41 protein-coding genes and 1 tRNA gene (2 of these 42 running past the window's edge) are annotated in these 57,671 nt (G+C 40.9%); 17 read left to right on the top strand and 25 right to left on the bottom strand.

Annotated elements, in window-relative coordinates:
* Positions 1-1,985, bottom strand: partial view of a TonB-dependent receptor gene (locus tag FFJ24_RS00680; RefSeq protein WP_138820292.1) — the 5' portion only. 1,297 nt of this gene lie to the left of the window's left edge; 1,985 of the gene's 3,282 nt are visible here — the first part of the coding sequence; the start codon lies at positions 1,983-1,985; its stop codon lies beyond the left edge, outside the window.
* Positions 1,986-2,307: 322 nt separating this feature from the next.
* Between FFJ24_RS00680 and FFJ24_RS00675 the strand changes: the two genes are divergently transcribed.
* Positions 2,308-3,555 (top strand): YdcF family protein, encoded by a 1,248-nt coding sequence (locus FFJ24_RS00675; protein WP_138820290.1) that lies wholly within the window; start codon positions 2,308-2,310, stop codon positions 3,553-3,555.
* A 1,784-nt stretch (positions 3,556-5,339) separates the two neighbouring features.
* On the top strand, positions 5,340-5,828 hold the full coding sequence (msrA, locus tag FFJ24_RS00670; protein WP_138820289.1) for a peptide-methionine (S)-S-oxide reductase MsrA: 489 nt from the start codon (positions 5,340-5,342) through the stop codon (positions 5,826-5,828).
* Between the two features lie 112 nt (positions 5,829-5,940).
* Here msrA and FFJ24_RS00665 read toward each other — a convergent pair whose 3' ends face one another.
* Genes FFJ24_RS00665 through FFJ24_RS00655 form a run of 3 tightly spaced genes read right to left on the bottom strand, consistent with a single transcriptional unit; the run spans position 5,941 to position 10,096 of the window.
* Positions 5,941-8,382, bottom strand: coding sequence for a bifunctional YncE family protein/alkaline phosphatase family protein (locus FFJ24_RS00665; protein WP_138820287.1), 2,442 nt, complete (start codon positions 8,380-8,382; stop codon positions 5,941-5,943).
* 16 nt (positions 8,383-8,398) lie between these two features.
* Complete coding sequence (locus tag FFJ24_RS00660) at positions 8,399-9,238, bottom strand: hypothetical protein (protein ID WP_138820286.1); 840 nt, start codon at positions 9,236-9,238, stop codon at positions 8,399-8,401.
* A gap of 12 nt (positions 9,239-9,250) precedes the next feature.
* Entirely contained in the window at positions 9,251-10,096 is an 846-nt protein-coding gene (locus FFJ24_RS00655) for a metallophosphoesterase (RefSeq protein WP_138820284.1), read from the bottom strand.
* 137 nt (positions 10,097-10,233) lie between these two features.
* Here FFJ24_RS00655 and FFJ24_RS00650 point away from each other — a divergent pair, with 137 nt between their 5' ends.
* Both FFJ24_RS00650 and FFJ24_RS00645 read left to right on the top strand, forming a co-directional pair.
* Positions 10,234-10,734 (top strand): hypothetical protein, encoded by a 501-nt coding sequence (locus FFJ24_RS00650; RefSeq protein ID WP_246862709.1) that lies wholly within the window; start codon positions 10,234-10,236, stop codon positions 10,732-10,734.
* Positions 10,735-10,738: 4 nt separating this feature from the next.
* Positions 10,739-12,061: a M23 family metallopeptidase gene (locus FFJ24_RS00645; RefSeq protein WP_138820282.1), complete on the top strand. Its 1,323-nt coding sequence runs from the start codon at positions 10,739-10,741 to the stop codon at positions 12,059-12,061.
* A 301-nt stretch (positions 12,062-12,362) separates the two neighbouring features.
* Here FFJ24_RS00645 and FFJ24_RS00640 read toward each other — a convergent pair whose 3' ends face one another.
* Complete coding sequence (locus FFJ24_RS00640) at positions 12,363-13,016, bottom strand: LysE family transporter (RefSeq protein WP_138820280.1); 654 nt, start codon at positions 13,014-13,016, stop codon at positions 12,363-12,365.
* Between the two features lie 8 nt (positions 13,017-13,024).
* Entirely contained in the window at positions 13,025-15,838 is a 2,814-nt protein-coding gene (gene uvrA / locus FFJ24_RS00635) for an excinuclease ABC subunit UvrA (protein ID WP_138820278.1), read from the bottom strand.
* 260 nt (positions 15,839-16,098) lie between these two features.
* Between uvrA and FFJ24_RS00630 the strand changes: the two genes are divergently transcribed.
* From FFJ24_RS00630 to FFJ24_RS00620, 3 genes are all read left to right on the top strand, one after another.
* Positions 16,099-16,683 (top strand): RNA polymerase sigma factor, encoded by a 585-nt coding sequence (locus FFJ24_RS00630; protein ID WP_057933765.1) that lies wholly within the window; start codon positions 16,099-16,101, stop codon positions 16,681-16,683.
* 88 nt (positions 16,684-16,771) lie between these two features.
* On the top strand, positions 16,772-16,966 hold the full coding sequence (locus tag FFJ24_RS00625) for a hypothetical protein (protein ID WP_138820276.1): 195 nt from the start codon (positions 16,772-16,774) through the stop codon (positions 16,964-16,966).
* A 371-nt stretch (positions 16,967-17,337) separates the two neighbouring features.
* Positions 17,338-18,522, top strand: a complete 1,185-nt coding sequence (locus tag FFJ24_RS00620; protein ID WP_138820274.1) for an MFS transporter — start codon at positions 17,338-17,340, stop codon at positions 18,520-18,522.
* A 615-nt stretch (positions 18,523-19,137) separates the two neighbouring features.
* Here the strand turns inward: FFJ24_RS00620 and FFJ24_RS00615 are convergent.
* Entirely contained in the window at positions 19,138-20,196 is a 1,059-nt protein-coding gene (locus tag FFJ24_RS00615; protein ID WP_138820272.1) for a fatty acid desaturase, read from the bottom strand.
* On the bottom strand, positions 20,186-21,283 hold the full coding sequence (locus tag FFJ24_RS00610; RefSeq protein ID WP_138820270.1) for an acyl-CoA desaturase: 1,098 nt from the start codon (positions 21,281-21,283) through the stop codon (positions 20,186-20,188). The genes FFJ24_RS00615 and FFJ24_RS00610 overlap by 11 nt, the downstream gene beginning before the upstream one ends.
* A gap of 207 nt (positions 21,284-21,490) precedes the next feature.
* On the opposite strand from FFJ24_RS00610, the gene FFJ24_RS00605 reads away from it, so the two are divergent.
* Positions 21,491-22,450 carry a hypothetical protein gene (locus tag FFJ24_RS00605; RefSeq protein ID WP_138820269.1) on the top strand — a complete coding sequence of 320 codons (960 nt, stop codon included), beginning with the start codon at positions 21,491-21,493 and terminating at the stop codon, positions 22,448-22,450.
* Position 22,451: 1 nt separating this feature from the next.
* Here the strand turns inward: FFJ24_RS00605 and FFJ24_RS00600 are convergent, their stop codons facing one another.
* A complete protein-coding gene (locus FFJ24_RS00600) occupies positions 22,452-24,743 on the bottom strand; it encodes a multicopper oxidase domain-containing protein (protein WP_138820267.1) in 2,292 nt (763 codons plus the stop codon).
* A 15-nt stretch (positions 24,744-24,758) separates the two neighbouring features.
* On the bottom strand, positions 24,759-25,235 hold the full coding sequence (locus FFJ24_RS00595) for a DUF3347 domain-containing protein (protein WP_138820265.1): 477 nt from the start codon (positions 25,233-25,235) through the stop codon (positions 24,759-24,761).
* 778 nt (positions 25,236-26,013) lie between these two features.
* On the opposite strand from FFJ24_RS00595, the gene nth reads away from it, so the two are divergent.
* Together nth and recA are read left to right on the top strand one after the other, a co-directional pair.
* Positions 26,014-26,679, top strand: coding sequence for an endonuclease III (gene nth, locus FFJ24_RS00590; RefSeq protein ID WP_029280284.1), 666 nt, complete (start codon positions 26,014-26,016; stop codon positions 26,677-26,679).
* Between the two features lie 133 nt (positions 26,680-26,812).
* The gene (gene recA, locus FFJ24_RS00585; protein ID WP_057935221.1) at positions 26,813-27,826 is read left to right on the top strand and encodes a recombinase RecA; all 1,014 of its coding nucleotides are present in this window, start codon (positions 26,813-26,815) and stop codon (positions 27,824-27,826) included.
* 74 nt (positions 27,827-27,900) lie between these two features.
* Here recA and FFJ24_RS00580 read toward each other — a convergent pair whose 3' ends face one another.
* The 3 genes from FFJ24_RS00580 to tsaD form a co-directional block, all read right to left on the bottom strand.
* Positions 27,901-30,255, bottom strand: a complete 2,355-nt coding sequence (locus tag FFJ24_RS00580) for a TonB-dependent receptor (protein WP_138820263.1) — start codon at positions 30,253-30,255, stop codon at positions 27,901-27,903.
* Between the two features lie 76 nt (positions 30,256-30,331).
* Entirely contained in the window at positions 30,332-30,529 is a 198-nt protein-coding gene (locus tag FFJ24_RS00575) for a hypothetical protein (RefSeq protein WP_138820261.1), read from the bottom strand.
* A gap of 330 nt (positions 30,530-30,859) precedes the next feature.
* On the bottom strand, positions 30,860-31,861 hold the full coding sequence (tsaD, locus tag FFJ24_RS00570; protein ID WP_138820259.1) for a tRNA (adenosine(37)-N6)-threonylcarbamoyltransferase complex transferase subunit TsaD: 1,002 nt from the start codon (positions 31,859-31,861) through the stop codon (positions 30,860-30,862).
* 74 nt (positions 31,862-31,935) lie between these two features.
* On the opposite strand from tsaD, the gene FFJ24_RS00565 reads away from it, so the two are divergent.
* The gene (locus FFJ24_RS00565) at positions 31,936-36,366 is read left to right on the top strand and encodes a translocation/assembly module TamB domain-containing protein (RefSeq protein ID WP_138820257.1); all 4,431 of its coding nucleotides are present in this window, start codon (positions 31,936-31,938) and stop codon (positions 36,364-36,366) included.
* A 416-nt stretch (positions 36,367-36,782) separates the two neighbouring features.
* Here the strand turns inward: FFJ24_RS00565 and FFJ24_RS00560 are convergent, their stop codons facing one another.
* From FFJ24_RS00560 to FFJ24_RS00545, 4 genes are all read right to left on the bottom strand, one after another.
* Positions 36,783-37,805: an IS110 family transposase gene (locus FFJ24_RS00560; RefSeq protein WP_138817962.1), complete on the bottom strand. Its 1,023-nt coding sequence runs from the start codon at positions 37,803-37,805 to the stop codon at positions 36,783-36,785.
* A gap of 752 nt (positions 37,806-38,557) precedes the next feature.
* A complete protein-coding gene (locus FFJ24_RS00555) occupies positions 38,558-39,769 on the bottom strand; it encodes a bifunctional 3,4-dihydroxy-2-butanone-4-phosphate synthase/GTP cyclohydrolase II (protein ID WP_138820255.1) in 1,212 nt (403 codons plus the stop codon).
* 139 nt (positions 39,770-39,908) lie between these two features.
* A complete protein-coding gene (locus tag FFJ24_RS00550) occupies positions 39,909-41,333 on the bottom strand; it encodes an LptF/LptG family permease (protein ID WP_138820253.1) in 1,425 nt (474 codons plus the stop codon).
* A 29-nt stretch (positions 41,334-41,362) separates the two neighbouring features.
* Positions 41,363-41,743, bottom strand: a complete 381-nt coding sequence (locus FFJ24_RS00545; protein ID WP_029278206.1) for an START-like domain-containing protein — start codon at positions 41,741-41,743, stop codon at positions 41,363-41,365.
* Positions 41,744-42,822: 1,079 nt separating this feature from the next.
* Here FFJ24_RS00545 and FFJ24_RS00540 point away from each other — a divergent pair.
* A tRNA-Met gene (locus FFJ24_RS00540) sits at positions 42,823-42,899 on the top strand.
* A 205-nt stretch (positions 42,900-43,104) separates the two neighbouring features.
* Here FFJ24_RS00540 and FFJ24_RS00535 read toward each other — a convergent pair.
* The 3 genes from FFJ24_RS00535 to FFJ24_RS00525 all read right to left on the bottom strand — a co-directional run bounded on the left by FFJ24_RS00535 (position 43,105) and on the right by FFJ24_RS00525 (position 45,696).
* Positions 43,105-44,235: a Gfo/Idh/MocA family protein gene (locus tag FFJ24_RS00535; RefSeq protein WP_138820252.1), complete on the bottom strand. Its 1,131-nt coding sequence runs from the start codon at positions 44,233-44,235 to the stop codon at positions 43,105-43,107.
* Positions 44,236-44,260: 25 nt separating this feature from the next.
* On the bottom strand, positions 44,261-45,259 hold the full coding sequence (locus tag FFJ24_RS00530; RefSeq protein WP_138820250.1) for a hypothetical protein: 999 nt from the start codon (positions 45,257-45,259) through the stop codon (positions 44,261-44,263).
* 113 nt (positions 45,260-45,372) lie between these two features.
* Positions 45,373-45,696, bottom strand: coding sequence for a nuclear transport factor 2 family protein (locus FFJ24_RS00525; protein ID WP_138820248.1), 324 nt, complete (start codon positions 45,694-45,696; stop codon positions 45,373-45,375).
* 138 nt (positions 45,697-45,834) lie between these two features.
* Here FFJ24_RS00525 and FFJ24_RS00520 point away from each other — a divergent pair, with 138 nt between their 5' ends.
* Positions 45,835-46,215 (top strand): helix-turn-helix domain-containing protein, encoded by a 381-nt coding sequence (locus FFJ24_RS00520; RefSeq protein ID WP_138820246.1) that lies wholly within the window; start codon positions 45,835-45,837, stop codon positions 46,213-46,215.
* A gap of 73 nt (positions 46,216-46,288) precedes the next feature.
* Here FFJ24_RS00520 and FFJ24_RS00515 read toward each other — a convergent pair whose 3' ends face one another.
* Entirely contained in the window at positions 46,289-47,176 is an 888-nt protein-coding gene (locus tag FFJ24_RS00515) for a pirin family protein (RefSeq protein WP_138820244.1), read from the bottom strand.
* A gap of 100 nt (positions 47,177-47,276) precedes the next feature.
* On the opposite strand from FFJ24_RS00515, the gene FFJ24_RS00510 reads away from it, so the two are divergent.
* Positions 47,277-47,624, top strand: coding sequence for a helix-turn-helix domain-containing protein (locus FFJ24_RS00510; RefSeq protein WP_138820243.1), 348 nt, complete (start codon positions 47,277-47,279; stop codon positions 47,622-47,624).
* A 27-nt stretch (positions 47,625-47,651) separates the two neighbouring features.
* Here the strand turns inward: FFJ24_RS00510 and FFJ24_RS26620 are convergent, their stop codons facing one another.
* Together FFJ24_RS26620 and FFJ24_RS26615 are read right to left on the bottom strand one after the other, a co-directional pair.
* Complete coding sequence (locus FFJ24_RS26620) at positions 47,652-47,927, bottom strand: SDR family oxidoreductase (RefSeq protein ID WP_256377600.1); 276 nt, start codon at positions 47,925-47,927, stop codon at positions 47,652-47,654.
* A gap of 29 nt (positions 47,928-47,956) precedes the next feature.
* Positions 47,957-48,184, bottom strand: a complete 228-nt coding sequence (locus FFJ24_RS26615) for an SDR family NAD(P)-dependent oxidoreductase (RefSeq protein WP_256377599.1) — start codon at positions 48,182-48,184, stop codon at positions 47,957-47,959.
* Positions 48,185-48,762: 578 nt separating this feature from the next.
* Between FFJ24_RS26615 and FFJ24_RS00500 the strand changes: the two genes are divergently transcribed.
* From FFJ24_RS00500 to FFJ24_RS00490, 3 genes are all read left to right on the top strand, one after another.
* Positions 48,763-50,040: a condensation domain-containing protein gene (locus FFJ24_RS00500; RefSeq protein ID WP_138820241.1), complete on the top strand. Its 1,278-nt coding sequence runs from the start codon at positions 48,763-48,765 to the stop codon at positions 50,038-50,040.
* A 733-nt stretch (positions 50,041-50,773) separates the two neighbouring features.
* A complete protein-coding gene (locus tag FFJ24_RS00495) occupies positions 50,774-53,263 on the top strand; it encodes a TonB-dependent receptor (RefSeq protein WP_138820239.1) in 2,490 nt (829 codons plus the stop codon).
* Positions 53,264-53,291: 28 nt separating this feature from the next.
* Entirely contained in the window at positions 53,292-54,572 is a 1,281-nt protein-coding gene (locus tag FFJ24_RS00490; RefSeq protein WP_138820237.1) for a PepSY domain-containing protein, read from the top strand.
* 119 nt (positions 54,573-54,691) lie between these two features.
* On the opposite strand, the gene FFJ24_RS00485 is transcribed toward FFJ24_RS00490, so the two are convergent.
* Together FFJ24_RS00485 and FFJ24_RS00480 are read right to left on the bottom strand one after the other, a co-directional pair.
* The gene (locus FFJ24_RS00485; RefSeq protein WP_138820235.1) at positions 54,692-55,516 is read right to left on the bottom strand and encodes a hypothetical protein; all 825 of its coding nucleotides are present in this window, start codon (positions 55,514-55,516) and stop codon (positions 54,692-54,694) included.
* A gap of 466 nt (positions 55,517-55,982) precedes the next feature.
* Positions 55,983-57,671, bottom strand: the 3' portion of a protein-coding gene (locus FFJ24_RS00480; RefSeq protein ID WP_138820233.1) for a glycoside hydrolase family 97 protein. Its footprint extends 252 nt past the window's final position; the window shows 1,689 of its 1,941 coding nt (coding positions 253-1,941); its start codon lies beyond the right edge, outside the window — the gene reads right to left on this strand; its stop codon occupies positions 55,983-55,985.

Genomic DNA, 57,671 nt, shown 5'->3' with positions numbered 1-57,671 from the left:
CCAAACCTTGATGAACCATCGCGGCGAAATGAACCGGTTAAAAAATATTTGCCCGCATAGTTATAACTGAAACGGCCGAAATAAGAAAGTAAGGTATTGGTGGCTTTACCTGTTTTATTCGATCCATCCGTTATTAAAGTTAAAAATCCTGCATCAGCACCTTTATCTGTAATTTCACCAATATTATCATTCTGAAAACCACTGGCAGAAATACGGATCAGATCGCTCGTTGTTTTTTGCGCAGAATATCCTGCTAAAACATCCAGTTTATGTTTACCAAAGGTTTTATTGTAGTTTAAGGTAAACTCACCAAGCTGATCGACCTGGCTAAGGGTTTGTGCTATGGCATTCGCCGCCGTTATTGCAGCAGTAGAATAAGGCGGATTATTACCATTACTTAAACTGGTTGGCAGGTAAAAATCATATTTCTCATTATAGGTCTGTGTACCTAAATTGGCTTTAAAAGCTAATCCTTCCAATATTTTATAAGTAGCGTTGGCATTATAGGTACTTCTAGCCCCTTTTCTGGTAATTTTTACTTGTTCAACAGTAGCCAAAGGATTCTCTGGGTTTTGGATACCGTACTGAGAGGATAAAGCCCCCATGCCAAACTGGATGGGATTTCCATTAGCATCCTTTGCCGGCAGATAAGGCAGGTAGATCAGAGCCGACATCATCGGACTTAAATCGTAACGACCTTCCCTCACCTCGCGGTTATCATTCTGGGTATAGGAAATATTTGCACCTACATGTAAACGTTCGCTCACCTTGCCATCAATATTCCCCCTAAAGTTCGTTACTTTTTGGTTGGTGTTGGTTACAATACCATCATTGTTCTGGTAACCACCACTTAAAAAATATTTTACATCTTTGGTACCGCCAGAAAATGAAAGGTTATGGCGTTGGAAAGCCGCATTGCGGTACAGTTCATCCTGCCAGTCGGTATTATAAGCCGCAGGGATAGCCTGTTGTGTGCTGAAATTATAAAGATCAGCCGGAATACTTACACTACTTCCATTACCCATGTTGGCGATACGGGTAGCATTGTTATCACCGAACATGGCATCGTTCCAGGTTTTCCCTGAGTTTACCCATAGATCTTTATAGGCATTGTTACGTCCGTCGATTAAAAGCTGGATAAACTGGTTGGCATCTAATAATTTTACTTTTTTGGCCAACTGAGAAATACCACCCTGAACATCATATTCAAACTTTCCTTTTCCATCCGTACCCCTTTTGGTGGTAATCAACACAACCCCACCCGATGCCCTTGAGCCATAAATGGTAGCAGAAGCCGCATCTTTTAAAATGTCGATGGTTTCGATATCCTCCGGATTGATGGATACGTTGTTTCCTGCGGGATAACCGTCAATTACATATAAGGGATCTGAACTAGCGTTAATGGAACCGATTCCCCTCACCCTGATTTTGGTACCCGAATATGGTGCACCACTGGTTTGCGATACCTGCACCCCTGCAACCTTACCAACCAATGCCTGGCCAACAGTAGGAGAAGTTAAATTCATTTCGCTGGCCTTCACACTGCTAATAGCACCGGTTACATCCGATTTTCTGATCTTCTGGTAACCAATAGCCACAACCTCATTTAGGGTATTGCTGCTTTCTTTTAAAATAACATTAATATTTTGGCGTCCGTTAACCGCAACTTCCTGGTTATCGTAACCGATATAAGAGAATACTAAAATTGCCCCATCCTCAACCGGAATAGAGTATTTACCATTAGCATCGGTAACCGTTGTTTTTTTGGTCTTTTTTTCAAATACGCTTACACCTGGTAAAGGTTGGTTGTTTTGGTCGGTAACCGTTCCACTTACCGAAGCAAATATTTTATGGTGTACTCCTGGAGCAAGCATACCGTGGTTTACTGCTATTGCTTCTGAATTACAGATGGCCAGTAAGCCTAAAGGCAAAAGCAATTTCCGGCAGGTATTTTTTATACCTGCGGTTAAAAAAAATGATGTCATCTTTTTGTTCTTAGTAATGGTTCTGAAATATAATTGGGTTTTGTGTTTTAAGTAGAAGTGTAGATTTCACATATACATAGGCTTATCCTTTTAAGTTAACAGGGTTAATTACAGAGCGTTCTACAGCGGCAAAAGTATAAGTGTATTTTTAACACTATGTATCCCCCACGTTAACTCTTCACACCAATCTGAACACGTACTTTAAATTAACATTAAGCCAAATTAAATAACATCTAAATCGGTTTACTATGGAATCAAAGCATAACACCCTCTTAATGTTTCTTTAATGGCAGGTCTTTAATTTTGTCACCAAAACTTTTCAATGAAATCCCTCTATCCTTTCCTTATGCTCTGCCTGTTCTGCACAGGTTTAGCTGCACAGGATGTACCACAACAATCTTATCAATTAATTAAGACCAGGAACGAAGTGCAATACAAAAATTATTACCTGCTTAGCCTCTTTCAGCAATTGCCCGGGTTGCGCAAAATGCTAAATACAGATCCGGTACTGAATAACATCTACAAAACAAAAACCACGCAGGTAAATGAAGCGGTGAAAACCTGCAAAACAGATATTAGCTGTTACGCAAAAGCTTTAAAATTCAACAATGAGGAAATAGCCCATATTGGAAACCGTTTGGCGCTGCTTTATACAGAAAATAATCCATTGGGAGATTTGGTAAAAAATCATCTGATCCCCTCAGGTTGTTATTCCATGTTTGCCAAAGAACAGCACAAAACGCTTTTAGTTAAAGCCTGGGAGCAGGATGCCAAGGCGATAAATTACACCATTGGCGTATATGTTGAAGGAAACAAACCCAATTACCCGAAAATAGATTCCATCAGCTTCAGTTTAAGGGATAAAGAATATACAGAACTAACCGCAGCCAGCGCATTGTTATCCCTGCATGACAATAATAAGCTCTTTTTTGAACCGGCTATTTTATTTACACTGGAAGCTTTAGAATTGAACGAACGTAATGATGCCGCAGATTACGAACCGATGGCTAAAGGCGTAAACCTTGCCGCGGTTAACCGGATCAAAAAAACAGACTGGAAAAAATATCCTTACAGCGTAATCCTGGTTCCGGGTGCTGGCCCGGAAGAAAAAGATGTTGCGCTCAGCCCTGGTGGAATGATCCGTTGCCGTTTAGCCGCTTTGCAATACCAGAAAGGTGCGGCACCGTTCATCGTGGTTTCGGGCGGACGGGTACATCCTTACAAAACCAGGTTTAGTGAAGCTTATGAAATGAAGAAATTTTTAATGGAAACCCTTCAGGTACCCGAAAGTGCCATTATTATGGAACCGCATGCCCGCCACACCACCACCAACCTGCGCAATTGTTCCAGACTGATGTTCAGGTACGGTATGCCGGTAAATAAAGCTGGAATGGTTTGTACCATGAAATCGCAGAGCTACTACATCACCGATGTTCTGCTAGAACGCTGCAAAAAGGAACTCGGTTACTATCCTTATAAAAAGGGAAAACGTTTAAGTGATACCGAATCAGAATTCTACTTAAATACAGCATCATTACAAATTGATTTTGATGAACCGCTAGATCCTTAGTTTATGAAAACATTAAATCCCATTTTAGTCTTTATAGTAATGTTTTTTGTAGCCAGGTACAGCAAAACGGATTCTTCAAATTAGGAAACGAATGACTTGTGGTTCTTGGGGTATTGTGGTCCCGCTTTCCATTTCAAGTCCGCACTCGTACCTCGCTTACGGGCTTTGCATTGCAATCGGGTTTATAAGCTACGGATTGTGCACCCTGCAACCTTACAAATGAAAAACTGCAGTACCTCATTAGCCCCGGTTGAAGCGTTACCCTGCAGCGACGAGGTACGAGGAAGCGAAGCGTGTAAGCGTAAAACGGGAAGAAATTTAGTGTCTTTATCCTATCGGTTGGTGTCTCACCGACCGAAATAGAACATTTATTAGAATTAGAAAATGTGCGACCTGTGGTTCTTGCCGGCTACCAGTCCCGCCATTCGCTATAGCTCCGATAGAAGACCTGTGAAACAAGCAAGCACACCAAAATATAATATAAACCGGTGCTTAATCGGAGGCTGCCGCTGCTGTCGGGTTTATAAACAAAGGTTGGTGCTCCCGCAAACTCACAAATGAAAAGCTGCAGTACCTCATTAGCCCCGGCTGAAGCGTTACCCTGCAGCAACGAGGTACGAGGAAGCGAAGCGTAAAAGCGGAAGACGGGAAGAAATTCAGTGTTATGTACAGGCCTTGCGCTCCAAAACATAAGCTTGCAGTTGCCTAAATTTATCAGTTTGAGCGTTGTCGAAGACGCTGGATGTGTTTAACCACCTGAGGAATATATGATTATGTAATTTGACGTGTAAAAGATCCTTCTTTATCCTATCGGTTGGTGTCTCACCAACCGAAATAGAACATTTGTTAGAATTAGAAAATGAGCGATCTGTAGTTCTTGGCGGCTACCAGTCCCGCCATTCGCTAATTCCGATGAAGGACCGGAACCGCTGCTGTCGGGTTTAGGAATAAGGGCTTATGCGCCCTGCAAACTCACAAATGAAAAGCTGCAGTACTTCATTAGCCTATCGGTTGGTATCTCACCAACCGAAATAGAACATTTGTTAGAATTAGGAAATGAGCGATCTGTAGTTCTTGGCGGCTACCAGTCCCGCCATTCGCTAATTCCGATGAAGGACCGGAACCGCTGCTGTCGGGTTTAGGAATAAGGGCTTATGCGCCCTGCAAACTCACAAATGAAAAGCTGCAGTACTTCATTAGCCCCGGCTGAAGCGTTACCCTGCAGCAACGAGGTACGAGGAAGCGAAGCGTAAAAGCGGAAGACGGGAAGAAATTCAGTGTTATGTACAGGCCTTGCGCTCCAAAACATAAGCTTGCGGTCGCCTAAATTTGTTAGTCTCAGCGTAGTCGAAGACCCTGGATGTATTTAACCACCTGAGGAATATATGATTATGAAATTTGACGTGTAAAAGATCCTTCTACTACACTACCATTGACAGAATCTACTAGTTCGGTCGTCATCTCGACCAGAGCAACGCGAAGTGGAGAGATCTGTTTAGTTAGATTTTGCTTCGCAGAGCCTTCGGGTTCTCGACTGCGTTGCACCCGATGGCTATCGGGTCCGCTCGAAATGACGGTAACTCGGGGGATTTTTACACATAGATTAATTGCTGTCAACTAAATTGATTTTTATCCTATAAATTATACCTCAGGATTGACAAAAACAGCTTATCTTATCATTTGTCATCATCTACTGAACCATACAACTAAACAGTAACCCTTCTTTACTTTCCTTTTACACATCTTCGCCGTATCTTTAATTAATTAAAAAAGAGGAAAGATATATGAATACTGAAAAAGCCATTCTTGCAGGCGGCTGCTTTTGGGGAGTAGAAGAACTCATCCGTCATTACCCAGGTGTAATTTCTACGGTTGTAGGTTATACTGGTGGCGATGTGCCCAATGCCACCTACCGGAACCATGGTACACATGCCGAAGCCATTGAAGTTACCTTTGATCCCAATGTTTTAAGCTACCGTAAGTTATTGGAATATTTTTTCCAGATCCATGATCCGAGCACACGCAACAGACAGGGAAATGATGTAGGTACATCGTACCGATCAGCCATATTTTATAATAGTGAAGAACAAAAAAATACGGCCGATGCATTAATTGCAGAGTTGGATGCTTCAGGCAAATGGCCGGGCAAAATTGTAACTGAAGTGGTACCGGAAACTGATTTTTGGAATGCAGAGGAAGAACATCAGGATTATTTACAGAAAAACCCTTACGGTTATACCTGTCATTTCGAAAGACCGGACTGGAAATTATAAATCAGTTTAGCGCGGGGAGTTTGGCGTGTAGCGAAAGGAAAAACATAAACAAAAAAGCAATTTTCTTAATTGAAAATTGCCTTTTTGTTTAAAATGAGATTATAGTTAAGCCCTAATCATCATCATCTTTTTTCTTCTTCTCCAAAATCACGAAAGCACTCCGCTTTGGCGCTGGCATTACCGATTGCTCGCCTTTAACTGATTTCCACACCACTTCGTTTAAATCTAAATCCGGTGCAGAATCTTCCTTGGCAAGGTTGAACAGTTCAGAGCGTTTGCTGCTTTCGTTCAGGGCAACATTTCTGGTATCTAAATCGATAAGCGGCTGAATTACATTGTAAGGTGTAAAATCAGGCGTAGCCGTAAAACATTCATATAGTGGCATGGCTGCAGCATCGTACTGGCTCATTGGCGGCAGGCCTAAAATAAGTTCCATCGTTCTCAAAAAACCAGAAGTAGAATACATGGTATGCACAGGTGTATTTCTCTTTACATAAGGTCCAACTACGTAAGCTGGCGAACGATGTGCATCAACATGATCCGGGCCATTCTGTGCGTCATCTTCCAAGATAAAAACAACTGACTCTTTCCAGATTTTACTGTGCGATAAATGTTCCAAAATACGTCCCACGGCTAAATCATTATCGGCAACTGCTGCCTGCGGTGAGTACTTCCCTTTCTTTTGTCCGCTGGTATGGTCGTTAGATATTCTTAAGGTATTAAACTGCGGTACCATACCTGCAACCAATAGAGAATCGAAATCGTGCTGCCAGGCATCTACCCGTACCTGATCTTTAATGTCCATATCAAAACCTGGCGACGCAGCACACATGTGGCCTTGCAGCGATTTAATATTCGCTTTGCCATAATCGCCAAACTCGCCATAACTGCGGTAACTTACGCCTGCCCGCTGACAGTAATCCCAGATAAAACCTCCTTTTGGGTAGGTAACCGGACGACCTCCTTCAAAAGTTGTGCTGCCACCGCGTGCGCCATAACTGGTTGGCCAGGTTTTTTCCACTACATCTGTGGCGTAAGCGGCCATGCTCCAGTTGTGTCCATCTGCACTTACTTCGGCATCCACATAAAAATTATCAAGCAGCACATAATTCTCAGCAAAAGCATGCTGGTTAGGGGTAATTTTTCTTCCAAATAGGGTTAACGTAGAATCGCCGTTTCCTTTTGGTAAATCGCCAAGTACCTGATCGTAGGTTCTGTTTTCTTTAATGATATAAAAAACATGTTTAATAGGCGATTTTTCTCCCTGTTTACGTGGAATTGGATTTCCCGCTTCACCATCGGCAGTAACTGTTCGCTTATCGGTAAATGGGGTATTGGCATAAACTTGTTTGGTGTATATTTTTAATTGTTCAGGTTTTGGCGCATCTATAAAAGATAAGGTTCCTTTAAACAATCCTGCTATATATTGCAGCCTGCTATTAGCGGTACTTCCCATCTGGTAACCGCTATTATCTACCTGAGAAATGGGTTGCGGCCCCTTAGGATTGGCCATAGAGGTATTGCCTTTGCCATTGGTAACCAAAATTTTCGAGCACAATACTTTGACACTTGTTGGGTACCAGCCTACCGGGATAAAACCCTGGCTCTGGCTCACCCCGGGCTTGCTTACATCAAAAACGGCTAAACAGTTGTTATCGGCATTGGCAATGTACAAGGTTTTCTCATTGGCGCTTAAAGCCAAACCGTTGGTGGTAGAGCCTGTTAACTGTGTGGCATAAAGTGTTGTGGCAATGGTTTCGATCACCTTATTGTTTAAGGTATTAATTACTGAAACGGTATTATCATTTGCATTGGCCACAAACAAAGTATTCCCTTTTTTATTGAGTAAAAGTTCGTTTGGATGATCACCTACAGGGATAAGCCTTTCGATGTTTTCAGCGGCCAGATCGATAACCGCGACCGATTTCCCGCCCCAAAGTGATACATATAGCTTACTTTCATCTGCAGCTAAAACACAGCTATAGGCAATTGCAGGCAACTGAATTTTCTTTAGTATCTGCTTTTCAGCAGGGTTGATGATGTATAAACTGCTGTCTTCTTTGGTTACCGTATATAATTTACTGTTGTTTTTGTTTACCACAATGCCTGCCGGACTGATTTTTCCTTTTGGCCAAACCGGCCCCAGTTTAATGGTATCGCTTTTGCCCAGTTTATTGTTCTGGATATTAAAATCCAGAATCCAGTTATCGTTGCCGCCGGAGGCATAAAGATGTTTTTCATCTTTACTAAAGGCAATGCCATACCATGATTTGCTCAAAACTTTTTCATCGATAATCTTTTCGGTTTTGGCATCAATCAATTGAAGCGACTGCGTACTTTGCCCGTTATTAGTAATGGCCAGGTACTTGCCCGATGCGCTTAACTGCATATTTAAAGGCAGATCGCCCAATTGTAAGGAGTGCCCCGCAGGACTCAGTTTCCATCCATTTGGCAATAAAATCTGTTGGGTGCTTTCATTTTTACCAGGCCATTGTGCAAAGCCCCGCTGTACAAGCAAAAACGTAAGAAGAATAAGGATATGTGATTTTTTCATTGTGTTGATCTTGAAATTACCGGTGAAGATTAAAGTTTACAAGGGCCCTGATGGTATAGCCATTGCCCGATGCTACCGAACCGATTTCGCGGATGGCCTCTGATGGAATAGCCTGACTGCGGGTGGCGTAAAAAACAGGTCCTCCGGAAATAGAGAATGAAAGTTTTGAATGGTTTGGCTCCAGATTGATTGATGGTCCGATCATTACCTTTGCACCACCTTCTGCCTCGTCTTTTTCCCAAAATCCTTCTAAATCCTGCCCTAAGGCTTCGAATCCAAGATACAATACGTTGGAAACACGGTGCTGATACCCAAAACTGGTAATAAAATCAAGCTTGTCCCTTGTTTTATCAAAAGCTTTTTCGAAACGAAGGTTACCCGCCATTCTCCAGTTTGTCTGGTCAAATGAAGCTGTAATCCGGCTTATCGCCGAACCTGTGTTAGACCAGTCTCTGCTCAAACCTAAACCTGCGCCAAGCCTGAAGCCGGCAATATCCTTACCTCCCAGCAAATCTCTGATTACTTCAGCCTGTTCGGCAGAGGTAATGCCTCCTGAATTGGCAAAACCGATGGCTGCAGTGGCATACAAGGTAAACCTGCTGCCTAAATACCCTTTAACACCAAATTGTTGTCCTAGGCCATCATAACCAAACTGCCCGCTGGTTCTTTCTCCGTAACTACCTGAATAATGGATATTCCAACGTGGGTTCTCTGCAGTTAAGGTATTTAAAGAAAACAGAAAAGGCTGAGCCGCATTCGTTCCCACTTTAACATCTGTTTTGGTTTCGCTTAGCTTTTGGGCAGCACAGTTTAATACGGCACCGGCAAAGATGAGCATCAAAAATGTCTTTTTCATCTAATGGATATTTTAGAACTTTGTTTCGTTTAACAATGGCGAGCTACTGGCATTTACCTGATAAGTCTGGATCTTATCATTTTCATCAACCTCAACAATCCGGTAACCTTTATAAGCCGTGCCCCAGTTGCCACCAATGTGTGCATCAAAAAAATGAGGCAATTTATCGGTATAAAAAACAGCATCAAGACTATGGTCGTGCCCATGAAAAACAGCTTTTACATTTGCATAACTGTGCAAAAGTTTAATCGTATCCGGACAATCGACAAACGGACTTTCCGGCACCCAGAAATGTGGTGGAATATGCAATACCACAAAAACAGTTTTCAGGTTTTTAAATTTGTCTAGTTCCTGTTTTAAAAAATCGTTGTCAGGGCATAAATAAGTTCCTTTGGTATCAGAAGTATTGGCCAAAACAAAACCCACCCCATTTTTTTCGAAAGAAAAATTATCCCCGTAACCAAAAACCGATTTCCAAATCCTGGTGTCCGCGTGATCGTGATTACCTGGAATAGCGTAAAAAGGAACCTTGAGTTTATCGTAATAATCTTTTTTCACTTCAGGTAACAAATCAGGACGATCATGAACCAGATCGCCATTGATGATGACAAAGTTCAGCGGGTTTTTATCATGCAATTCGTTCAGCCATCTTACAATATTTTCGTGATGGAGTTTATATTCCGTACCCGGCTGGCCATAGTGACCATCGGATGCGATGGCGAAACGTAATTTGGGCGCTTTACCAGATTTAGCAGAAACAGGATGTTGTTCATCGGCAAATGAGGATAGCACCGGCGAAATACTGGCCACAACCGCAGCAGCCAGACTATTTTTTAGAAAAAACCGTCTGTTAGACATAAGGATAAAATATGTTTTGTATTAAAGCCCAATATTAGCGTGACCAAACTTCTTAAACATAAATTTCATGTTATCATTAGGTTAACAGAACCTTATCTGTGTATCAATTTTATAACAAAAAAAGATCGGAAACAGCTATGCAAAGCATAAAATTTAAACCAATAAAACAATTTACCACTTGCAGGGATTATGCTATTATGAAACTACTTAAATCGTTAATCGCCGGCTTTGCAGGTGCTGCAGCCTTGAATATATTGCATGAAAGTGTTAAGCGGCTTGATCCTGATGCACCCAGAATTGATCTTTTGGGCGAACAGGCGCTGTCAAAATCGATGAACCTTTTAAACCTGGAAGCTCCTGATGGAAATAATCTCTATCTGGCCACCCTAGCCGGTGACATCATAAGCAATGGCTTATATTATAGTGCAATTGGTTTAGGAGACAAAAAAAACATCTATGTGAAAGGTGCAATTGCAGGCATTACCGCTGGCTTGGGCGCAATAAACATCCCTGATAAAGTTGGATTGGATGATACTCCTGTCACTAAAACAGGTAAAACAAAGATATTAACGGTAGCGTGGTATGTAATCGGCGGGCTGGTAACGGCAGCCGTTTTTAACCGCTTAAAAAAAGCTTAACGTAATGAAAACTTTCCGATCCATGCTGTGGCTTTTTTCTATTGCTTTTATAATGGCCATACTTTCCTGCAAAACAGGATCTGTTAACCTATTTAAGGCCGCTAGTCCACATGAGCAATATCAAAAAAAGCTGATAAATGTAGGTCTGGATAAAACGGCAATGGGTTCGGCATGGTTAAATGCCGCTGTTATGAGTACGCAAAAAGCACTGAATATTAATATCCCATACAGGGAGAACGGTTATTTTGCCGCGGATAAAGTTCCGGCGACTGCTTATAAATTCAATGCAACCAAAGGGCAAAAATTAAACATGAAGCTGAACAAAACACCTTCGGGTGGTGCTTTGATTTATATGGATGTTTGGTATAGCAAGGATCAGACCCAAAAACTTATTGCCTCGGCCGATACTTTAAATAATCCAATTGTTTTCGATATTGATCAAACGGGCACCTATTTGATCAGGTTACAACCAGAACTGCTGCAGAATGTGGCTTACGAATTAGAAATTACCACTGGTCCATCGCTTGCTTTCCCCATAAAATCAAAAAACACCAACAGTATAAAAAGTTATTGGGGAGATGGCAGGGATAATGATGCAAGGAAACATGAAGGTGTAGACATTTTCGGTAATTTCAGAACACCTGTTCTGGCGATTTCGGAAGGAAAGGTAACAAGGGTAAATGAAAATAACCTGGGTGGAAAAGTAGTATGGATGCGCCCAAAAGACAAAGATTACACCTTATATTATGCCCATTTGGATGAACAGATTGCTATTGAAGGACAGGAAGTAAAAATTGGCGATACTTTAGGACTTATGGGAAATACCGGCAATGCCCGTACTACCCCTACCCATTTACACTTTGGTATTTATACTTTTAATGGTGCGGTAAATCCACTTCCTTTTATTGATCCTGTAACCAAAACTCCGGCTGCCGTTACCGCTTCGGGCACTAAATTAAATAAAACCTTAAGGACCACATCTGCCGTTAAAATGTTTTCTTCGCCGCAAAGTAAAGCAACTGTGTTGGCTACACTTAACGCGGGTACAATTGTAGAGGCAAATGCTGCAACAGGAAATTATTATAAGGCAGAACTGCCAGATGGAAGCACAGGTTTTATTCAAAGCAACAAACTTGTACAAGTAACTGAGCCAATAAAAAAGCTTAAAATAAATTTACTTCAGCAAAAAGTTTACGATAAACCCGATAGTTTAGCGGCGATTAAAACGACTTTAAACGAAGGGCAAACGGTAAGCCTTTTAGGTACTTTTGGCAATTATCAACTCATCGGCAGCGCTGGTACAGAAACCGGCTGGATTATAAAATAACAATCAACTGTTTATTCACCGGTCTGTGCCCTCACAGAATGAAAAAAACAGCTTTATAATGAAAAAATTCATTATAAAGACTAGACTAAAAACAAAAAACCTATGGAAACAAAAACCTTGGATTAGTCTTCGATGAGCTCAAACTGACAACCTTATTCGACACCATAAACCAATCATACTAATTCCGTGCTTTCCGTGCCTCCGTGGCAAAAAAAGAACTACGAACAAATCGTCCGTGAGAAAAAAATTCGTTAAAATGGCAAAACAAAAGGCCTGTGGAAACACAGACCTTGAATTAGATTTATAGAATAACAATTACCTGTTTGACAACCAGATAGGCTGCTAGTGCGAACAAAAATATCGCTATAGATTTATTGATAATCAAACTGCTTAGTGCAAATTTTTCCTGAATATACGTTGCAAAATGGGCATATATATAAAGGGCCAGAGACGAGCCTACACCCGAACCCAAACTAAATATCACTAGTGAGAGGTAATCGGTCTGGATCCATTGATGTAAAATTACGTAATTTCCAAAAAACAACCAGAATGGAATCTGAACAGGGTTTAAAACGCCCAGAATTAATCCGTACAAAACACTTCCGCTGCGTTTATCTTCTTTTTTATTGCTCGTTTTAGGTACTTTCTTTCGGTTTCTCCAGGTAATGGTGCCCATTACCAGAAACATTACAATCATAAAGCAATCAACCAGGGTACTCAATCGCACTTCGCTTACCGCCTCATTCGGATTGATGTCGCTCATGGCCCATCTCGCAAAACGCATCATCCCGAAAGTAAAAAACACTTCTACGCAGGAGAATGATAGAATAAAATACCAAACCTGGCGCATACCCTTGTTAATGGCTAGCTGCGCAACAGTAAGATTGATGTTGCCCGGGGGAATATAACCCATGGCATTGAGAGCGATGCCGATGAAAAACGTTAGAAAAAGCATTGCCGAAATTATGGATTTAAATTTAAATGCGATGCTAAATATTTTCCGGTGTACGAATTTTTTACTTTAACCAATTCTTCAGGCACTCCTTCAAATACCACATTACCACCGGCATCACCTCCTTCAGGGCCAATATCGATAACCCAATCGGCACATTTAATCATATCCATATTGTGTTCGATAACCAAAATGGTATTCCCTTGTTCAATAAGTGTATTTAATGCTTTTAAGAGTTTTTTGATATCATGGAAGTGCAAACCAGTGGTTGGCTCATCAAAAATAAATACCGTTTTATTGGCATTATTGCCCTTAATCAGAAACGAAGCCAGCTTGATCCGCTGCGCCTCACCGCCCGATAAAGTATTTGATGATTGCCCCAGATGCACATATCCCAAACCCACATCAACCAGGGGATTTAGCTTATTCAGGATTTTCTGTTCATCCTTAAAGAAATCAACCGCTTCATCAATGGTCATATCCAAAATCTCGGAAACATTTTTTTCTTTATAAGTGATATCTAACACCTGTTGCTTAAAGCGTTTGCCGTTGCAAGCTTCGCAAGGCAGATAAATATCTGCCATAAACTGCATTTCGATCTTTACCTCACCTTCACCCTGGCAAACATCGCAACGGCCACCTTCAACGTTAAACGAGAAAGCAGCAGGTTTCAGTCCAGCCGCCTTTGCAGCTGGCAAGCCTGAAAAAAGTGCTCGGATATCATCCCAGGCTTTGACATAAGTAACCGGATTTGAACGGCTGGAACGGCCAATCGGGTTCTGATCAACCATTTCTACAGCACTTACCAGATCGTAGTTACCGAAAATACCATCGTAAGCACCGGTTTGTTCACCAGCATAATTTCCGATAGCTTTCTGTAATGCCGGATATAAAATCTTTTTAACCAAACTGGTTTTACCCGATCCCGAAACACCACTTACGGCAGTAAAAACACCTAGCGGAAATTTCACATCAATATGCTGCAGGTTGTTTTCCCTGGCACCTTTAATCAGGATGTGGTCTTTCCATTTACGGCGTTTATCCGGAATGGCAATTTTTTCTACGCCAGACAGGTAGCGGCCTGTTAAGCTATTTTTATCTTTTAAAATCTCCTCGTAGTTACCACTGAAAACCAGATTACCCCCATGAGTACCTGCCTCCGGACCTATATCGATAATATGATCGGCTGCACGCATCATTTCTTCTTCGTGCTCTACCACTATAACGGTATTACCAACATTACGAAGCGAAATCAATACTTCAATCAGTTTATTGGTATCACGTGGATGCAAACCGATACTTGGTTCGTCCAAAACGTAAATAGAACCCACTAAACTACTTCCCAATGAAGTCGCCAAATTGATCCTCTGCGATTCTCCTCCTGATAAAGTATTGGACAAACGGTTTAAGGTAAGGTAACCCAAACCAACATTGTTTAAATACAGGAAACGGTTATCAATTTCTGCCAGCAAACGTTTGGCAATTTTGGTATCGTTCGCATTTAATTTCAGTTCATTAAAGAAAACTAAAGCTTTCGATAATGGCATTAAAACCACATCGATAATTGATTTTTCTGCTATTTTAACGTACGAGGCATCTTTACGCAAACGCGAGCCTTTACAATCCGGACAAGTGGTTTTTCCACGGTAGCGTGATAACATCACGCGGTACTGGATTTTATAAGTCTGCTCTTCCAGTTCCTTGAAAAAAGCATTCAATCCAGCAAAATATTTATTGCCGGTCCAAAGTAATTGCTGTTCTTTTTCAGTAAGCGCACTATAGGAACGGTGAATAGGAAAATCGAATTTCGGAGCAGCTTTAATAAAGTTTTGCAACCAGACGTTCATTTTTTCGCCACGCCATGGGGCAATGGCATTATCATAAACACTCTTGCTTTTATCAGGAATTACCAGATCTTCATCAATGCCGATTACGTTTCCATAACCTTCGCAGCGTTTACAGGCGCCGTAAGGATTGTTAAAAGAGAAAAAGTTGGGCGTAGGTTCTTCAAATTTTATTCCATCCAGTTCAAAACGATCGCTAAAATGTTTCGTTTGACCCTGGGCTTCTACATAACAATCGCCTTTACCTTCAAAAAAAGCGGTCTGTGCCGAATCGGCCAGTCTGCTTAATGTTTCTTCTTCCTGATTGGTTACAATACGATCGATCAGGATCTGAACGGTTTTATCATCTGTGAGTTCTTCATCTTTAAAATCAGCATCGTCTAAAACAGCTTCTATCTTTTCTATTTTATCATTGATCAGCACACGTAAAAATCCCTTTTGTAATAAAATAGCCAGTTCTTCCTTAATCGTACGGTTGTTATGCGGATATAACGGACAAAAAATGGTTACCGTTGTATCTTCAGGCATGGCATTTACATAATCTACCACCGTACTTACCGAATCCTTTTTCACTTCTTTGCCTGAAACAGGCGAAATGGTTTTCCCTATGCGTGAGAAAAGCAGTTTCAGGTAATCGTAAATTTCAGTTGAGGTACCAACGGTAGAACGTGGGTTGGAAGTAATAACCTTTTGTTCGATGGCAATTGCCGGAGCAATACCTTTAATATAATCAACATCGGGTTTATTCATCCTGCCCATAAACTGACGGGCATACGATGATAAACTTTCTACATACCGGCGCTGTCCCTCTGCATATAAAGTATCAAATGCTAGTGAAGATTTCCCCGAACCAGACATGCCCGTTACCACCACAAGTTTATTTTTTGGAATGGCAACATCGATATTTTTTAGGTTGTGCACCCGGGCACCTTTTATGATAATATTTTTATGCGGATCTTTTTCGGCCTCTTTTTTGCTCATGTATGGTAACGAATATAAATGTATAACCCCAGAATGTGGTTAGGGTTTTAAGAAGATACAAAAATAGGGTACTGAGACGGTTAATTTATTTTTTAACATTTTATTTTTTGTTTTTTGATAAAAAAATAACTTTCTTTGAACATTAACAACCTCAAAACCAAACTAACACATTTCAAAAAACATAGGAGATAAGCTATAGAAATTAAACATCTACAAATTAATTTTTAGCAAATAGTACGGGATTTAGTGTAGGTAAACCTATGAATTTACAATCATATAATGATCAGGACCTGGTAAAGGTATATATTACCGGGAACGAGAATGGATTGCAGGAACTTTTAAGAAGACACAAAAGTAAAATTTATACCTCTATCTACTTATTGGTGAAAGACCAATATCTGGCAGAGGATATTTTTCAGGATGCTTTTATAAAGGTAATCAATACCCTGCGATCGGGAAGATATAATGAAGAAGGTAAGTTTTTACCTTGGGTAATGCGTATTGCACATAACCTGGTTATAGATTATTTCAGAAAAGAAAAAAGAACACCCATTATCACCAGTGCTGATGGAATGGATGTATTCAATATGCTACACTTTTATGATGAGAGCGCAGAAGACAAAATGCTTCGCGATCAAACCCATAAAGATTTAAAAGCGATGATCCATTTATTGCCTGATGAGCAAAAAGAAGTGCTCCTTATGCGTCATTATGCAGATTTGAGCTTCAAAGAAATAGCAGATTTAACTGATGTCAGCATTAATACAGCCTTGGGCCGTATGCGTTATGCGCTTAGCAATTTGCGTAAAATGCTTAAAACAAAAGAAATGACCTATAAAGGGTAGTAAAAATGTTACATATTTTTTTTGAGGGCTTGAAATAAAGCATCTTAACTATCGTTAAGTTTATAAAACTTATCACATTTAGTTGCTTATGACAAAAACCTCTACATCACAAAACAATGTAAATTTACCTACACCCAACATGTTTCAGCCTGGAACTGATATCGAATCGGACGCAGAAATCGACTTATTTTATGATCAAATAAAAGGTAAGTTAGATAGACTGGCTCAAGATCCTCAAGATGAAACCATCAACAGGATTTTAGCTTACAGCAAGTCATTATAAAATTTACACTGGTTAAAAAGGTTGTTCCACAGGGTGGGGCAACCTTTTTTATGTAAAATGTAAAAGGTGAGATGGGTGATGATTCATTAGTTCACTGGCCATTGGTTCATTTGTCACTGGCAACTGTAAACTGGCTTAGGGTTTAATAGTTTATTGGCAAACGGCCTAAGCGATAAGGACATAAACTATTTGGCTATCAACTATGAACCATCTGACTATAAGCCCTCAACAATTCAACCATGAACCAATCTAGCAATGAACTATTGGCTATCAACCATTCTTCCATCCCCCTATAAATGTCCTAATTTTTACAATCTCCTTCCATAAAAAGCCCTACCTTTGCATAGTGTAATTTTAACACTAAGGGCACAATGAACAAGAACTTACTTCCACTCACTTTAGGCGGTTTAGGCATCGGGATCACAGAATTTGTGATGATGGGCCTATTGCCTGATATCTCAAAAGATTTAGCAGTAACCATTCCACAAGCCGGGCATTTAATCTCCGCTTATGCATTGGGTGTAGTAATCGGTGCCCCGTTATTAATTATGATTGCAGGCAAATATCCACCAAAAATGATATTGATCGCTTTGATGATCATGTTCACCGTTTTTAACGCTTTCTCTGCTTTTGCCCCAACTTTTAATACTTTATTTATTGCTCGGTTACTTTCGGGCTTACCTCATGGTGCATTTTTCGGTGTAGGATCGGTAGTAGCCAGTAGAATTGCAGAGAAAGGGAAAGCTGCACAGGCCGTATCACTCATGTTTATGGGTTTAACCATTGCCAATATTGTGGGCGTACCATTGGGTACCTATATTGGACACAATTTCTCCTGGCGCATATCTTTTGCCGTGGTGGTATTTGTAGGTTTGGTAACCCTATTAAGTTTAAAATTATGGTTGCCCGCTTTAGAAGCGACAAAAAACCGCGATTTAAAAGCAGAATTAAGTTTTTTCAAAAAAAGAGAAGCATGGATCATCATTTTCATGATCTCTATCGGAACAGGCGGCCTATTTACCTGGTACAGTTATATCGCTCCGTTAATGACAGATGTTGCGGGCTTTTCGTCAAATGCTGTAACCTATATATTAATGCTGGCTGGTTTAGGCATGATGTTCGGCAATTACATTGGCGGACGTTTGGCTGATAAATTTTCACCGGCAAAAGCATCTGCAGCTTTGTTGCTCACCATGGTGGTTACCTTAACCATTGTGCATTTTGTGTCTGCAAGTCAGCCATTAGCTTTAATTATGACTTTTGTTACCGGCGCGGTCGCTTTCTCATTGGCAGCCCCTATCCAGATGCTGATGATCCAGAGTGCCAAAGGCTCCGAAATGCTGGCCGCCTCTGCCAGTCAGGCGAGTTTTAATATTGGTAATGCTTTAGGCGCCTTCTTCGGTGGGCTCCCGTTAGTGTATGGTTTCGATTATACTTCGCCCGCTTATGTAGGCGCCGCTATGGCATTGGTTGGTGCGTTTTTTGCATTTTGGTTGATTAAAAGCAACCAGGGAGTAACCGAAAAGGTTAAAGTCCCCGTTACTTCTTTTCACTAATTTCGAATGACAGAATGATTGAGTGAGAAATATAAGTCATTCCCTCATTCAAAAACTCAATTATTCAAATTTAGTTGCAAGCTAACTTTTTAGAAATGAAAGTAAGTGCAGCTAAAAATAGTCAGCCCCGCGATACACTCATCCCGATGGAAAATCCTACCGCGTGGACACAATTAGTTATAAGATTCTTCTGCCGCTCTATGCCGCGGAGGCATGGTACTTTGGAGCGCCAAAGTACCCAAAGCGCTTTGTCAATCCAGCAATGTGGCTTCTCACCGACTCACGCTCATCAAAAAAACAGCGGCACTTTGTTTTGCTCGTTTCTGCTAAGTGAAAAATTGAGGGGTATTTTCACAAAACCACTGCGTTTCAGGTTTGGTATTGCCATTTGTCCTATTCTGCAACTGTTTTTTTGATCGTTCTGCCACTTGGGATTGACGGCGTCCTTCGGTAAATTCCGTTTTTTATTAAAGTTGGTTAGCAAAATGCCTAAACTATTCTTGAATATTTGTGTCCTAAGGGTAGAATGGAAAATCAGGACCGTTCCCATCAGTTTAAAATCAAGGGGCTGTGCCATTAATTAAAAACCTGCGGCAATTTTTGAATAAATGAGAATTACGCTGCCACCCCCATTTTTTTAAGCAGCCTTAAATGAGATTTTATTCCACCGAAATAACTGGTGCAATTAGGCGTTATGCCATTATCATTCAACATTTCGTATAATATTTTACTGATTTGCGGATAATACAGATGGTGATAGTGCGGAAATAAATGATGCGCAATATGATTGTTAAAACCGCCTAAAATAAAGTTTGCCGTTTTACTGAAAGGATGCATGTCGTTTGAACTCCTGATCTGGTTCATTAACCAGGAGGCATTAATATAACCCTGCGCATCGGCTTTCGGATATTGTGTTTCCTCTACATGGTGGGTCATAAAAAAGGTAAACAACAAGAATAACGACTGACTTAGATGCATCATTAAAAAACCAATTAGCACCACATACCAGGGTTGGATTGCAAAAATCATAGGCAAAACAAGCAACAAACTGATATAGATAAATTTTTGGAATACAAATGACAGGTAATAGCTCATGTTCTTTTTGGCGCCATAACCATCGTCACTAAACAGAATTACGAAATCTTTAATAAAAATCCAGAACAGCGAATAGATTGTATAAGCTAATGGTGCATACAGGTGTTGGTACGCATGAAACCAATAATATCTGCTACCCGGCACCACGCGGATTAATCTAGATATTTTAAGGTCTGAATCATAATCTTCTACATTTGGCGCATAATGATGTGAATTAACATGACGCAGTTTCCAAGCTTCAGCATGTGCCCCAACCAATGTATAAATAGCTACAAAGCAAATGTGGTTAAGCTGCTTACTTTTAAAAATGGTATTGTGCGAAAAGTCGTGTGAAAAGTTAAAAGCAAAGAGCAGCGAGATAAAGCCATATATCGCAAAACAGCCTATAAAACCAATCGGGTCAGCAATTTTATACAAGATCAGATAAGCAAATATCGTGAGGGAAAAATATACTATAAACTTAGCGACAACCATCTTCATAAAAGTAGATTTATCGATTACCAATTCCTGTTCCACACGTTTGTATATCGCCTTTAGCAACTGACTATCAGCCGCTACATAAATATGTTTATCCTTCATATCGCATCGGGATTAAGTGTTCACTTCTGCCCATCATTTTCAAAAACCTGAAATGTGAAGCCAGCGATTCGCCGTAAGACATTTCCATATAAGTGAGCCTGTGTTTTTTAGCCAGCGCTTTAAAAATTGGCATAATATTAAGGTAGTGCACATGGCACACGTTAGGAAGCAGGTGATGTACCGCATGCGCATTAAAGCCGCCCAGTGTCCAGTTTAAAAACCTGCTTTCTGCATGATAGTCTATTGAGGTAAGTAATTGCAGCTTTGGCCAGCTCATATTCAATTTATGATCCTGATCAGGCACCGGATGAGCTACATAATCTGATAAGTGTGCAACACCTAACACCGATACAAACAACAGGGATATGATAAAATGATTCAACAGGAAAGCCATCAAAACTACTGCCCAACTAAAAGGCAACAGATAAACAGGCAAAATGACCATGTAACCGATATACAAGAGTTTATATACGACCAGCTTTACCACTTCAATGCGGGGGATCTCCACTTTAATTGTGCGGCTTGAAAGTTTGAACAACATCAGGATTTCCCTGAAAAAGCACCAGTTAATGGAATAGAAGAGATAAAGAAAGGGCGCATAAATAAACTGATACCGATGGAACCATAACAAAGGCTGAGATTCGGTCATCCTGAATAATGGATTATTCAGCACATCAATGTCACTGCCCGCTATATTGGTATATAAATGGTGCGATTCGTTATGGTTCTTGCCCCACACATAAGCGTTGTTCCCCTGTAGGTTAAAACTGAGCGAAAAGAGTATCCGGTTCCAGAATTTACTTTTTACTGCTACTCCATGTGTAGCATCGTGCGAAACATTAAAAGCGGTTAACAAAACAGAAAGTCCCATCAGCAGGTAAAAAGCGAAAAACGCAAATAGCGAATGGCTGGTAATCATTAAGGTGTAAAACAGGATGTCCAAACCGAAGTAAAGGAAAATCTTGAAGAACATTTTTGCATCCCCGGTTTTCTGTAGCCCATTATCAATAAAATACTGTTCGATTCGCTCGTTCAATTCTTTATAGAATTCGGAGCCTTCATCTTTTATAAATCTTAATTTGTTCATTGTAGTGCTGTTTAATTTCTAACCAAATCTAAAGCGTGAAACAAACTGTAATAAATCTTAAAGATTACTGCGATGTAAATAATTACCTTTAAAGAAAACAATAGAACTCATATAATTGATTATAAATTATATTTTGTTAATTTAATCTGATGTAATAATCCATTTGGTTATTAAAAAATACCATATTTGATTAAAAAATTAATCTTTATGGATAATCAGCAAACACTATTTTTTGAAGCCATTAAAGCTGCGTTGCCTGAATACCAGAACCTGGCACTGAGCGTAGCCGAAGAGTTAGGAATAAGCACCAATGAGGCCTATAAGAAAATCAGGGGCGACAGCAACCTTACTTTCCAACAGATCATTAAGCTTTCTGATTCTTTCGACGTCCCTTTTCTGTATAGCCCGAAACAATCATTATCGGTTACTTTTAGTTATTTAAGTGTAAATGAAGATTTAGATATGATTGGCTATCTCCGAAATTTATTGGACAATATAAAAGCCATCAAAAACAGCAATAAGAAACACATCACCATTACCACCGATGATATTCCTTTATTTCATTTTTTCAAGTATCCCGAACTCACCAGTTTTAAACTCTTCTTCTGGGCAAATAGCGCCAATAACGTCGAAACACAGTTTAGCTCTTCCTTCTTATCTGATGAAATTATTAAAATTTCGCAAGAGCTGCATGCCACTTATCTGGAAATACCAAGCACCGAAATATGGTCTAAAGATACGGTAACAGGTACACTCGAACAGATCAGGTATGCATTCGAAGCCGGCCATCTTACGGATACTGAACTGGCTATAAAAATTGTAGAGCAGGTAAGATATTGCCTTACCGATATGAATATGTATGCCATTAGCAGCAAAAAAACCATCGATCCTAACCATACCTTTAACTGGTATAACTGCGATGTATTGGGAAGCATTGCTTATCTGGTTGATTTTAAAGAACGCATGGCCTGCTACAACAGGTTTAATACTTTTAATTATTTAAGAACCGAAGACCAGGCCTATTGCAAACAAACCAAACAATGGATGCAGGGCCTGATTATGAAATCGGTTTCTGTTAGCGGTCAGGGCGAAAAACACCGCAATAAATATCTGTATAATGCCTTTGCCGAATGCGACAAGTTGTTAAGGGAGATGACTAATGGTTAGCTCAATAATTAAGCGTTAAGCCTGCACCAAACCCCATATCGCTATCATAGTGGGCAGAAATACCCATGTATTTAGTGGTAATAAATTTAAGTCCACCCATAAATTCTTTATCACTATTTACCATGAAGCTTGCCCTTAATCGCTTAGAAACCGGTATATCTTCACGCATCAACTGTAAACGCACGTTACCATTATGGTACACTTCTGCCTGCGCTACTACCAACATGGGTAAGGTGTAGGCAAGCCCCAAACTAAACATGCTTCTTTTATCTTTTGTGCTTTTCTGGCCAAAAATATTGGTTTCGGGTTCACCAGCTTCCATCTTCCGGTAACGCCAATCAAAACCCACAAAAGGCATTAACCACTGCATCCTATCTACGTACCGGCCAATATGGGTTTCGGTTTCAAAGCCGTGCATTTTATTATAGCCCAATCGCCATTCGGCTCCAATGCTCCAGCGCGTATTTCCCAACATAGCCATACCGTCGTTTCCGTTGCTGGCAAAATCGTTTTCGGCCATAAAATGAAACATCCTGTCATCGGCAAAAAGTTTTCGCTGTGCCAATTTAGGGTTTGGGATTTCGGGGTTTAACGGTGAGTTTTCATAACTAAAAATCTTACCCATTCCACTCATCATGTGATACAAAATATGGCAGTGAAAAAACCAGTCACCACTTTCTGAAGCGCTAAACTCAATGGTATCGCGTTCCATTGGTATAATATCAAGTACATTTTTTAAAGGAGCATAATCGCCCTGGCCATTAATTACCCTAAAATCGTGCCCATGCAGGTGCATAGGGTGCCGCATCATACTGTTATTGTATAAAATGATCCGCAGGTTTTCGCCTTTTTTGATGAGGATTTTATCTTCTTCAGAGATGGTTTTATGATCCAAAGTCCAAACATAACGGTTCATGTTGCCCGTTAACTGAAACTCCATTTCACGGGTTGGGGCTTTAGATAAAACCGTTTTTTCCGGCGAGCGCAACATATCATAATTCAATGTTATCATAGGGCCTTTTGCGCCTTTGTCGCTCCCCATATTATGGGCCTTGTGCGCATCAGCAACAACAGCATCAGTCCCCGTATCATCCAGTTCAGCATACATTACGGCATTCATATCCATCACCTGGTTCTGCATTTTCATGCCTCCCATCTGCACCAGATTACCATTCATATCCATCATTTCGTTCATCATTTTCATACCTTCGAAATATTTCAATTTGGGTAATTTTTGAGCAGCTATTTTTGGTCCACTACCCAGCCATAAAGAGGCCGATTGAGTACGGTCTTCGGGTGTGACCAAAAACTCGTAGCTTTTATTTTCAGGGACGGTTACAATAACATCGTATGTTTCAGATACGGCAATAATCAGCCGGTCTACTTCTACCGGCACTACATCGTTACCATCATTGGCAACTACTGTTATTTTACCGCCAGCATAAGTGAGCCAAAAATAAGTAGATGCTCCTCCGTTAGCAATGCGCAACCTTACCTTATCGCCTGCTTTGAGCTTGTTTGGTACCTGGTAATGATTTTTTCCGTTTACTAAAAATGCTTCGTAATATACGTCACTCACATCCATGGCAGTCATCCTTTTCAGTTCGTTGGTGAGCTTTGTTTTAAAGTGTCCACCCTTTATGGCTTCGGCATAACTTTGTGTTGTACCTTTTTTTATCGCAAACCAATCATTAGCATTGTGTAATCGCCTGTCAACTTCGTGAGGTTTCATATTGGTCCACTCACTTAAAACAACAGGTATCGTAGGGATAACAGGCTCTTTTCTTTTATTTAAGATCATCGCTCCGTACATCCCAATCTGCTCCTGCAGACCTGAGTGGCTATGATACCAATGGGTACCGTTCTGTACAATAGGAAAACGGTAAACATGGGTTTTATTGGGCTCAATGGGCATCTGGGTTAAATAAGGAACCCCATCATATTGATTGGGGAGAAATAGCCCGTGCCAATGCAATGAAGTTGACTCTTTTAGCCTGTTGTGCACATGTATTTCTGCGGTATCGCCCTCGGTAAAGGTGAGCGTTGGCATGGGTATTTGCCCGTTCACCGAAATGGCTCTTTTAGCTTTCCCGCCAAAAGTTACGGTTGTATCAGCAACATATAAATCATAGCGCACAAGCCTCGGCGGCTTATTGTTGCCTAAAGTTTCCACATCACTTGCTTTCCGGGGAGCTTTTTTGGGCTCAGCTGCTTTTACGTCGTTATGCTGATGCTGGCCAAAAGCAAAACTATGGAGCAAAATACTAAGGCAACAAGCTAAAATAAATTTCATTTTGTAGCGTGTATTTTATTTAAGTACTTCGGCAACTTTACCACAGCTTAACATTTTATTACCATAATATGGATTTTTTATCGCCTCGTCTTCGCTTAGCCAATAGCTTTTCTTCATCGGACAATAAGCATAATAAACAGGCTTATCGTTTAGTTTTACCGCTTTTACCAAGGCATAAAAATCGGTTGATAAAGACGTAAAATGATCTCTTTGATGTTCGATATCTTTACTTTCGGCGACGTGTTCGGCATCAAATAATATTTTATCACGTAATACTTTCGAAGCGTTGGTTTTTTCATTGGCTTTTATCGCATTAATTAATGCAGTAGCCTTGGTGCCAGCCACGCTTGCGTTGCTGCTAATTAAGGCGTCTTTAACTTCGTAATAAGCTTGTAAAGGGCTAACCGATGCTGCTTTTTCCTGAGCCAATACACTGCCAGCCATAATTAGTACAATAACCTGGATCGCACATAATTTTAATAAGGTTTTCATTGTGTGTTTAATTTTAAACAAACCTAGCGGTATGGCTTTTCATGATGTTATACTTTTACCGAAAATGTTTATATAATTATGTGTTTCGTGATCGGGTCAAAGGCTGGGCATTAAGCCATTAGCAGTTAAATGGATTAAAACAATTATAAAGGTATTTCTACACTAGCAGTTACTTACGATATCTTTTTTTATTTTTGGAAACGGATGTCCAGTAATTCTTCGGGAGCAGCAGTCCCGTTATCCGCTTTATCCCGATAGAAACCTGGTAAACAAGCAAGCACACCAAAATGTAACATAAACCGGTGCTTAAATCGGGATGCACGCTCCTACCGGGTTTATTAACAAAGGTTACTGCAAAAACGGCGAAACTCCTTAGTAATATCCCACGTTCATCCAATATCTATCTGATCCCTTAGGTCTAGAAACAGGGGATTATGCGGCCTGCAAACCCTAAAAAATGAAATACTGTATTGCCCACCTAGCCCTGGTTGCAGCGTTACCCTGCAGCAACGAGGTACGAGGCAGCGAAGCGTAAAAGCGGAAAACAGGAAAAAACCTTAATCTTAGCACCAAATTGCGCTCCCAATCCTGAACTGATTCATGCCTTTACCTTACCCGTCAAATCTGGTCAGGACTGAAAGCTTCCTATATAATTCATAGCGACAAATAAATTATCACTAAGCATGACAAATTACAGTTTATCTTCCGGTTCTTCCGTTCTACATGCTCTTCTTCCAATTTAGCAGTTACATTTTCCATCTTTAACCTATATTTGCAAATGCTTAAAAAAGAACGCTACAAACTTTTTGTAGAACATTTTTCGGCCAAGCAGCCTGATGCAGAAACCGAGTTACATTATAATAACCCTTACCAGCTTTTAGTGGCCGTAATCCTGTCTGCACAATGTACCGACAAAAGGGTGAATATGGTAACCCCTGCACTTTTTCAGCGCTTTCCTAATGCTAAAGCCCTGGCCGAAGCTACTCCCGATATTGTTTTCGATTATATCAGAAGCATCAGTTACCCAAACAATAAGGCAAAACACCTGGTGGGCATGGCTAATATCCTGCTTAACGAATTTAACGACGTGGTGCCTTCGGGGATTGACGATCTACAGAAAATGCCAGGTGTTGGCCGCAAAACAGCCAATGTAATTGCCTCTGTAATCTACAATGCACCGGCAATGGCGGTTGACACCCATGTTTTCCGCGTAGCCAACCGCCTGGGTTTAACCAATGGCAAAACTCCGTTGGCGGTTGAAAAAGATTTAGTAAAAAACCTTCCGGAACACGATATCCACATTGCACACCACTGGCTTATTCTGCACGGACGTTACGTTTGTGTAGCCAGAAGCCCTAAATGCGATGTTTGCGAAATTACCTATATGTGCAGGTATTTCGAACGTTTAACTGCCCAAAACGAAAGAGATAAATTAAAAGCTTAAAATTATTTTTAATTTACTATTGACATTAGCTAAAAAACATTTAACTTAGCTAAATATTTTAGCATTATAAATATCAACATTTAAGTATATTAGCCGATAATCAATTATATTTACGCAATCAATGAAAAAAGAAATGAGCACTGCAAATCCAGATAAATTAAAAGCCCTTCAACTTACTTTAGATAAGCTAGAGAAATCATACGGTAAAGGCACCATCATGAAACTTGGCGATTCTGCCATTGAACCAATAGATTTTATTTCTACCGGATCAATCAGTTTAGATATTGCTTTGGGTATTGGTGGTATTCCAAAAGGCCGTGTAATTGAAATCTATGGTCCGGAATCTTCTGGTAAAACAACTTTAGCTACACACATTATTGCCGAAGCACAGAAAAAAGGCGGTATTGCTGCTTTTATCGATGCAGAACATGCTTTTGATCAGTTTTATGCGAAGAAACTGGGTGTAGATACGGATAACCTTTTAATCTCTCAACCAGATAATGGTGAGCAGGCATTAGAAATTGCCGATAACTTAATCCGTTCGGGCGCTATCGATGTAATTGTAATTGACTCTGTCGCCGCTTTGGTTCCTAAAAGTGAAATTGAAGGCGAAATGGGCGACAGTAAAATGGGTTTACATGCCCGTTTAATGAGTCAGGCCTTACGTAAATTAACCGGAACAATTTCTAAAACCGGGTGTTGCTGTATTTTCATTAACCAGTTACGTGATAAAATTGGGGTAATGTTTGGTAACCCTGAAACCACAACCGGTGGTAATGCTTTGAAATTTTATGCATCGGTTCGTTTAGATATCCGTCGTATTTCACAAATCAAGGATTCTGACGAAGTTTCCGGTAACCGTGTTAAAGTAAAAATTGTTAAAAATAAAGTGGCTCCGCCTTTCCGTATCGCAGAATTTGATGTGATGTTTGGTGAAGGTATTTCTAAAAATGGTGAAATCATCGACTTAGGTGTTGATTTTGGTATCATCAAGAAAGCAGGATCATGGTTCTCTTACGGAGATACCAAACTAGGTCAGGGTAGAGATGCTGTAAAACAATTGTTAAGCGACAATCCTGAACTTGCAGAAGAACTGGAAATTAAAATCAAAGCCGAAGTAACCGGCGATAAATTAGCTGAAAAATAAGCCAGATCAATTCCGTTAAACATAAAAAAGCGCCCCAATTAAAAATCCGGGCGCTTTTTCTATCTTAGATGTGATTAATAACTAACCGAGATACCAAAGTTTACCGAAGTACCCCTCCCCTTTGAATAAAAGCCCGGTTGCATAAACCATTGTGCCCTTGCCGGGAAATAATCCTGGTTAAATATATTATCTATACCTAAGGTAAGTTTAGTATTCTTTTTCACCTGATAAATTCCCGCAAAACTGAATAAATGATACGCTTTTACAGCTCCTTCATTTCCATTATATATGCCGTTAGCATTTTTTTCAAATCTGTTACGTGAGTTGATACCGGTATAGTTTAGTGTTAAATCCAACACCTTTAACGGACTATAGGTTACTGAAGCTGTAACTTTTGGCGCGGAAATACGGCGGCCATTGAGATACAAGTCGCCAGCATCGTTAAACTTTCCATTTTTGTCAATATCACGCTTGCCTTCTGTATAACTGTAACTTGCAGCTAAACCCAGCTGATCAAACAAATGGTAATCGGCTGCCAATTCAAAACCATAAATTTTTTCAGGGTTCCTTGCGGTATTAAATAAACCTGTAGCAGGGTCATAAACCACTTCAATACCTAACTTAGACGTACTGATATAACCCGCTGCAGAAAATGTTAATCCGGCAATTTTACTTTCAAAACCAGCCTCATAATTATTAACCTTTACCGCATCCGTATTGATCTTATCAATACTGTTTACTTTGGCATCGCGTAATGCCAGGCCAATATCCATTACGGAAAAACCCTGAGAGAAACTTACAAAGGGACTAAAAACATTAAATTGATTATACCGTAAACCCGCATTAAAAAGATAAGTACTGTATTTTAAATTGCCTCCGGCTACATCAAAAGATGGCGTAATGGTAGCATTGTTTGCTCCGGTAGTTCTTAATGTCCGGTAATCATCAACTGCTATATTTACATTTTCGTAGCGCAAACCGGTTTTAAATACAAGCTTGCTTAAAATATTAAAATCTGCCTGTGCAAAAGGTGCTATGTTGGTCATATTCATCGTTGGTACCCATACCCTCCCATCAACCAGCGGCTGTGCGGTTTTATCTTTCATGAAATCTGCACCATAAGCCAGATTCATTTTCAAAAAGTCGAGGTTCAATATTGGTGTTTCCAAAAACAAACGTGCCCCCCTTTTATCATTTTTAGCAAGCGACTGCCCATCGCCTCCATCAAAACGCCCTAACGAAACATAAAATACATCCTTTCTGGTTTCATAATAAACATCTGCATTTAAACTCGAATGCAGAAAGGTGCTATCTATCTTATACGATAGATTTAAATTGTGATTATAGTCAACCCCGGTCGGAATCCCAAGTGGTTTTCCAAGTACACCTGTTGCTTTCTGACCTGTTACCAGATTACCGTTTACCAAAGTAAAATTACTGTTCTGCAAACTGCTGTATGTATTATAGGTAAGCTGAATACGCTGATTTTTTGCAGGTACATAACCTAACTTGGCAAAAGCATTATAGCTATCGGTTTCGCCCAAACTGTAGTTTGGCCCTACCACATCACCTTTTGCATCTTTATATTCGCCGGTTTGCTCATACATTCCACTTACCACGTAATCAAATTTACCCAGTTTTCCATAGAACATTTGGTTGATCCGGCCACCTTCGGAGTTTTTGACTTTAACCAACGATCCGTTTAAATTAAGCTGGGTTTTACCACCAAACCTGGCTGCTGTATCCGGAACCATGGTAATGTAATTCACTAAACCTCCGGCAGCACCATTACCATAAATGGCTGTGGCACCTTTTACCACTTCTATACGCTCAAGTACTGAAGGGTCTATCGACCTCAAATCTACTTCTGCATTTCTTAATGGCGAAGATTGAGAAACACCATCTATCATCACCAGCATTGGGCGGCCCCTTAGATTTTGTCCTACATTATTCCCGGTTTGTGCTGTAGGCGCAAAACCTGGCACCTGGTTGGCCAGTATTGTGCTTAAATCTGGCGTGATAGCCATTTCTTTTTCCAGTTTTTTCTTATTTACAATACTAACTGAAGTGGTAATATTTTTAATGTTTTCCGGCTTTCTTGAAGTAGAAATTATCACATCATCCAGCGCATTGGCTACCGGTTCCAATACAAAATTAATAATTGTATCGGCCCTTACCGCCGCAATTTGCTGTGTAAATAACTTATATCCAACAGCATTTACCTGAATAGTAAACGGAACACCGCTTTTGATATACAAGGTATAATAACCTTTGCTATCAGCCTGGATTTTCTGGCCCGGCAAAGAAATGGTGGTGTATGGAACTTCATTTCTTTTATCCTTTATGTGTCCTTCAATCTTCACGTTTTGGGCATGTACCAAAAGAAGATTACATACGAAGATGGTAACGATGAGTATAGTTTTTTTCATCTATCTTTAATTTTCGGCAAAGATAGAAAATATACACTAATAAGAATAGGTCTAAATAAGAATTAGAATTTCTTCTTTAATTCTGGCTAAAAATGGCGCTGAAATCTTTGGTTACATATACAATAACCAAAAGTGCAGCAATAACCAGGACACCCAGAATAATTACACCCCAGCTTCCTTTAAGCTTGTTTTTATCTTTTCTGATCAACCAGTATAACAGGCCGATTAAAGGTACCGCACAAACAATCCAAAATATTAAAGATGCTCCGCTCATATTTGTATTTAATTTAATAGTTTTTATTGGTCCGAGGTCGGGTGTCCGAAGTCGGAAGTTTAAAGAGCAGATGAATTTCTCTTGATAATCCATCCGTTCCAGTTGCCAATTTTCTGTTGGCGGTTTACAGTTTTTTGCCACGGAAGCACAGAAACACGGAGATACATTGCGTTAACAACCATAGTACGATTGCTTCGTTCCTGATAATGACGAACAAGGGAATTAATCAGTTTTCAGTTACCAGTTTACCATTAAAAGTTAACTACTCTAGGCAACTAACTATTGACTAATGAACCAATGACCAATGACCCAATGACCAATGAACCAAAACTAAAACTCCATCCGCGCCATTGGTGAAACATCCTGCCCTGCAAAATCCTGTTTCAGGTACTTCTGGTAACCTGCAATAGCAATCATGCCTGCATTATCCGTACAGTACTGAAACGCCGGTATATAAACATTCCAGCCCAGTTCATTGGCAGCTTGTTGCAGCCCGTTCCGTAAACCAGAGTTTGCCGAAACACCTCCTGCAATAGCTACTTCCTTAATCCCGTACTGTTTTGCTGATTTCTTTAATTTGTTCAGTAGAATCTGCACAATACTATATTGAACCGATGCACAAATATCATCTAAATTTTCAGCAATAAAATTAGGGTTTTCTTTTTCCTGCTTCCTGATAAAATACAGAATAGAAGTTTTAAAACCACTAAAACTAAAGTTCAGATCAGCGATTTGTGGTTCTGCAAATTTAAACGCCAAAGGATTTCCATGCTGTGCATGTTTATCAATCAGTGGTCCTCCCGGATAAGGTAAAGCCAGTAATTTAGCGGTTTTATCAAAAGCTTCGCCAGCAGCATCATCCAATGTTTCGCCAACAATTTCCATATCAAAGTAATCTTTTACCAACACAATTTGTGTGTGTCCGCCCGAAACGGTTAAACAGATAAAGGGGAAACTTGGCTTAGGATCATCAATAAAGTGCGCTAAGATATGCGCATGCATGTGATTGACAGAAATTAAAGGTATATTTAAAGCTAATGCAAAAGATTTAGCAAAAGAAACACCGACCAATAATGATCCTAAAAGACCAGGGCCCCGTGTAAAAGCTACGGCATTAATGTCCTGTTTTGTAACTTTAGCATTAATTAAAGCTTGTTGCACGGCAGGCACAATATTTTGTTGATGTACCCTTGAAGCTAATTCAGGTATAACACCACCATAATTTTGATGAATTGTTTGGTTTGCAATAACATTGGCAGTAATTTTGCCATTGTTACAAATAGCAACGGATGTATCATCGCAAGAAGACTCGATAGCAAGTATAACAGACAAATTATTAATATTTAAGCTGCAAAATTATTAAAAAACTATTTAAAATACTCCTTTGGGTAATCGCATCAATCATCTTGCTGCTTGCGCTTCTTATTTTTTCGCTACAATTTAAGCCTGTTCAAACTTATTTTGCGCAGAAAGCTGCCGCATACTTATCTAAAGAGCTTAAAACCACTATATCAATCAAGAGTCTCTATATCAAGCCTTTTAAATCTATTGTACTCGAAGATTTATTGGTTTTAGATTTACAAAAAGACACTTTATTGAGCACGCCTCAGTTTATGGTCGATATTAATCAATTATCTATCGATAAAAAGATCATTGATATCAGTACCGTTCAAATTAACGATGGCCAGTTTTTCCTAAAGGATTTCAAAGATAAGTCTTCTAATCTCGATTTTATCATTAACTACTTCGATTCTGGTAAACCTAAGGTAAAGAAAAAGAAAAGTAAGCCTTTTGATGTAAATCTAGGCCGCCTTATTTTAAATAAGTTTGCGTTCAGGTACATCAACTACAGTGCAAAAGATACCGTGCAGGGCAAAAGTGTAAACTTCGATAACGTAAACGTTAAACAGCTGAGTGGAATTTTTGAAGGATTGGACACAAAAAACCATTTGATTAAAACCAATATCAAAAACCTCACTTTTAAAGAGCGTAGCGGATTTTACCTGAAAAACTTAACGGCCCAAACCACGATAGACAGTAATGCCATAGAGCTGAAAAACCTGCTGCTCGAAACCAATCAGAGCCGTTTAACCAACTACTACCAGATGCGATTTAAAAGCTATAAAGATTTTAACCATTACGTAGACAATGTACGGATGAAGGCTATTTTTAAAGATAGTCATATCACCTCCAGAGATGTTGCGTTTTTTGCACCTGAAATGAATACCATGAAACTCGACCTCGATGTTGATGGTCAGATTACAGGTTTAGTGAATAACCTTAAAGCCAAAAAATTATCATTAAGGACTGGGAAGGCTACACACATTAAAGGTGACTTTATTTTAAAAGGGCTTCCGAAATGGAAAGAAACTTTTATGGACCTGAACATCGAAATGGCAGGAACAAATAAAACCGATCTTGAGGAAGTGCTGGCGGGCATTACCAACAGCAAAAAGAAAATTGTTCCGGTAATTGTAAACAAATTTGGCAACATTAACTTCAACGGAAGTTTTACGGGTTTCCAAAACGACTTTATTGCCTACGGCGAATTTAAAACCAAACTGGGCCGCATCGTTTCGGATGTGAATATGAAAATCGATAAAAACGATATTCCGTCGTATACCGGGAACGTAAAAACCTACGATTTTAACCTGGGTAACCTGCTTGATGAAAAAAGCCTGGGCCGGATCAGCTCTTCTTTATATGTAAAAGGCCGCGGAACGGAATTAAAAGATTTAACCGAAAAAATAAACGGCGATGTAGATTATATCGACTTTAACAAATACAGGTACCGTAACGTAAAGATTGATGGCACCTTTGATAAAAAATATTTTGATGGCAAGCTGAGCATTAACGACCGAAACATTAAACTGGTATTTGATGGCGGTGTTAACCTGAACCCTAAACTGCCGGTATTCAATTTTAACGCAACCATTTCCAAGGCCCGTTTAAAAGCCTTAAAACTCCTGAAAGATTCGTTGATGGTGGATGCCAAATTTACCACTAATTTTTCGGGCACCAACCTGAATAACATATCCGGTAAGTTATTGATTGAAGAGATCAGGCTGCAAAATCCCAAAGGCATTTATACTGTAGATTCGGTACAATTAATGGCCAATGGCACAGGTGCCAGCCGCGTACTGGATATCCGGTCGGATATTTTAGATGCCAGTATTAAAGGAGAATATGATTTAAATTCTATTGTTTCTTACTATAAAGCCATCGCAAAAACCTATATCCCTTCATTAAAGGCTGATATTATAAAATACAAAAACCAGATTTTTCAGTTTAACCTGAAGGTTAAAAAATTCGAACCGCTGGCGCAGATATTTGTACCAGGCCTGGAATTAGAAGAGGGCGCTACATTAACCGGAGATTTCGATTCGCGGAATAATACCGCCACGCTGAATGGTTTTGTAAAGAAACTAAAATACAATGGCATTATCGTAAACAATATCATCCTCGATGAAAATACCACCACACAACAGCTTCAACTGATTGTAACTTCTGACCGGGTGCAGCTTAACGACAGTTTATTTATTAAAGATGTAAACATTTCCAACATCCTTCGGAACGACAGTCTGGCCTTCAACGTAAAAATGTCGAACGCCGACGAAGATAATCAGCTCGATTTAAACGGACTGGTAGAGTTTACCAAAAACCAGGATACTACGGCAAGGTTAAGCGTATTGCCTTCTATCTTAAAAATCAATAACGAAGAATGGCGCATCCAGGAGAAAGTACGAATTGTGCTGAACAATGGTAAAACCGAGATCAGTAATTTCGATTTAACCAACGGAAAGCAACAGGTTGTTATTGATGGATTAATTTCTGAAGACCCTAAAGATTTGATCAGCGTTGGCTTTAAAGATTTTAGCTTAAAAACCCTGAACCCTTTTACCAAAGGTTTTGGTGTTAAATTGGGTGGAAACGTTAACGGGAAGACTGATATGTATGGCGTATTAAAAACACTCAGGGTAACAGACGACTTAAAAATCGATTCGTTAAACTTTAACGATATCTATATCGGTACCTTAACCGATACCTCATCATACAGCAATGAAAGCCAAAAGCTTAATGTATTTACCCGCATTGTGGCCGACAATTCGGAGAATTTTAAACTGACCGGAAATCTCGATCTAAAAGAAAAAGTAATCGACCTCAGCGTTAAAATGGATGACAGCAAGCTCACCGTACTGGAGCCTTTTGTTAAACAACTGGTATCCAATTTAAAAGGAAATATCTCAGCTGATTTAACCGTAAAAGGTAAGTTAGACAAACCAGAAATTAACGGAACTTTATCGTTAGATAAGGGACAGCTGATGGTAAACTACCTTAAAACCACCTACGTGATTACCGATAAGGTTGAAGTAAACAATAGTGTAATTAACCTCGAAGATTTTGTACTTAACGACCTGGAGGGCCACGAAGCCACAGCAAGCGGAACCGTAGATTTAAATGATATTAACTACCCGACACTGAATGTAAAGGTGAATGCCAACAGCCTAATGGCCTTAAACACTACCGCGAAAGACAATTCCATCTACTATGGCCGGGCCTATGGCACAGGTGTATTTACGTTTACGGGCCCGACCAATAAAATGAAGATCGACATTAAGGCGAAAACGGAAAAAGGAACTATATTTAACCTACCGCTAAACAGCTCTGAAACCATATCGGATAAAGATTTCATTAATTTCGTGAGCCGCGATTCGACTGTGCTGGTTAAGAAAAGAACAAACTTTGATGGTTTAACCTTGAGTTTCAAATTAACCATTGATCCGAATACCACAGCGAACATATATACCACCCTGGGCAATTTAAGTGGCAAGGGTAATGCCGAGCTGGCCTTAAACATCAATAGTGTCGGTGATTTCGAAATGTCTGGCGATTATATTATTGAGACCGGAAGTTTTGATTTTACAGCCCAGGAGGTGATCAACAAAAAATTCGAGATCAGGCAAGGTGGAACCATCCGCTGGACAGGTAATCCTACTGCGGCACAGATTAACTTAAAAGCGGTATACGCGTTAAGGGCAAGTTTGAACGACCTTTACAAGGCGGCAAACCGCGATGCCAGCAGCAATGCCAACCAAAGGGTAAATACCGAGGTAGAGATGGGCTTAACAGGTTTACTGCTAAAACCGGATATTAAGCTCGATATCAATTTCCCTGCACAACCTTCAATTAAAGAAGAATTGCAAACCTATTTTAGCGATCAGAACAACCTGAACCTTCAGGCATTCAGTTTAATTATCAGAAGAAGTTTCGCTCCCGGAAATGGAGGGCAGTCGATTGGGAACCAGTTGAGCTCAACTGCTACCAGTACAGCTACGGAATTGGTTTTTAATCAGTTTAACAACGTACTTTCTTCGTTAAACTTAAACTTTGTCGATTTGAACGTACGTTCGTTAAGCGAGGCCAACGCATCGTTTAAATTCTTTAACGATCGTTTAATTATTAATGCCGGTATTGTAGACCGGAATAGTGCCAACGATTTTACCGTTATCGATTTCTCTAAAGATAATGTAGGCAGAGAGGTTGAGGGACTTTTCCTGATTAAAAAAGATGGAAGCCTGACGGTAAAAGCGGCAAATAAACCACCCACGCAACAGAGTATATTCTTAAACAGCGGGATTAGTTCAACCGCAAACGTAACCTCTTTCGGTCTGGTATATACCCAGCAGTTTGATACTTTTAAGGAGTTTATTCAGAAAATTTCTGGTGCTTATCGCCGGAACCTGAAAAGGAAACAGGGGGATACACCGGTTAAAACGAATAAATCTATTAATAAAGAAGCGATTATCAACCAGAGTAAAGGGAACCAAAGGAGGTAGACCGATTGTTCATTTGTTCATTGGTCAATAGTTCATTGGTATGGGCGAGAGCGTCATTTGCGCACAGGCCGGAACTTAATGCCTATTGCATCCTGGTTTTGAATTAATAAACAACCGTGCAACATAGATTCTGACCACGATTAGCTATTAGACCATTGAAAACAATCAATGCAACTAATAAAACAAGTTCAGGAGGACGAACCGCATGATGATTAATCGACACCAGGGGGCTTACATGATCTTATATTTCTTATATGGTTAAAAATCGGTGGCTATTTAGGTTAAGTATAAAGATCCTTCACTGCTTGCAGAATGACAAAATTTGCTTTCGGATTAACCGACTCAGAAACGAGCAAAATAGATTTCTCCACTCCGTTGCACTCCGGTCGAAATGATTGTTATGATAAAAACAAATTTTAAGCAGCTATTTTATAGTTATTTTTATAGCTGGCTTGATTTTTTATAACAGCAGCAACTCTTAATGCTATCTTGTTTCTAACGGCATTAATTATGCTCATGCTGTGCTTCCCTTCATCCTTTTTTCTATTGTAATATGTTTTGAATTCCTGATTATGTTGAATCAAAGATAATGCACACATATGCAGCAATCTTTTAAGCTCTTTATTGGCCATCCGGTGTACTCTTGTTTTACCTTTGATACTTATACCACTGCTGTGTTCAAATGGTACAACCCCTGCATAACAGGCCAGTTCTTTTCCGCTGGGGCGCCCTGCAAAATTTCCAGTGCAGCCAATCAGGTATACTGCGGTAACATGTCCTATCCCAGGGATACTGAGCAATAGTTTGTAGTTCTGCTTGAAACCCTGGTTTCCTGTGATAATTTTTTTGATCTGATCTTCGAGGTTCCTGATTGACTTTGCGATACCCTCAATTGCATTTTTAAGTGCTTTTTCAATCAGTTTCTGATGTTCTTTACCATTGACATTGCCAAGTTCTTTTACCGAAACGCTAATGCCGGACCTTTGTTTGAGCAGCTTTGTCCTCGCTGATATCAGATCTTTCAGGAGCATCAGTTCGGGATCCAGGGCAGCTGTAGCCTTTAGGTCATCCGCTTCCTTAAAGGCATAGTTGCATAAACGGATACTGTCTATTTTATCATTTTTGCCCCTTGCTATCCCAAAACTCCATTTGATATGGGCGGCATTGCCAATATGGATGGGCAGATTTCTGTTGCTGCAGAAAGTCCATATTAAACGATGATAGATCCCCGTATTTTCCATGACAACCAGGGAGTCCCCATTGAATGTGGTTTTCTGAGATTTCAACCACTTCTCAAATAGCTTTATACCTGGAGCGGTGTTATCAAACCGTGCGGTGGCTATTTCCTGTTTTACATGGTTCACAACGGCCATTAATGCAACATCGAAGTGCGGTTTGGAAATATCAATACCGATAAAAAATTTTGTAGTGGCAATCATCCTGCTATTTTTTATGTTTGTAATGGTTACCTAAGTTTTACCCCATCGATCCTAGTCCTTAATAATGGGTATTACCCTAATTGTTATCTGGTCACTAAGGGAAAAAACGGTAACGGATTGAATCATTTCATAGGCATAAAAACCTTGACGAATTTTAATGTGCCGCTACCGTTTTAGGTAATCTGATTTATAATTTAAGCAAAGTAAGTACTTGGTATCTTTAAATAAAATATCAAAACAAATCTAAAGCACTAAGGGAAAAAACGGTAACGGATTGAATCATTTCATAGGCATAAAAACCTTGACGAATTTTAATGTGCCGCTACCGTTTTAGGTAATCTGATTTATAATTTAAGCAAAGTAAGTACTTGGTATCTTTAAATAAAATATCAAAACAAATCTAAAGGACGATTGCAGGCAGCGTTTAGAAAAAAATCTATTCCAGGGAGAATGAACTAGAAAAGTCTGTCATTCTGAATGAAATGAAGAATCTCTAACCTAAGAACCACTTGCTTTTATTATGTACAACTGATAAGTTAGCGCAGACTGATTGGGGTTCATTGATCCATACTAGACAGATCCTTCACTGCATTCAGGATGACAAATTATACTGGGGTAATCAGCGTTTTTGATTCTACATTAAACAAAAAAAGCCAGTACCAAACGTAAGTTCAATACTGGCTTTTGCTTGTTATTAAGACTATGGGACTGACTCCAAACTGTCAACTCCAAACTGTTAACTGCAAACTGGACTATCCTTTCATAATCGAATGGCCCATTTTATCTCTTTTGGTGGTTAAATAACGTTCGTTATGTACATTACTGGCAATTTCGATCGGAATGTTTTCGACCACTTCCAGGCCATACCCGATTAAACCTGCCCTTTTGGTTGGGTTATTACTCATTAAACGCATTTTAGTCACCCCTTCCGATCGCAGAATCTGCGCTCCCACGCCATAATCACGTTCATCACCTTTAAAGCCTAACTTAATATTCGCTTCAACCGTATCAAAACCGGCATCCTGTAAATTATACGAACGTAATTTATTAATCAGCCCGATACCTCTACCCTCCTGGTTCATATACACCACAATACCTTTACCTTCTTTTTCGATCATTTCTAATGCTTTGTGCAACTGCGGACCGCAATCGCAACGGCAAGACCCAAAGATATCGCCCGTTACACAAGAGCTGTGTACACGTGCTAAAATAGGTTCGTCGGTATTCCATTCGCCTTTAGAAATGGCTAAATGTGTCGCATTATTATCCAGCTGTGTATAAGCCGTCATTTTAAAATCGCCCCAGGCGGTAGGTAAATCGATGCTAACCTCCTGCTTAATCAAACTATCCATGGTTAAACGGTAGGCGATTAAATCTTCAATTGATATAATTTTTAACTGATGCTGCTCGGCAATTTTAAATAAATCAGGAAGCCTGGCCATTTCGCCATCCTCTTTCAAAATCTCTACCAATAAACCTGCAGGTTTCATGCCGGCTAAACGCGCTAAATCTACTGCCGCTTCTGTATGACCTGCACGGCGGATTACACCACCATCTTTAGCTATCAGCGGAAAAATATGTCCCGGCCTGCCTAACTCTTCAGGGTCGGTTTTAGGATTAACCAAAGCCAGCATCGTTTTAGAACGGTCGCTCGCCGAAATCCCCGTGGTACAGCCATGGCCAACCAAATCTACCGAAACCGTAAAATTAGTTTCGTAAGCTGCCGTATTTTTGCCAACCATCAGATTAAGATTTAACTCCTTACAACGTTCTTCTGTTAAAGGTGCACAGATTAAACCACGGCCATAAGTGGCCATAAAATTAATAATCTCGGGCGTTGCATTTTCAGCAGCAGTTAAAAAATCACCTTCGTTCTCTCTATTCTCATCATCTACAACAATAATCACTTTACCAGCTTTTATGTCTGCGATGGCCTCTTCTATTGTGTTTAATTTTGTTTGCATTTTATAAACATTATGGGGCAAATGGTGTGTAAGGCGTATTTAAATGAATTTATACCACAAACAATAACCCATACAAATGTACAACCTTATTGAGCAATATTTGGATTAAAATATCATCTGTAAGTAAAGGAAAAGAGGCCTATTTTTCCTTCTTTTTAAACAACTTAAACAAGAGCTGCTTGTAGTAATTTACATCAAACAAGGCTGAATCGACGGTAGCTTTATAAGTTAAAAAAGCAGCCAGGGGCGACAATACGATTACCGCAATCCACATCCCGAATATAGGATTCAAATTCCCTTCACGTGCCGATTTTTCGGCCACTGTGGTAATGATGTGGTACACCAGGAAGAAACAAATGGCCACCACTACAGGCAAACCCATACCCCCTTTTCTAATAATGGCACCCAATGGAGCACCAATAAAAAACAACAGGATACAAGATGCTGCCAGGGTAAATTTACGCTGGTACTCTACGGTGGCAAAAATAATTTCGCCGGTTAAATCGGTTTGGCGTGGACCCCAGTTGGGTACGTGCTGCATAATATTTGCAACGGTACTATTTGCATTATCGAGGGCCAGTTTCCGAGATCCGTTAGGGATACTCTTTAATATTACATCATCAATCTCTTTCGGAACGGCTTTTATCCTGGTGTAACCTCTGGTCACATTAAACTGCTTAAAGTTACTGCTGAGGTTAGCAATAGTACGCATTTTCATCGTATCCAATTGCTTCGTCAGCGAATCGCGTTTTTTTACAATCCCTTTCAGGTTTAACATGGGCGTGCTGTTTCCGAAAGCATTAGGATCGGTCTTATTTCCATCGAAAGAAGACATATCGAAACGCGGTGAGGTTTCTTTAAAACGGTTCCGCGTAAAAATCTGCCGTGGGTTGTACATGCCGTTTTTCGAAGATTGCTCTTCGTATTGTACACCATTTTTAAGTGAAAGCACCAAAAACTTACCATCGGCGGTTTTATTCATTTTCCCCTCTTTTGCCAGAATTACTTTCGGAATGCCATTATTTTCACGGTGATCGTAAATCATGATATTGTGCAGCGTACCGTCTTCCTCTTTCGAATCGACACGGATGGCATAACCCGGAATGGCATTATTAAAAACTCCTGGTTTAATTAAAAATGAAAGTTTTTTATTCCTGATATCATACAATAGTGAGCCAAATTTGAGATTGGCTTTAGGCAACATATAATTTGCAAAAAAGAAAGAGGCTACAGTGAGCATTAAAATCACCACAAAAAGGGGGCGCATGGCTTTTTGTAAAGAAATACCTGCCGATTTAATGGCCACGAGCTCGTAATTTTCGCCCAGTGTACCAAAAGTCATGATGGAAGAAAGCAGTACTGATAATGGCAGCGCCATTGATACATTGGCAGCCGAGGCGTAATACATCAGCTCCAGAATGGTGTACCATTCGAAACCTTTTCCGATTAAATCATCAATCCATTTAAACAGAAAAAACATCAATAGAATAAACATCATAACAAAAAATGTTGCTATGAATGGCTTCACAAATGCTTTTATTAATAGAAGATGTATTTTTTTCACCCTACAAAGGTAAACAATGCGAAGGTAATTTAGGCACCCAAAACGCTAATCAGGTAATCGATCTGGTTATCCCAGATTAATTTTTTCTCTGCCAGAAGTTCATCGGTCGTAAAATCAGTAATCGAGAGGGCAACATCATTGGTGAGTTCGTCCTGTACAATTTCCATCTCAAAATAACATTGAGGTTCATCATCCAGCCACTTAAATTTAACCAGCTTATTTTCTTTGATTGAAACCAGTTTTGCTTTTTGCTGCTCATCATCCCAGGTAAAAGTGTATACCTGATCACGGAAATTCACATCGTCCGCGAACCATTGCGATAAACCGTTTGGTTCACTGATAAAACTATATAAAATTCTTGGTGACGATCTAACTTCGTACTCTAGTGTAAATTTTTTCTTTTCTGCCATGTTAGTACACTACCAGGATAATTTCCGGACAATTTTTTAATATTATTTTTCTAAAGAAAGGTAATTTATTCTATATCTGCAACAATATAATTTTTATTGGTTAAAGGCGTTGGTGCATTGGTCCATTTGCTGTTGGTTTACTGATTTTTGTGGCTAATTGGTTAAGCAGGTAATCGACTCAAGACTTCCTACGCTATGCTCCGGAATGGTTATTGGATAATCGGTTAATTGTTGTATTCAGTTAACTATTTTCATCCTATCAAGAATTTAAGGTCAGTTAAGTTTTGATTGCGCTTATATGGTTTTTATATGTCTTATATGGTTAAGAAACGGGGTTGTTAATTGTTCATACCCATTAATTGACTCCAGCCAAAAAACATCTTCTTTTTTAAAAAATCAGCGCCAATTCCTTTACCCATCCTGTACCATTTGTTTACCCTTTCTCTATACCAGGTTAACCCCAGGGTTACCCTTTGCTTACCTATTCTTTACCCTGGCGTTACCTCTTTTATTACCTAAAGGGTAAAGGATTGGCGAATATCAGCTATAGATAAGGTTACCTTAGGGATGACCTGGTACCACCAGGGGGTTAAGCAATCTTTTTGAAACCACTAAATTTTATCAGCACAAACGGTCAGCTGATTATCTTCCCATACCTACCCTAAGCACAATATCATTAAGTTATGATTTTAACCACAGATTTACATAGATAAACTGGGATTTTTATATCTGTGTTAATCCTTCTTATCTGTGGTTAATTATTTTCACCTGTATCAACGGTTTAAATAATGGCATTGACTGTAAGCAATAACTTGAGATAGGATAAGGTCAGAAATGCGGTTACTTTTGCGGCACATACCGGAATGTTGCGCTTCGTTGCGTTATTAATTTCTAAAAACAGGCTCCCTTAAGGGCTAAAATAACGATTACAATCGCTTAAAAACAATAAAATTTACTGAACATTAAGGCTTTAAAGTATTTTTCACATTTCTTTTTAATAGAATGTATATTTATTCTATATTTGCAACTCTTAAAAATAACCACATCGATATTTACGTTATGTAGTAAATATTAAGCCCGGCGGGGTAGCTCAGATGGTTAGAGCGCAGGATTCATAACCCTGAGGTCGGCAGTTCGATCCTGCTCCCCGCTACCAAAACGGCAAAAAGCCTTGAAAGTCGAACCTTTTCTTTGAAAGGAGCTCAATTTCAAGGCTTTTTCTTTTTATGAAATTTTCTTATGAAAAGAAAAAAACAGACATAAACCTGTTATTCATTGAAAATAAGGCAATTAAGAGTTCGATCCTGCTTGAGTTAACCCAACCTGCAACATTGGCTCATGTATATATGATTATCAATTAATTAAGGTTCGACTTTTTTATCCCTATCACTCCTCACCCACGCTTCTTTTTTCTCTTGCGAGGATTTCTCGATACGGTCAACCAATTCATGAAGCGCAACACCATCTTCGAAATCCGGCGTTTTTCTTGAACCCTTACGGATATCTTCAGCGATCAAGGCATACAGATGGCCAACATTCCGAGCGCCTGAAAAAGACGGCCATCCGCTGTAGACACCGGCAGGCGGGGTAAGTGTTTTCAATTTTTTTTCTTCTCCTCTCGCGCCTTTAATAGCCAGCTGAACAATTTGGCCATGACCATTTTCACCGGTTACCTGCAAGTCACCGTCTGTACCGTTAATCTCCCATAGTAAGTTAGTTCCCCTTGTTATGCCACCACGATAATGCACAGATAAGGCAGCACCGCTTTTGAGTGTACCATGTATCAATATCTGATCCTGGGTATTTTTAGGCTTTAACGCTCCTGTATCGGTCAACCTGACCTGGTCAAACTGGGTCAGCATCCGGGCCGACAACTCTTCAATGTTACCCAATACCTCCGTTAGGCCCACCAGCGTATGGGCTAAAGGTATGGCTTGCATTGTGGCTCCATTAGCCTGATCATAGAGGTAGTAGTGATCCGCTTCTGTTTCATTTCCCCAGCTACCACCTGCACCGATCAGCGTAGTAGATAATACCTTACCTACATAGCCATCTGCTATAAGCTGCTTTAAGTAGGCCACCTCCGGCGCGTAGCGCATTTGTGTTCCTATTGCAGCGATAACACCTTTCTGCCTGGCCAACGCTGCCAGTTTCCTGCCTTCCCCTAGTCCGTTTCCCAAAGGCCATTCGCAAAAAACATGTTTGCCGGCATTCAGTGCTGCGCTGACCAGTTCAAAGTGATAGGGGACTTTTACGGTTACCACAACCAGGTCAATCTCGCTTGAGCTAACCAGTGATTGCGCATCCTTAAAGGCAAGGGGAAGATTTAAGGACTGTGCTGTTTTTTTTGAGCTCTCGTAACTTCGGTTGGCCACTCCAATGATCTCGAAGTCATCAGACAATGACCTTAATGCGGGTAAGTGGGCTGCTGCTGCCCAGTGGCTGTCGGGATTAAGCCCGATGAATCCTATGCGGATTTTTTGCTTATTCATATGATGGGTGTTGTTAAAACATAAACTATTCAGCCTTTGCGTAAAAATATTGCATAAGGGGAATCCGCCAACTGACAGCGGCAGATTTGATCGGTTCGTAGCTGAAGATCTCTTTGCCCCTATCCTTAATCGTGATCCTGAAAGGCTGTTTAAGTTTTTTGGTAAAATGGGTGATGGTGAGGTATTCAGCCAGGTCTTCGTGCCAGCTGGAGGTAGCGTATAGTGAGACAAAAGGCTTTTTGGCAGCTGATTCATAGATCTCCCTTGCAAGATGTATAGGTAATAGCCTGGCCCCGCCACGAAAGCGGCTGTGCAAAGTGAGGGTGTCAGCGAGGTTTGCATTTAGCTCAGTCCGGTCGGTCCAGATGCCTTGTGTAAAGTTTTTTTTCAGGTCTGCCTCCCTGTCAAAAGTCCCCCTGGTTTTATTCATTCCCAGCAGGTCAAGGGAGCCATCTACAACATGGGTCGCCTCGTGCAGGAGTACATAAAGTATTGCGTCAAGCCTGCCTGCATCGATGGAAACCTGCAAATCTGGGTTATCTTTTTCATAATAGCCCATTTCTTTCCAGGTTAGCCACTGGGAGACATCCTGTTTTAAAATCTCGGCCCTAAAAGTGATGGTAAAAACCGGAAATGGGCTCTCCGGGTTCATCGTTGCAGTCAGCGCTGTATTGGGCATGTTGTCCAGAAAACTGATGCCCAGCAGGTGGTCCCTCAGGACACGGGCATGTAGCGGAGGAAGCATTTTAAAGGCCCTGACCACCTTAACACTGTCGGCTTTGCTAAGTCTGTGGAGTGTCGGGGACATCCCAGCATCCCGGAATTTCTGGATTACTTCGGGCGGTGTATTCCCGATCCTTGCGGTCAGTGGCTTAGATGGATCAAGCCCGTACTTTTTTTGAACAACTGTTTTATGCTCACTTAGATCAAGGTTTGTCGATTGCCCCTTGATGATCAGGGGAGAAATGAAAAGTATGCTGAATAGTATCAGTATTGTGGTGCAGGTATTTGTTTTGATTGACATTTGGATTATGGTAAAAAAATAGCAATGCTGCCAGAGAAGAACAATTTCCATTGCTGCATTGCTATGGTCAGGTGATTGGCAATTGTGTTCAGGCGGACGCGCTTTAACACCAGCTACCCGGTGATTTTTAGTGATCCGACCAGCCCGTTCTGAAACGTAAAATTAAAGCGCAGGACTGCCGGGCTACCGGGAAATGTTCCCGAAACCTCCGCCTCAAGCACCGAGCCATTTGCGCTATCATTATAGCTGATCGGTTTTAGCACGCTCTGATACTCCTGGTTCGACTTTTCTATCCAGTTCTGGATTTCCTGTTTTCCGTTATGTGTCTTTCCTTCGTCGAATACTACTGCATCGTCTGAAAAAAGGGAAGCATAAGCTGCTCCGTCGTGGATGTTCTGTGCTTCCACTAAGTCTGATATTAATTTTGGTAGATTCATAATATTTATTTTTAAATTAACATATTGATGTACAAATTTCGATAGTACCTGTATAACCTGCAATAAGGGAACTACGATTCAGATAGGGAATAATTTATCCCTATTGATTGTTAGCTGGTCTACGCATATCTTTGATACATGTATGAAAAAAAGACTTTTCCGAACCTCAACTGCGGACTAGACCTGGTAGCGGAAGTGCTTTATGGCAAGTGGAAGATCAGGCTATTGTGGTTCATCAGCGAAGGCTTTCTGCGTCCGAGCGAACTGCAACGTAAAATACCCGATGCAAGCCGCCGTGTCATCAACATCCAGCTAAAAGAACTGGAGGAACATGAACTGGCGACCAGGACAATCTACCCGGTAATGCCTCCAAAAGTTGAGTATACACTTACCGATTTCGGCAGGACGCTGATACCTGTACTTGCTGTTATCGGACGCTGGGGAGATGAAAATCAGCAAAGGTTAAAGCGGGCCATACTGAAGGGATATCCGGACTATGATCAATCAATGGAGATTTAAATCGCTATGACATGAGGTTAACCGGCATCGATTATTCCTGGCAGCAGCTAATCAATTGCTGATTCCATCTCTGTCAGGTAGCCTTTGAATCGATGCGCCCATCTGAATGATATGTAACCTTCTGCTCATCTGACAGGTCGTTCAAATGCGGGAACTGTCCATCTTTAAACTTCCGGTACAGCGGAGCGATTTCTTCCACCGAATCGGCTACGAAAGGTCCGTGTTGGACAACCGGAACATGATGTGGCTGTCCAGCATACAGCATAAAATGCGTATCCTCATCCAATGCCTCCAGGGTAAGCCGGCCACTGCCTTTTTCGTTTGTTCTTTCCAGCCAGCCAGCTTGCCCGGAACTAATAATTTTGTCACCCACCTTTACCCGGCCTTGAAGCACATAGACCAAGCCATGATACTGCAATGGAATTTCCTGATTTACCACCGCAAGCTTTTTCAGCCTGAATTCAATCAGGATAAATGGTGTATGGGTTTTCAGGGGAGAGACCAAACCGTTGCTGCTGCCACCGTAAACACGGATTTCATATTCGCCGGTCTTAATTGTTGGCACATCTTCGAGTAATATTTTTTGCAAAAAAGGCTGGGCATACCGCTGTTCAGGTGGTAATGCCAGCCACACCTGTAAGATACGCAGTTTTTGCTTTGAAGTGATCTCCTCGGTGTGGACGATTCCCTTTCCCGCCGTCATCAGCTCAAAACTTCCCGTTTTCCATTCCCTGTCATTACCTTCCAGCACCAAAGTCAGGGTCTCAAATCCAGCGTGGGGATGTGCTCCCCCAACTGGCGCTCCGCCGGGCAGGTCCAATATGTCATCCATAAACAGGATAAAAGGATCGCTGTCTTTGTAGCTGACACCATCAAGGACAGCCATCGCCTTGTGCCCATCGCCCAAAAATCCATTGTGCCAATGGTTTTCAGTGATTATTGATATGCTTCTGTTTCTCATGGATGACTATCAATTGTTGATTAAGCCACAAATTTCCGAACAAATACTATACATTTGTTATCTGTTACAAAAAGGATAGTACTTACAAAAAGAATAGTATATGGCAAATCATACGATCGAAAGTTGTGCAAAAGCCAAAATGGCAATACGCGATACGCTGGACATAGTGGGCGGAAAATGGAAATTAATCTTGATTTCAGTGCTTCAGAGCGGCAAAAAAGGATTCAATGAGTTATCCAGGGAAGCGGCCATATCCCCGCGCATCCTGTCCAAGGAATTGCAGGAAATGGAAATGAACGGATTGGTAAGCCGAAAGGTATGCAACACTAAACCCGTTACTGTCCAGTATGAACTTACGCCTTATAGCCAAACCCTGGATGATGTATTGACAGCGATGGAAAAATGGGGATTCCAGCACAGGAATAAAATCATCCAGGGTATAAAGTAATCACGAACTGGTTACGGGAATGGTGTACTAGGTCGTAGGGATGGTGCCGCCGTCGATTACGAATTCTGTACCCGTTAGATAACCCGCCCTTGAAGAAACAAGGAAGCCAACCAGTTCCGCTGCCTCTTTCAGCTCGGCGGGTCTGCCATACGAAATTCCGCCCAAAGCATCCATCACACCTTGGGTAGCCTGTTTAATTGAAACTACTGAGCTTTGCGATATTCGCTTCATCATTCTCTTGGCACCATCAGTCATGATCCAACCCGGAGATACCGTTAACACCCTGACACCTTTCGAAGCCACCTCATTGGAAAGCCCCTTGCTGTAGTTGATCAGCCTTGCCTTTGCTGCGGCATAAGGAAGTGTACTGTTTTATGTTGGATCATCTGCGGCAAAAAACCCCTGTCCAGTCTAACCGGGGCAAGTAAGTTGATCTGCAAAGTCTCTTCCCAGTGTTCATCGGTCAAGGCATTAAAACCCCCAGCGGGAGTTTCGCTGCCTCCTAAGCTATTAACCAGGATATCAAGTTTACCGTATTTTGATAGTACTTCAGCTACCACCTTATCCGTTCCTTCTGCCTTGCTCAGATCGCCGGAATAAAATGAAGGTTTTCATCATATATGCCAGGCTCGTTCCTCGCCGCTATGGTGACCTAAGCTCAGGCAGCCAGTAATCTTGGCAATTTTCCATTGTTGCTGGGATGATCGTAGCGCCACCGATCAGAAGCAATCAACCCGTGATCGAAGGGTTCTCAGCGGATGTGCACTTTTTTCAGCGCTGGTCTTCTTCGGCATTGCTATCAAACAAACCAGGCAGGCCGGTTCTTCATATTTAGAACCCAGTCAAACGGGTTACTTCCTGTGCTGGGCGCTGCATTCGCCTGTCTACCGATACCTTGAAATTTCTACTGTCTTTTTCGCTCTTTAACCAAATGGGTGTATTCCTACGACACTTGTAAATAACCTTTGTTTTGATACATCAATAGTTTCTTCAGGGGAAAAAGTACAATACATCCTTCCATTTATCCATTCCACCAAGGTAGCTGAAAAACGAATTTTGTAGGGACAAATAGGAACATAATCAGAAGCTCGTTTCTAACCAGATTTCTATTTGCAGTTGAAACATAATTTGTGACCTAATGAAAACAAAACAAGACCGCACCTTGGGTGCATTCGAAAAAACCTTCTGGCTACTTGACCAGATCGATTCCAAAGACTTTGCGCTTGCCGCAGAAATAGCAGGTACAGCAACAGTTGAGAAATGGAATCTCGCCATCTCCGCAGTACAGCGCAGGCATCCCAACCTTTCGGTCAGGATCGTAATGGATGAATTTTCAAGACCCGTAAGACAGCACGCAGACAAGCTGCCCATTCCATTTAGGGTGATCCATGTTGATGCTGACTACCGCTGGGAACAGGAAATAGAAAAGGAGTTGGCGCAAAGATTTAACACCGCAGAAGGGCCGCTTATCAGGTTGGTTTTAGTACAAAAGCCGGTTTCTACCGTGCTGATCATTGCTGCAAACCATACGCTCGCCGACGGCACTTCAGTAAGTTATTTGATCCGGGATCTGCTGAAAGCAGTAAACGGAACAGAACTGGAGAAATTTGAAAACCAACTGTCCAACGACGAAACTTTGGGTTTGCCCGATGACGAGCCAGTCCAAACCTTACCTAAAAATGAAGTGGGAATAAGTCAAAGGGTGGTTAGTCCTAAAGTATCATCGCTGCGCCTTTCCTCGGCGGTAACTGACCGCCTTAGAAACAGAGCCAGGGAAGAAAACACCACTGTACATGGCGCCATTTGCGCAGCGGCTATCATGGCATCCAGAAAGATGCGGACGGAATGGTCAGAGGTTAAAATGGAACTGATTTCGCCCATCTGCACCAGGGGCGTATTAAATCTGGATGACAATTTTGGCCTTAATATCACCACACACCCCGTATTCTTTGAAAACGAACAGGAGCTATCTTTCTGGGAGCTGGCAAGACTCGCAAAAACAGGCCTTGAGGGAACCGCAACAGTAGCGCACGTGCGCAACTACCTGGGGTTTTTCCGGGAACTAACCTTTGGTCATAACGATATCCAAAAAATGCTGGAGATCTTAAAGGATGCATTTAACCATCAGATTATGGTGACCAATCTTGTTAACGTGAAATACGATACAGACTTTGGGTCACTGAAGCTCCATGCACTTTATGGTCCAATGGTGAGATCCGGAAAAGGAATGGAGCAAACGATAGGCGCAGTGAGCACCAACGGATCTCTTGGCTTAACCAATACCAGCGATACACCAATAAGTGGGCTGCTTGAAGAAATTGAATATATTCTTTTACAGGCATCTATGGTAGATTTAAGTAATTCCGGCAATTTCCAAAGTAATGGCAATGGCGGCCAAAGCTGTCCGTTACGCTAATGAATAGTGCTGACCCGGTGGATGATATGCCGCCGGGTTATTATATTTATTCGCATTTCATATTATTAAAATACTTATCACCCTTGCGTATGGGTAAAAGAAGCTGCATCACTATATGTTCTTTGCGCGAGTACAATTTGAATATGTTCATTCATTTTTTGAAATAGTCATTTCAAAAAGTCTCAACCAATAACAGTACAAGACATTTTCTAGGTGGTAATACTGGCAATGCGTTCTCTAATATTATTTAATTTTATAATGTTTCTTCTGCCTATACTGGCCCTCTACTTTGTTTGTTACAACTTTCTCAAAATTAACCACTGCCTCACAATGTTCGTAAAAGTTAGACATATTGAAGCTTGACTCTACCATAAGGAAACAACACCTCTGAGTTGTTTCCATTTTTTACACCCATAAATCACTACACAACAATTAGCTGTACCTCTCCCATTACCGGTTCGACATTTTCGGAGCAGTACCAAAAATTTTGGAGCGCTGGTAAAAAAATATCTTTGTAATTTATACTGATCTCTATATATGCCATCGGATACAGTACGAAATTATGAGTTGGTTACACGCCTCATTTTCAAGGTGTAATTTTCAAATTTGCGCATCTATTTGGATTTATTCTTAATAAACTTAACTTTGCAAAAAAAAAATGCCACACGGGTCCGACCCCGTGTGGCGATACGGGCGCTAAGCCCTGACACCTTTAACATCAAATTAAAAGTAAATGCAATTTAAGAAAATTTTACGCTTAGGTGTGTGCTGTACCGGAATATTTGCAGCTCATGCCAGTTCTGCTCATGTTCTGACAGGAAGTTACACAAATCCTACAGATAGTCTTGTTCAAAGCCGGAATGATGAACAAACCGGGATAGTGAGAGGCAGGATCACCACTTCTGATGGTAGCGTAGCTGCTAATGTAACGGTAGTGCTGAAAGGCACCCGCTTTGGCTCGGTTACCGACGAGGATGGCTTATACCAAATCCGGCGTGTTCCGGTTGGCGATTATACACTTGTAGTTTCTGCGGTTGGCCTTTATCCAAAAGAAAAACAGATACATGTTTCATTCCGTGGTACCGTAATTGCTGATTTTTCTTTAAAAGAAAATCGTTCGGAGTTAGACGAGGTACAGGTAAGCACGAATAAGAAAAAATATAAGGTGGATAAAGTGTCCTCCTCATTGCGGTTACAATCTCCTCTGATCGAAGTACCGCAGAACATTCAGGTGGTAACCAGCAAGGTACTGGCTGATCAGCAGGTGTTTGATATTGTAGATGGCGTAACCAGGAATGTGAGCGGTACCATGCGCGTAGGCCATTGGGACGCTCAATATGCCAATATTTTCATGCGCGGCACGAGTATTCCTGCTTTCCGGAACGGGATGAACCAAAAAATGCCATGGGGCCCGTTAGCTGACGATGCGGCAACTATTGATCGCATCGAATTCGTAAAAGGTCCTTCTGGCTTTATGATGGCCAACGGTGAACCCGGCGGTATTTACAATGTGGTAACTAAGAAGCCTACCGGTCAAAACCACAGTTCGGTAAGTGTAGCAGGCGGAGGTTATAACCTGGGACGCGCCGCTGTTGACCTGGATGGTAAGTTAAGTCGCGACGGTAAATTGTTGTTTCGCCTGAATGTGGCAGCACAAAGTAAAGACAGCTACAACAAATACAATTACACGGATAAGTACGTTATCGCGCCCGTAATTAGCTATCAGGTAGACAGCAATACTTTAATCACAGCTGAATATACTACCCAGCATGTAGAGGCACAGGCATTGGGCTCTTATGGTTTTTCGCCGAAAGGCTTCGCCGATACAGATCCCAGTTTCTTCCTGGGCGACCCGGCACTGGACCCGGCAAAGCTTTATGACCACAATGCCACGCTTTATGTGAGCCACCGTTTAAATAATAACTGGAAGATTAATGCACAGGCTGCTTATCTCCGTTATGGTTTAGATGGAGGTACCCCGTGGCCTTCAACCATTGCACCAAATGGCGATATGAAACGTTACCTCAATATCAGTGAGGAGCTGGCCATTAACAAAAACATACAGGTTAGCCTGATGGGCGATGTTGCTACGGGATCTGTTGTACACCGTATTTTAGGCGGACTAGATATGGGCAACCTGAAAACCTGGGGTGATTTTTCCAGCGTAACGCAGTCTGATCTTCAGTTGGCAAACGGCACTAAATTCAACATTTACAACCCGGTTTACGGGATTCCTTTTGCCAATATTCCTGTCTTTGATCGTTCGCGAAGCATTCAGAACCGTTCGGGATCAAATGTATATGCCACCAACCTGACCTATACCGGCGCTTATTTACAGGACGAAATTCGCATGCTGGATGGACGTGTGCGTTTAACATTAGCCGGCCGTTTCACACATGCGGTAACGGTGGGAAAAACAAACCTTACACAGATATCTGATAATGTTTTCAGCCCCAGGGCTGGTTTGAGTGTAACCCTGGCAAAAGATTTCAGTGCCTATACACTCTATGATCAGAGCTTTCTGCCTGTTGCCGGCCAGGACTATGCCGGAAACCCTTTCAAGCCTATCCGCGGTAATAACATCGAACTGGGTTTGAAAAAGGATTTCTTTGACGGTAGATGGAACGTAACGGCTGCCGCTTTCCGCATTAAGAAGAAAAATGTATTAACCGCCGACCTGGATCCGGCACATCTGGCTGCAAACCCAAATGCCCAGATCCAATTGGGGGGTGTTATCTCAAAAGGTATTGAACTGGATATAAACGGGGAAATTACCCCTGGATTGAACCTTGTATTAAATTATGCGCTCACTGATGCCAAGGTAAGTGAAGATGCTAAACCAGAATTGGTAGGCAGGCACACCCCTAATTCTGCTAAGCACATTACCAATGGCTGGTTATCTTACCGCTATCAGAAACAAGGTGCTTTGTTAAACGGCTTTGGATTGAGCGCGGGTTACCAGATTCAACTGGATCGTTACGCGGGATCAACTTCTGTTCCATTGATGTTACCTGCTTATTACCGTTTTGACGCAGGTGTTTCTTATGAAAAAGGTAAAATAACTATCGCTGCGGTAGTGAATAACCTTTTGGATCGCAGGTTGCTGACACAGGGATCATATACCAAGCTGGCAACTGAAACTGCAACATCTGTTTCTTACTATACCTATATCTATGAGGTTCCGCGCAACGCACGATTGAGCATTACCTACAGGTTTAAATAAGCATATCTGATCAATAAACACAGGCACAATGACGAAGAATCAAAATCCGGGAAAGAAGAAGCAAAAGGACACGCTTTTTAAGCGCATTAACAACTGGCTGCACTTGTGGTTAGGTTTGATATCTGGTATCATTGTCCTGATTGTATGCCTTACCGGTTGCATTTGGGTATTTAATGAAGAAATTACCGGTTTGCTGGAGCCTGAAACAAAAGTAGCCTGGCAAGATAAGCCTGTGGTTAAACCCTCCGAGTTAATGCGGATAGCTGCGAAGCTGTACCCGGAGAAAGTGCCATCGTACGCCAATTACCAGCAAGGCAGGGCCATCAACTTAAATTTGCGGGCGGCTAATGCCGGTCCGCGGGATCGCCGTACGGGAAATACCATACTAAAAATAAATCCTTATACAGGCGGGGTGATTAGTATCGAGGAACATAAACCAGGTGAATCAGATTTCTTCAGGTTTATTTTAAACGGGCACCGTTTTCTCTGGATGCCTTCTGAAATAGGGCGACCAATTGTTAATTACGGTACCATGATCTTTGTAGTTCTGCTGATCACCGGACTGATCTGGTGGTACCCGAAGAAATGGAATAAATCAACCCGCGATAAAAGTTTTAAGATTAAATGGGGTGCATCTTTTAAACGGGTAAACCTCGACTTGCACAACGTACCTGGCTTTTATGCCTTATTGTTCCTGGCAGCTATAGCCCTTACAGGAATGGTATATGGTATTAAATGGTATAGTGAGGGGATGTATTGGGTTACATCAGGTGGCGATAAGCTTGCAGAATACAAGCGTTTAGACTCAGACTCGACATTAAAAGGAAAGGGTTATGCACCGGAAAAAGCAATGGATATGGCCTGGGATCAGGTCATTTCGCGCCATCCTAAATCGATGGGTTTTTATTACAGTTTTGCGGATACGGCAGAAGCTAAGGCTGCCATCAACATCACCGTCTATCCAAATAAAGGGCAGTTTTATAATAGCCAGGGCTACACTTTTGACCAACATAGCCTGAAGGAGTTAAAGCGACAGGATGCCTATTCGGTAGAATATGCGCAAGCCTCGTTTGGTCAGAAACTGCGAAAAATGAATTACGATATCCATGTAGGCAGTATCCTGGGATTTCCGGGTAAGGTAATGGCCTTCCTGGCTTCACTTATTGGTGCCAGCTTACCGATTACAGGATTCCTGGTATGGTATGGCCGGAAGTTTAAGAAAAAGAGTAAGAAGCCGGGGAAAAGTTTGGCGAAGCAACCTGACGTAATCCCCTCCAAATCAGCAGAAAAACTGCTCGCAGAGATATAAACACAAAGCTCCGGATCTGATTTATTCGGGGCTTTTTTGTGTTAACATCTGATCTAAAAGGTGCCGGTAAGACATAGGTAGATTTTCTATTTCGAATTTATAAAGCTTGAATGCCTATACTATTTGTTTTTCATTATTTTTTCCCATTCGGCTTGGGTTAGAATTTCTAAAAATTCATCGCGAAAGTGCCATGCAGATACATATCCAGCTGAGACAGTGAAACTGATCACCCAAGTGGTCTTTGCCTTCCATAATTTAAATGCACAAATATCTGTCGCGGTAATATAAGGACTTGTTTCACCTAAGTGTTGATGTGAGGATGCTTCTATCGCGTCTATACCACCGGTTCCCAGGGGAATAAGGTTGTTATGAAGCTTTGTCTTTTTAATGATATTATTGTCTCTGTCAAAATTAATCAGGTAATCATTTCCTAATAACACTTCATCCGGTGCTGTTTGCGCAGTGATGACATATACTTTTTTTGCCCCATTTTTTATAATGGGGATAAGATTTAAACTGGTATTTTCATAAAATTTAAAAAGCGTGTCGTTTAAAACAGCCTGTGCAGCTTTCGACCGGATAGCATACAAGTCTTTTTCAAATTCGGTAAATTTTCTTGTTGCAGTGTCTATACTATATTTAGACGAGTCTAAACTATGGCCAAACTTAACTGTCGCCAACACTACCGGATCGTTATTTTTAGAAAAAAAGATAGTGGTCATTTTTTTTTCTTTCTCATAAGAAAAATATCCCCCGGATAAACGCTTCTTCCCGCCGAAACCGGAGGTAAAAATCTGTGTACTATGACCTGAAGCCCATTCAGAACGATAAAGTGTTTCCCCCTCTGTATTAATGCTGTCAGCAATCTTTCTCAGCGCATTTTTTTGTGCTATTGCATTTTGCGCTACGATAAACAGGGTAATCAATGTTAACAGTTTTTTCATTAATGGCGAAAAGGTTAGTAAATATCTTGTGAATATAAATAACCTTGTGGATTTTGCATAACGCGGTTGCAACAGAACAAATTGATTTCAAACATTCAGATCATAGTTTAAGAAAGCTAATTCACGTAAATCATCCAAAAAACAGTTCGAGAATTGTCTAACGCGGGCTACTGATCAAAAGCTCACCAAAAGATCGGCTTTTTGCGTTTTAAATTTGGGCAAATATTGTAGTAAGGAATAAAATATATGAAATCCCATATCTAGTAACACAAGTCTTAGTGCCCTACGTGGAAAAACAGCCAGAATGCGCTTCAGTTAAATTAACAAACTACCAAAAGATCAGGACCTTCTCTGAAATATTGCCCAGTTGTGATCGATACCTGAAAATTTCCTTCTTTTATGGTTTTCCATTTTGCTTTTTTATTGTTTTCGGAATCATCACGGCTCAGGGCCTGATGCAAAACCTTTATTCAACCACCGCTACGAAACCGCCACGAGGCAAACAGTTAATTTTCACCGGCTGTCCTTTGCGCCATACCAGCATTTTTGTTTTAAAAGATTTATCGTATTCACCATCCTGGATGATGCTGATCCTGGCTTCCTTATTTTTCAGGAAATCTAAACTAAATTGTAAAACTTTAGCATCCTCCAGTCCATTCAATCCACCAATATACCATTTTGTACCCTTTCTTCTCGCCATAACCACATGACTACCCGGATAACCGCTCAACAAACGTGTTTCAGCCCAGGCGGTTGGTAAGGCCTTTAAAAAGTTTTTTGGGGCATCCGGTAGTGCATAGTATGCTTCCGGACGGTCTGCAAAATGCTGCAAGGCCGATTCGAATACCACGGAGAGTGCCAGTTCATGTCCATAAGAAGTAATGTGCGGGTGTTGACTGTTAGAAAAGGTAACCGGTGTATAATCCATAGGACCAATTACATTCCTGGTAAAAGGTAAAGTGGTATTATGTACGGCCGCCTTATTAGTCAAAATATCACGGTTATTATACCATTCTGCACCGTAAACCGCTTCTACAGACATTAAATTCGGGTAGGTTCTTGACCACCCACGCGGAATAGTAGCACCATGAAAGTTTACCATGAGGTGATGATCGGCAGCATCTTTGAGGATATCCAGGTATAATTTCATCATGTCCTGCTGGTCGCCGGCAAAAAAATCTACCTTAATTCCGTAAACCCCGATCTTATTTAACCATTCAAACTCTTTGATGCGTTTTTCGCGGGTTCTCATGCGGTCCACAGGTGTAGCATCAGACCAGTCGGTCGTGCCTGAATTGTACCAGATCATGGGTTTAATACCTTTCGACTTGGCATAATTAACGGCATCTTCCAGTTTGCCACCATTGCCCATCACGTCCCATTCCCAATCGATTAGTACATAAGGCCAGTTCATATTTTTGGCCAGATCGGTGTATGCCACTGCCTTTTGGTAATCTTTAGATCCATGGTTGTAGGCCCAATAAATCCAGGCCACCGCACCAGGCTTAATCCATTCTTTTTGTGCAATGCGGCTAGGTTCACTCACGTCCGTAATCAGGGTAGATTCTACAACAGTTGCCAGGCTTCCAATCATGACGGTATGCCACTGTGACTTCCATGGTAAAGTGCTCATGTCACCTTGTTGCGGAAAACTTTTCCGTCCTGCCGAGTAGCTGATTTTGTACCGGTTAATATCTTTATTATTCACCAACCTGGAAGCTGCATTAAATTCGCTGTTTCCGGCTTCAGAAATGAGATACCACACTTGCAATTGTTTGGTTTTGAACAATGCAGGATAAGACCATTCCTGGCTTTTTTCTCCTTTACCATTATTGTTGTAGGGATAAAAATCTTCATATCCCGGATCATAAGCCTGTGCCCATCGATCCGTCTGTACGGGAATGTTAAAGGTGGTATATTCATCTTCGATATGAACCGGTTGGTCTGACCATTTCGGAAATTCATACCTGAAAGCAATACCATCATTATAGACACGAAAAACAACATTGAGCGACTTTCCGTTCGCATTGACAAAGGTATATGTGCTTTCATTTGCCTGGTTGCTGCAAAGCTTTCTTTTACCGCTTACCATTTCATATTGGGTGTTCAGGCGCTTAACTGATCCGGCACTTTTCAAGGTAAGATTTTTAAATTG

The sequence above is a fragment of the Pedobacter sp. KBS0701 genome (assembly GCF_005938645.2).
Classification (GTDB): Bacteria; Bacteroidota; Bacteroidia; order Sphingobacteriales; family Sphingobacteriaceae; genus Pedobacter.
Note: the sequence above shows the minus strand (reverse complement) of the source record. Positions and strands in the feature narration are given on the sequence as shown.

Coding starts and splice junctions, on each gene's coding strand:
- FFJ24_RS00490 (WP_138820237.1), top strand. CDS start 53,292: ATGACGAAGAATCAAAATCCGGGAAAGAAGAAGCAAAAGGACACGCTT.
- FFJ24_RS00600 (WP_138820267.1), bottom strand. CDS start 24,743: ATGAAATTTATTTTAGCTTGTTGCCTTAGTATTTTGCTCCATAGTTTT.
- FFJ24_RS00615 (WP_138820272.1), bottom strand. CDS start 20,196: ATGAAGGATAAACATATTTATGTAGCGGCTGATAGTCAGTTGCTAAAG.
- nth (WP_029280284.1), top strand. CDS start 26,014: ATGCTTAAAAAAGAACGCTACAAACTTTTTGTAGAACATTTTTCGGCC.
- FFJ24_RS00595 (WP_138820265.1), bottom strand. CDS start 25,235: ATGAAAACCTTATTAAAATTATGTGCGATCCAGGTTATTGTACTAATT.
- FFJ24_RS00495 (WP_138820239.1), top strand. CDS start 50,774: ATGCAATTTAAGAAAATTTTACGCTTAGGTGTGTGCTGTACCGGAATA.
- FFJ24_RS00515 (WP_138820244.1), bottom strand. CDS start 47,176: ATGAGAAACAGAAGCATATCAATAATCACTGAAAACCATTGGCACAAT.
- FFJ24_RS00555 (WP_138820255.1), bottom strand. CDS start 39,769: ATGCAAACAAAATTAAACACAATAGAAGAGGCCATCGCAGACATAAAA.
- msrA (WP_138820289.1), top strand. CDS start 5,340: ATGAATACTGAAAAAGCCATTCTTGCAGGCGGCTGCTTTTGGGGAGTA.
- FFJ24_RS00630 (WP_057933765.1), top strand. CDS start 16,099: ATGAATTTACAATCATATAATGATCAGGACCTGGTAAAGGTATATATT.
- FFJ24_RS00645 (WP_138820282.1), top strand. CDS start 10,739: ATGAAAACTTTCCGATCCATGCTGTGGCTTTTTTCTATTGCTTTTATA.
- FFJ24_RS00625 (WP_138820276.1), top strand. CDS start 16,772: ATGACAAAAACCTCTACATCACAAAACAATGTAAATTTACCTACACCC.
- uvrA (WP_138820278.1), bottom strand. CDS start 15,838: ATGAGCAAAAAAGAGGCCGAAAAAGATCCGCATAAAAATATTATCATA.
- FFJ24_RS00500 (WP_138820241.1), top strand. CDS start 48,763: ATGAAAACAAAACAAGACCGCACCTTGGGTGCATTCGAAAAAACCTTC.
- FFJ24_RS00610 (WP_138820270.1), bottom strand. CDS start 21,283: ATGAACAAATTAAGATTTATAAAAGATGAAGGCTCCGAATTCTATAAA.
- FFJ24_RS00520 (WP_138820246.1), top strand. CDS start 45,835: ATGTATGAAAAAAAGACTTTTCCGAACCTCAACTGCGGACTAGACCTG.
- FFJ24_RS00535 (WP_138820252.1), bottom strand. CDS start 44,235: ATGAATAAGCAAAAAATCCGCATAGGATTCATCGGGCTTAATCCCGAC.
- recA (WP_057935221.1), top strand. CDS start 26,813: ATGAGCACTGCAAATCCAGATAAATTAAAAGCCCTTCAACTTACTTTA.
- FFJ24_RS00620 (WP_138820274.1), top strand. CDS start 17,338: ATGAACAAGAACTTACTTCCACTCACTTTAGGCGGTTTAGGCATCGGG.
- FFJ24_RS00580 (WP_138820263.1), bottom strand. CDS start 30,255: ATGAAAAAAACTATACTCATCGTTACCATCTTCGTATGTAATCTTCTT.
- FFJ24_RS00510 (WP_138820243.1), top strand. CDS start 47,277: ATGGCAAATCATACGATCGAAAGTTGTGCAAAAGCCAAAATGGCAATA.
- FFJ24_RS00525 (WP_138820248.1), bottom strand. CDS start 45,696: ATGAATCTACCAAAATTAATATCAGACTTAGTGGAAGCACAGAACATC.
- FFJ24_RS00660 (WP_138820286.1), bottom strand. CDS start 9,238: ATGAAAAAGACATTTTTGATGCTCATCTTTGCCGGTGCCGTATTAAAC.
- FFJ24_RS00650 (WP_246862709.1), top strand. CDS start 10,234: ATGCAAAGCATAAAATTTAAACCAATAAAACAATTTACCACTTGCAGG.
- FFJ24_RS00640 (WP_138820280.1), bottom strand. CDS start 13,016: ATGCTTTTTCTAACGTTTTTCATCGGCATCGCTCTCAATGCCATGGGT.
- FFJ24_RS00675 (WP_138820290.1), top strand. CDS start 2,308: ATGAAATCCCTCTATCCTTTCCTTATGCTCTGCCTGTTCTGCACAGGT.
- FFJ24_RS00605 (WP_138820269.1), top strand. CDS start 21,491: ATGGATAATCAGCAAACACTATTTTTTGAAGCCATTAAAGCTGCGTTG.
- FFJ24_RS00545 (WP_029278206.1), bottom strand. CDS start 41,743: ATGGCAGAAAAGAAAAAATTTACACTAGAGTACGAAGTTAGATCGTCA.
- FFJ24_RS00560 (WP_138817962.1), bottom strand. CDS start 37,805: ATGATTGCCACTACAAAATTTTTTATCGGTATTGATATTTCCAAACCG.
- FFJ24_RS00530 (WP_138820250.1), bottom strand. CDS start 45,259: ATGTCAATCAAAACAAATACCTGCACCACAATACTGATACTATTCAGC.
- FFJ24_RS00575 (WP_138820261.1), bottom strand. CDS start 30,529: ATGAGCGGAGCATCTTTAATATTTTGGATTGTTTGTGCGGTACCTTTA.
- FFJ24_RS00485 (WP_138820235.1), bottom strand. CDS start 55,516: ATGAAAAAACTGTTAACATTGATTACCCTGTTTATCGTAGCGCAAAAT.
- FFJ24_RS00665 (WP_138820287.1), bottom strand. CDS start 8,382: ATGAAAAAATCACATATCCTTATTCTTCTTACGTTTTTGCTTGTACAG.
- FFJ24_RS00655 (WP_138820284.1), bottom strand. CDS start 10,096: ATGTCTAACAGACGGTTTTTTCTAAAAAATAGTCTGGCTGCTGCGGTT.